At 64.0% G+C, this 54,793-nt stretch carries 58 protein-coding genes, 1 tRNA gene and 1 pseudogene (1 of these 60 only partly in view); 38 read left to right on the forward strand and 22 right to left on the reverse strand.

The annotated features are described in order from the left end of the window. Positions 1 to 581, forward strand: partial view of a methyl-accepting chemotaxis protein gene (locus ACQR1W_RS14870; protein WP_434851464.1) — the end only. The gene continues 1,105 nt to the left of window position 1, outside the view; the window shows 581 of its 1,686 coding nt (coding positions 1,106-1,686); its start codon lies beyond the left edge, outside the window; the stop codon is at positions 579 to 581. A 40-nt stretch (positions 582 to 621) separates the two neighbouring features. Here the strand turns inward: ACQR1W_RS14870 and ACQR1W_RS14875 are convergent, their stop codons facing one another. After that, a complete protein-coding gene (locus ACQR1W_RS14875; protein ID WP_434851465.1) occupies positions 622 to 1,548 on the reverse strand; it encodes a DMT family transporter in 927 nt (308 codons plus the stop codon). 331 nt (positions 1,549 to 1,879) lie between these two features. On the opposite strand from ACQR1W_RS14875, the gene ACQR1W_RS14880 reads away from it, so the two are divergent. Continuing rightward, positions 1,880 to 2,470, forward strand: coding sequence for a TetR/AcrR family transcriptional regulator (locus ACQR1W_RS14880; protein WP_434851466.1), 591 nt, complete (start codon positions 1,880 to 1,882; stop codon positions 2,468 to 2,470). Further along, positions 2,467 to 3,249, forward strand: coding sequence for a sulfite exporter TauE/SafE family protein (locus tag ACQR1W_RS14885; protein WP_434851467.1), 783 nt, complete (start codon positions 2,467 to 2,469; stop codon positions 3,247 to 3,249). The genes ACQR1W_RS14880 and ACQR1W_RS14885 overlap by 4 nt, the downstream gene beginning before the upstream one ends. Before the next feature lie 73 nt (positions 3,250 to 3,322). On the opposite strand, the gene ACQR1W_RS14890 is transcribed toward ACQR1W_RS14885, so the two are convergent. The 3 genes from ACQR1W_RS14890 to ACQR1W_RS14900 form a co-directional block, all read right to left on the reverse strand. Then, complete coding sequence (locus tag ACQR1W_RS14890) at positions 3,323 to 4,168, reverse strand: metal-dependent phosphohydrolase (protein ID WP_434851468.1); 846 nt, start codon at positions 4,166 to 4,168, stop codon at positions 3,323 to 3,325. A gap of 113 nt (positions 4,169 to 4,281) precedes the next feature. After that, positions 4,282 to 5,214, reverse strand: coding sequence for a DMT family transporter (locus ACQR1W_RS14895; RefSeq protein ID WP_434851469.1), 933 nt, complete (start codon positions 5,212 to 5,214; stop codon positions 4,282 to 4,284). A gap of 297 nt (positions 5,215 to 5,511) precedes the next feature. Further along, entirely contained in the window at positions 5,512 to 7,026 is a 1,515-nt protein-coding gene (locus ACQR1W_RS14900) for a DASS family sodium-coupled anion symporter (protein WP_434851470.1), read from the reverse strand. Between the two features lie 511 nt (positions 7,027 to 7,537). On the opposite strand from ACQR1W_RS14900, the gene ACQR1W_RS14905 reads away from it, so the two are divergent. From ACQR1W_RS14905 to ACQR1W_RS14935, 7 genes are all read left to right on the forward strand, one after another. Beyond that, positions 7,538 to 8,758, forward strand: a complete 1,221-nt coding sequence (locus tag ACQR1W_RS14905; protein ID WP_434851471.1) for an efflux RND transporter periplasmic adaptor subunit — start codon at positions 7,538 to 7,540, stop codon at positions 8,756 to 8,758. Continuing rightward, positions 8,755 to 9,981 (forward strand): ABC transporter permease, encoded by a 1,227-nt coding sequence (locus tag ACQR1W_RS14910; protein ID WP_434851472.1) that lies wholly within the window; start codon positions 8,755 to 8,757, stop codon positions 9,979 to 9,981. The genes ACQR1W_RS14905 and ACQR1W_RS14910 overlap by 4 nt, the downstream gene beginning before the upstream one ends. Further along, positions 9,974 to 10,657 carry an ABC transporter ATP-binding protein gene (locus tag ACQR1W_RS14915; protein WP_434851473.1) on the forward strand — a complete coding sequence of 228 codons (684 nt, stop codon included), beginning with the start codon at positions 9,974 to 9,976 and terminating at the stop codon, positions 10,655 to 10,657. Before ACQR1W_RS14910 ends, ACQR1W_RS14915 begins: the two co-directional genes overlap by 8 nt. Positions 10,658 to 11,050: 393 nt before the next feature. Continuing rightward, entirely contained in the window at positions 11,051 to 12,343 is a 1,293-nt protein-coding gene (locus ACQR1W_RS14920) for an adenylosuccinate synthase (protein WP_008969656.1), read from the forward strand. Positions 12,344 to 12,379: 36 nt separating this feature from the next. Then, a complete protein-coding gene (locus ACQR1W_RS14925; protein ID WP_434851474.1) occupies positions 12,380 to 14,047 on the forward strand; it encodes a hypothetical protein in 1,668 nt (555 codons plus the stop codon). A 63-nt stretch (positions 14,048 to 14,110) separates the two neighbouring features. Further along, positions 14,111 to 14,539, forward strand: a complete 429-nt coding sequence (locus ACQR1W_RS14930; protein ID WP_008970035.1) for a DUF5413 family protein — start codon at positions 14,111 to 14,113, stop codon at positions 14,537 to 14,539. Between the two features lie 48 nt (positions 14,540 to 14,587). Continuing rightward, positions 14,588 to 15,148, forward strand: a complete 561-nt coding sequence (locus ACQR1W_RS14935; protein WP_434851475.1) for a DUF4112 domain-containing protein — start codon at positions 14,588 to 14,590, stop codon at positions 15,146 to 15,148. A gap of 85 nt (positions 15,149 to 15,233) precedes the next feature. On the opposite strand, the gene ACQR1W_RS14940 is transcribed toward ACQR1W_RS14935, so the two are convergent. The 3 genes from ACQR1W_RS14940 to msrA all read right to left on the reverse strand — a co-directional run bounded on the left by ACQR1W_RS14940 (position 15,234) and on the right by msrA (position 17,158). Further along, on the reverse strand, positions 15,234 to 15,518 hold the full coding sequence (locus tag ACQR1W_RS14940; protein WP_035981876.1) for a hypothetical protein: 285 nt from the start codon (positions 15,516 to 15,518) through the stop codon (positions 15,234 to 15,236). Positions 15,519 to 15,897: 379 nt separating this feature from the next. After that, positions 15,898 to 16,323 carry a peptide-methionine (R)-S-oxide reductase MsrB gene (msrB, locus tag ACQR1W_RS14945; RefSeq protein ID WP_434851476.1) on the reverse strand — a complete coding sequence of 142 codons (426 nt, stop codon included), beginning with the start codon at positions 16,321 to 16,323 and terminating at the stop codon, positions 15,898 to 15,900. Between the two features lie 100 nt (positions 16,324 to 16,423). Then, positions 16,424 to 17,158, reverse strand: a complete 735-nt coding sequence (msrA, locus tag ACQR1W_RS14950) for a peptide-methionine (S)-S-oxide reductase MsrA (RefSeq protein ID WP_434851477.1) — start codon at positions 17,156 to 17,158, stop codon at positions 16,424 to 16,426. A gap of 240 nt (positions 17,159 to 17,398) precedes the next feature. Between msrA and ACQR1W_RS14955 the strand changes: the two genes are divergently transcribed. Continuing rightward, positions 17,399 to 19,081, forward strand: coding sequence for a caspase family protein (locus ACQR1W_RS14955; RefSeq protein WP_434851478.1), 1,683 nt, complete (start codon positions 17,399 to 17,401; stop codon positions 19,079 to 19,081). 507 nt (positions 19,082 to 19,588) lie between these two features. Here the strand turns inward: ACQR1W_RS14955 and ACQR1W_RS14960 are convergent. Then, positions 19,589 to 19,858: a hypothetical protein gene (locus tag ACQR1W_RS14960; protein WP_434851479.1), complete on the reverse strand. Its 270-nt coding sequence runs from the start codon at positions 19,856 to 19,858 to the stop codon at positions 19,589 to 19,591. Between the two features lie 128 nt (positions 19,859 to 19,986). On the opposite strand from ACQR1W_RS14960, the gene ACQR1W_RS14965 reads away from it, so the two are divergent. The 3 genes from ACQR1W_RS14965 (at position 19,987) to ACQR1W_RS14975 (ending at position 22,346) form a co-directional block, all read left to right on the forward strand. Further along, positions 19,987 to 20,880, forward strand: coding sequence for a LysR substrate-binding domain-containing protein (locus tag ACQR1W_RS14965; protein WP_434851480.1), 894 nt, complete (start codon positions 19,987 to 19,989; stop codon positions 20,878 to 20,880). A gap of 108 nt (positions 20,881 to 20,988) precedes the next feature. Beyond that, on the forward strand, positions 20,989 to 21,633 hold the full coding sequence (locus ACQR1W_RS14970) for a glutathione S-transferase family protein (RefSeq protein WP_434851481.1): 645 nt from the start codon (positions 20,989 to 20,991) through the stop codon (positions 21,631 to 21,633). Between the two features lie 452 nt (positions 21,634 to 22,085). After that, positions 22,086 to 22,346: a hypothetical protein gene (locus ACQR1W_RS14975; RefSeq protein WP_434851482.1), complete on the forward strand. Its 261-nt coding sequence runs from the start codon at positions 22,086 to 22,088 to the stop codon at positions 22,344 to 22,346. An 89-nt stretch (positions 22,347 to 22,435) separates the two neighbouring features. Here the strand turns inward: ACQR1W_RS14975 and ppk2 are convergent, their stop codons facing one another. Continuing rightward, positions 22,436 to 23,593 carry a polyphosphate kinase 2 gene (ppk2, locus tag ACQR1W_RS14980; protein WP_434851483.1) on the reverse strand — a complete coding sequence of 386 codons (1,158 nt, stop codon included), beginning with the start codon at positions 23,591 to 23,593 and terminating at the stop codon, positions 22,436 to 22,438. 424 nt (positions 23,594 to 24,017) lie between these two features. Between ppk2 and ACQR1W_RS14985 the strand changes: the two genes are divergently transcribed. Further along, positions 24,018 to 24,272: a hypothetical protein gene (locus ACQR1W_RS14985; protein WP_434851484.1), complete on the forward strand. Its 255-nt coding sequence runs from the start codon at positions 24,018 to 24,020 to the stop codon at positions 24,270 to 24,272. 33 nt (positions 24,273 to 24,305) lie between these two features. Here ACQR1W_RS14985 and ACQR1W_RS14990 read toward each other — a convergent pair whose 3' ends face one another. Both ACQR1W_RS14990 and ACQR1W_RS14995 read right to left on the reverse strand, forming a co-directional pair. Beyond that, positions 24,306 to 25,415 (reverse strand): ATP-dependent DNA helicase, encoded by a 1,110-nt coding sequence (locus ACQR1W_RS14990; RefSeq protein WP_434851485.1) that lies wholly within the window; start codon positions 25,413 to 25,415, stop codon positions 24,306 to 24,308. Between the two features lie 347 nt (positions 25,416 to 25,762). Then, positions 25,763 to 25,840, reverse strand: a pseudogene (locus tag ACQR1W_RS14995) (NapC/NirT family cytochrome c); the annotation flags it as partial. A gap of 236 nt (positions 25,841 to 26,076) precedes the next feature. On the opposite strand from ACQR1W_RS14995, the gene ACQR1W_RS15000 reads away from it, so the two are divergent. The 6 genes from ACQR1W_RS15000 (at position 26,077) to ACQR1W_RS15025 (ending at position 30,724) form a co-directional block, all read left to right on the forward strand. Next, entirely contained in the window at positions 26,077 to 27,033 is a 957-nt protein-coding gene (locus ACQR1W_RS15000) for an aliphatic sulfonate ABC transporter substrate-binding protein (RefSeq protein WP_434851486.1), read from the forward strand. 39 nt (positions 27,034 to 27,072) lie between these two features. Beyond that, a complete protein-coding gene (gene ssuD / locus ACQR1W_RS15005; RefSeq protein ID WP_434851487.1) occupies positions 27,073 to 28,242 on the forward strand; it encodes an FMNH2-dependent alkanesulfonate monooxygenase in 1,170 nt (389 codons plus the stop codon). Beyond that, complete coding sequence (locus ACQR1W_RS15010) at positions 28,239 to 29,045, forward strand: ABC transporter permease subunit (protein ID WP_008970638.1); 807 nt, start codon at positions 28,239 to 28,241, stop codon at positions 29,043 to 29,045. The genes ssuD and ACQR1W_RS15010 overlap by 4 nt, the downstream gene beginning before the upstream one ends. A gap of 7 nt (positions 29,046 to 29,052) precedes the next feature. Next, entirely contained in the window at positions 29,053 to 29,883 is an 831-nt protein-coding gene (locus ACQR1W_RS15015; protein WP_434851488.1) for an ATP-binding cassette domain-containing protein, read from the forward strand. A 9-nt stretch (positions 29,884 to 29,892) separates the two neighbouring features. Further along, positions 29,893 to 30,459, forward strand: coding sequence for a flavin reductase family protein (locus ACQR1W_RS15020; RefSeq protein ID WP_434851489.1), 567 nt, complete (start codon positions 29,893 to 29,895; stop codon positions 30,457 to 30,459). A 97-nt stretch (positions 30,460 to 30,556) separates the two neighbouring features. After that, positions 30,557 to 30,724, forward strand: a complete 168-nt coding sequence (locus ACQR1W_RS15025) for a hypothetical protein (protein WP_434851490.1) — start codon at positions 30,557 to 30,559, stop codon at positions 30,722 to 30,724. A gap of 24 nt (positions 30,725 to 30,748) precedes the next feature. Here ACQR1W_RS15025 and ACQR1W_RS15030 read toward each other — a convergent pair whose 3' ends face one another. The 8 genes from ACQR1W_RS15030 to ACQR1W_RS15065 all read right to left on the reverse strand — a co-directional run bounded on the left by ACQR1W_RS15030 (position 30,749) and on the right by ACQR1W_RS15065 (position 38,351). After that, entirely contained in the window at positions 30,749 to 30,985 is a 237-nt protein-coding gene (locus ACQR1W_RS15030) for a hypothetical protein (RefSeq protein ID WP_434851491.1), read from the reverse strand. Between the two features lie 67 nt (positions 30,986 to 31,052). Further along, positions 31,053 to 32,303, reverse strand: coding sequence for a hypothetical protein (locus ACQR1W_RS15035; RefSeq protein WP_434851492.1), 1,251 nt, complete (start codon positions 32,301 to 32,303; stop codon positions 31,053 to 31,055). Positions 32,304 to 32,564: 261 nt separating this feature from the next. Continuing rightward, positions 32,565 to 33,944: a sigma-54-dependent transcriptional regulator FlbD gene (gene flbD / locus ACQR1W_RS15040; RefSeq protein ID WP_434851493.1), complete on the reverse strand. Its 1,380-nt coding sequence runs from the start codon at positions 33,942 to 33,944 to the stop codon at positions 32,565 to 32,567. A 59-nt stretch (positions 33,945 to 34,003) separates the two neighbouring features. Continuing rightward, the gene (gene fliN / locus ACQR1W_RS15045) at positions 34,004 to 34,354 is read right to left on the reverse strand and encodes a flagellar motor switch protein FliN (RefSeq protein WP_008970643.1); all 351 of its coding nucleotides are present in this window, start codon (positions 34,352 to 34,354) and stop codon (positions 34,004 to 34,006) included. 3 nt (positions 34,355 to 34,357) lie between these two features. Next, entirely contained in the window at positions 34,358 to 34,999 is a 642-nt protein-coding gene (locus ACQR1W_RS15050) for a FliH/SctL family protein (RefSeq protein ID WP_434851494.1), read from the reverse strand. Further along, positions 34,999 to 36,087 carry a flagellar motor switch protein FliG gene (fliG, locus tag ACQR1W_RS15055; protein WP_008970645.1) on the reverse strand — a complete coding sequence of 363 codons (1,089 nt, stop codon included), beginning with the start codon at positions 36,085 to 36,087 and terminating at the stop codon, positions 34,999 to 35,001. Before fliG ends, ACQR1W_RS15050 begins: the two co-directional genes overlap by 1 nt. Positions 36,088 to 36,133: 46 nt before the next feature. Further along, the gene (gene fliF / locus ACQR1W_RS15060; protein ID WP_434851495.1) at positions 36,134 to 37,741 is read right to left on the reverse strand and encodes a flagellar basal-body MS-ring/collar protein FliF; all 1,608 of its coding nucleotides are present in this window, start codon (positions 37,739 to 37,741) and stop codon (positions 36,134 to 36,136) included. Between the two features lie 334 nt (positions 37,742 to 38,075). Continuing rightward, positions 38,076 to 38,351 carry a DUF1153 domain-containing protein gene (locus ACQR1W_RS15065; protein ID WP_002714638.1) on the reverse strand — a complete coding sequence of 92 codons (276 nt, stop codon included), beginning with the start codon at positions 38,349 to 38,351 and terminating at the stop codon, positions 38,076 to 38,078. A gap of 97 nt (positions 38,352 to 38,448) precedes the next feature. On the opposite strand from ACQR1W_RS15065, the gene ACQR1W_RS15070 reads away from it, so the two are divergent. Next, positions 38,449 to 38,655, forward strand: coding sequence for a hypothetical protein (locus tag ACQR1W_RS15070; protein WP_434851496.1), 207 nt, complete (start codon positions 38,449 to 38,451; stop codon positions 38,653 to 38,655). A gap of 24 nt (positions 38,656 to 38,679) precedes the next feature. On the opposite strand, the gene ACQR1W_RS15075 is transcribed toward ACQR1W_RS15070, so the two are convergent. Both ACQR1W_RS15075 and ACQR1W_RS15080 read right to left on the reverse strand, forming a co-directional pair. Next, positions 38,680 to 39,366, reverse strand: coding sequence for a flagellar hook assembly protein FlgD (locus ACQR1W_RS15075; protein WP_434851497.1), 687 nt, complete (start codon positions 39,364 to 39,366; stop codon positions 38,680 to 38,682). An 11-nt stretch (positions 39,367 to 39,377) separates the two neighbouring features. Next, a complete protein-coding gene (locus tag ACQR1W_RS15080; protein ID WP_434851845.1) occupies positions 39,378 to 41,012 on the reverse strand; it encodes a flagellar hook-length control protein FliK in 1,635 nt (544 codons plus the stop codon). 358 nt (positions 41,013 to 41,370) lie between these two features. On the opposite strand from ACQR1W_RS15080, the gene mnmA reads away from it, so the two are divergent. The 4 genes from mnmA to ACQR1W_RS15100 all read left to right on the forward strand — a co-directional run bounded on the left by mnmA (position 41,371) and on the right by ACQR1W_RS15100 (position 43,992). Beyond that, a complete protein-coding gene (gene mnmA, locus ACQR1W_RS15085) occupies positions 41,371 to 42,564 on the forward strand; it encodes a tRNA 2-thiouridine(34) synthase MnmA (protein ID WP_434851846.1) in 1,194 nt (397 codons plus the stop codon). 24 nt (positions 42,565 to 42,588) lie between these two features. Further along, complete coding sequence (locus tag ACQR1W_RS15090) at positions 42,589 to 43,224, forward strand: class I SAM-dependent methyltransferase (protein WP_434851498.1); 636 nt, start codon at positions 42,589 to 42,591, stop codon at positions 43,222 to 43,224. Between the two features lie 88 nt (positions 43,225 to 43,312). Continuing rightward, the gene (locus tag ACQR1W_RS15095) at positions 43,313 to 43,687 is read left to right on the forward strand and encodes a hypothetical protein (RefSeq protein WP_434851499.1); all 375 of its coding nucleotides are present in this window, start codon (positions 43,313 to 43,315) and stop codon (positions 43,685 to 43,687) included. Positions 43,688 to 43,915: 228 nt separating this feature from the next. After that, positions 43,916 to 43,992: transfer RNA gene (locus ACQR1W_RS15100), tRNA-Met, on the forward strand. Between the two features lie 234 nt (positions 43,993 to 44,226). On the opposite strand, the gene ACQR1W_RS15105 is transcribed toward ACQR1W_RS15100, so the two are convergent. Beyond that, complete coding sequence (locus tag ACQR1W_RS15105; protein ID WP_434851500.1) at positions 44,227 to 45,210, reverse strand: LysR family transcriptional regulator; 984 nt, start codon at positions 45,208 to 45,210, stop codon at positions 44,227 to 44,229. Between the two features lie 103 nt (positions 45,211 to 45,313). Between ACQR1W_RS15105 and ACQR1W_RS15110 the strand changes: the two genes are divergently transcribed. From ACQR1W_RS15110 to ACQR1W_RS15165, 12 genes are read left to right on the forward strand one after another with little or no spacing between them, the layout of a single operon-like run. Continuing rightward, positions 45,314 to 46,258 carry a ketopantoate reductase family protein gene (locus ACQR1W_RS15110; protein ID WP_434851501.1) on the forward strand — a complete coding sequence of 315 codons (945 nt, stop codon included), beginning with the start codon at positions 45,314 to 45,316 and terminating at the stop codon, positions 46,256 to 46,258. 4 nt (positions 46,259 to 46,262) lie between these two features. Continuing rightward, on the forward strand, positions 46,263 to 46,649 hold the full coding sequence (locus ACQR1W_RS15115) for a VOC family protein (RefSeq protein WP_008973154.1): 387 nt from the start codon (positions 46,263 to 46,265) through the stop codon (positions 46,647 to 46,649). Positions 46,650 to 46,662: 13 nt separating this feature from the next. Next, entirely contained in the window at positions 46,663 to 47,133 is a 471-nt protein-coding gene (locus ACQR1W_RS15120) for a MaoC family dehydratase (protein WP_434851502.1), read from the forward strand. Continuing rightward, positions 47,130 to 48,371, forward strand: a complete 1,242-nt coding sequence (locus tag ACQR1W_RS15125; protein WP_434851503.1) for a CaiB/BaiF CoA transferase family protein — start codon at positions 47,130 to 47,132, stop codon at positions 48,369 to 48,371. Before ACQR1W_RS15120 ends, ACQR1W_RS15125 begins: the two co-directional genes overlap by 4 nt. Before the next feature lie 3 nt (positions 48,372 to 48,374). Further along, the gene (aroE, locus tag ACQR1W_RS15130; RefSeq protein ID WP_434851504.1) at positions 48,375 to 49,202 is read left to right on the forward strand and encodes a shikimate dehydrogenase; all 828 of its coding nucleotides are present in this window, start codon (positions 48,375 to 48,377) and stop codon (positions 49,200 to 49,202) included. A 13-nt stretch (positions 49,203 to 49,215) separates the two neighbouring features. After that, positions 49,216 to 50,079: a shikimate dehydrogenase gene (locus ACQR1W_RS15135; protein WP_434851505.1), complete on the forward strand. Its 864-nt coding sequence runs from the start codon at positions 49,216 to 49,218 to the stop codon at positions 50,077 to 50,079. Between the two features lie 51 nt (positions 50,080 to 50,130). Beyond that, the gene (locus ACQR1W_RS15140) at positions 50,131 to 50,799 is read left to right on the forward strand and encodes an amino acid ABC transporter permease (protein WP_434851506.1); all 669 of its coding nucleotides are present in this window, start codon (positions 50,131 to 50,133) and stop codon (positions 50,797 to 50,799) included. 10 nt (positions 50,800 to 50,809) lie between these two features. Then, positions 50,810 to 51,466: an amino acid ABC transporter permease gene (locus ACQR1W_RS15145; RefSeq protein ID WP_434851507.1), complete on the forward strand. Its 657-nt coding sequence runs from the start codon at positions 50,810 to 50,812 to the stop codon at positions 51,464 to 51,466. Between the two features lie 56 nt (positions 51,467 to 51,522). After that, positions 51,523 to 52,350, forward strand: coding sequence for a transporter substrate-binding domain-containing protein (locus ACQR1W_RS15150; protein WP_434851508.1), 828 nt, complete (start codon positions 51,523 to 51,525; stop codon positions 52,348 to 52,350). A gap of 59 nt (positions 52,351 to 52,409) precedes the next feature. Beyond that, positions 52,410 to 53,156, forward strand: a complete 747-nt coding sequence (locus ACQR1W_RS15155) for an amino acid ABC transporter ATP-binding protein (protein WP_434851509.1) — start codon at positions 52,410 to 52,412, stop codon at positions 53,154 to 53,156. Positions 53,157 to 53,170: 14 nt separating this feature from the next. Then, positions 53,171 to 53,620, forward strand: a complete 450-nt coding sequence (aroQ, locus tag ACQR1W_RS15160) for a type II 3-dehydroquinate dehydratase (RefSeq protein ID WP_434851510.1) — start codon at positions 53,171 to 53,173, stop codon at positions 53,618 to 53,620. A 6-nt stretch (positions 53,621 to 53,626) separates the two neighbouring features. Continuing rightward, on the forward strand, positions 53,627 to 54,688 hold the full coding sequence (locus tag ACQR1W_RS15165) for a Gfo/Idh/MocA family protein (RefSeq protein WP_434851511.1): 1,062 nt from the start codon (positions 53,627 to 53,629) through the stop codon (positions 54,686 to 54,688). The last annotated feature ends 105 nt before the right edge of the window (positions 54,689 to 54,793 follow it).

A 54,793-nucleotide genomic window follows, 5' to 3' on the forward strand; every position in this document is an offset into this window, starting at 1 on the left:
CCAGCCGGGCCGTGAGCGATGCCGAGCGCACCAACGCCACCGTGCAGGTGCTTTCGTCCGGCGCCGAGAAGATCGGCGAGGTGGTCGGGCTCATCAACAGCATTGCAGCCCAGACCAACCTTTTGGCGCTCAACGCGACCATCGAGGCCGCCCGCGCCGGAGAGGCCGGCAAAGGCTTTGCCGTGGTCGCCTCCGAGGTCAAGGCGCTGGCCAACCAGACCGCCAAGGCGACGGACGAGATCTCGGCGCAGGTTGCGGCGATGCAGACCTCGACCAACGACGCCGTGGCGGCGATCAACGGCATCACCCAGACCATCGCGCAGATGAGCGACATCACCAATTCGATCTCGACCTCGATTGCGCAGCAAGGCGACGCCACGCGCGAGATCGCCCGCAACATCCAGTCGGTGGCGGTCGGCTCCAACGAGATCAGCGCCCATATCGGCGGCGTGACCCAGGCGGCGGCGGCGACCGGCTCAGCCGCATCCGAGGTGCTGGCCAATGCGCGCGAGCTCGATCATCAGTCCGGCATGCTGCGGCAGGCCGTGGATGATTTCCTCACCAAGGTCCGCGCGGCGTAACTCCGATCGAGGGCGCGAAGTGAGGCGGCCGTTCGGCACCTCACTTCCTTGCGGCGCCCTGTCGCGATGCGGTGATCACGCCGGTCAAAACCAGCGCATAGCCGACCAGGTGAAACAGCTGCGGCTGCTCGCCGAGCAACAGGATCGCGAGAACCGAGCCGAACACCGGCACCAGATGCAGGAACGGCGCGGCGCGATTCGGCCCGATCAGGCTGATGCCGCGGTTGAAGAACAGATATGCGAGCGTCGACGCAAACACGACCACATAGGCCAGGGTCGAGAGCGACAGCAGATCGGGCTTGAGCACGGCGCCGGATGCATATTCCCAGGCCGCGAGCGGCAGCAGCAATACCGCGCCGGCTGCGGTGCAGAACGAGATCAGCGACAATTGATGCATGGTCGGCCGCCGTGACATCAGCGCGGAATAAAGGCCGAAGATGAAGAGCGCGGCGGCGAACATCAGGTCGCCGCGGTTGAACTGAATATTCGCAAGCGCCGCCAGATCGCCACGCAACAGGATGACCAGGACGCCGCTCAGCGAGAGCGCGATGCCGGCGAACTGCGCCGGCGTAAGCCGGACACCGAACAGCAGCAGTGACCAGAGCGCGACGAACAGCGGCGTCGATGACTGGATCAACAGCCCGTTCAGCGCTTGAGTGTACTGCATCGCCCAATAGGACAGCGCGTTGTTGAGCGCGAAACCGGTCAGGGCGAACACCAGCAGCAACGGCCAATGCGCCCGCAACACCGGCCAGTCCCGCTTCACATGGGGGCGAGCGAACGGCCATAGCATCAAAAAGGTTCCGATCCAGCGGATGCAGGACAGCGTCAAAGGCGGCACGTGGCCGGCAACGTAGCGCGCCAGAACGATATTGCCGGCCCAGAACAGCGAGGCGAGGGCGAGCAACAGATAAGGCTGGTTGTTGAGCCAGCGGAGCCGTCGGAAAGGCGGGGATAGGGCGGGCAACGGTCACAGGCCGGGAGCTTTGATAAGGCCGCAGGCTGTGCCGAATCGCGCCGGCCCGCAACCGACCGGAGTGAATTGGTGCCATGCGTGGATCCAGCGAAGGCGTACGCCAGCCTCTCGTCCGGCTGGTCGCGAATACAGGCAGGCTCTGGAAACATCCACGCGCAAGACCCACGGGCGTGGCGGCGTATCGTCCCGCAGATGCGGGTTCGTTGCAAAACGAATATTCGTTCTTTATAATCACCTGCACGATAACGGTCTGATGGTCCCCGGGCGGGCTGCGGCGCAGACCCTTGCAACGGGAGGAGCGATGCCGAAGGTGAAGGCGGAGGTGCTCGCCGCGCGGCGAGATGAAATCCTCGTGGCCGCGGAGCGGTGTTTTGCGCGACAGGGATTTCATCAGACGACGATTCAGGACGTCATCAAGGAGTCGGGGCTGAGCGCCGGCTGCATCTATGGGCATTTCACCGGCAAGGACGATCTGATCCAGGCGATCGGTGAGCGGCGGCATGCGCGCGACGCCGCGCTGCTCGACCGGGCGCAGGGGATCAGCGATCCCCTAGAGGGCTTGCGGTCGATTGCGCGGACCTCGCTGGCCGACCTGCACAGGGAGGAGGGATTGCGTAGCCGGCGCATCGCGCTGCAGCTCTGGGCCGAGGCGCTGCGCGACGAGACCGTTCATCGGCAGGTGACCAGCGGCGTTCACCGCCCGGTTGCCGAGATCGTCAAGCTGCTGCGGCGGGGGCAGCGCGGCGGCCAGATCGATCCGGCGCTCAACCCGCGCGGCATCGCCCGCAGCATGGTCGCGATGTTTCAGGGCTTTGTGTTGCAGCGCCTGTGGGGCGAGCCGTTCTCGACCGCCGAAGCAATGGCCGCCTTCGAACTGTTTCTGTCGAGTCTCGTGGTGAAGGGCGCAAGATGAACCTGACCGACTTTCTCGGCGGTGTGGGAACGGGGCTTGCGGGCGGCCTCATGTCGGGGCTGTTTGGTGTCAGTCCCGGCGGCGGGCTTGTCGTGCTCTCGGTGTTCCTGCTCGGGGCAGAGCAGCACGTCGCGCAGGGCATTTCGCTGGTGGCACAGGTCCCACCCACCAGCGCGTGGGGCATCGGACGCTACTGGGCGGCGGGTGAACGCGCGCCGCTGCGCTGGCTGGTCCTGCTTGCGGTCGGATTTCTCGTCGGAGGTGCTGCCGGCGCGCTCGCCGCCAATCTCGCGGCTGCTGCAACCTTGCAATGGTCCTACGTAGCCTATCTGGCCGTGCTCGACGTGATGCTGATCATGCGCGGGCGCGGCCGGCAGAGCCCAGGCGAAGCAGCCGGCAAATCGCGCGAACTGCACGGGGGCGCCCTGCTGGCCGTCGGACTGCTCGCCGGATTGTCCTCCGGCTTCCTGGGTATTGGCGGCGGGCTTGCAACCGTCATCGGGCTCGGCGTCGTGCTCGGCGTGCCGCAGCATCAGGCTCAGATGATCAGTCTCATGCTGTCGCTGGTGCCGACTACTATCCCTTCTGCCTGGGTCTATTGGAGAAGCGGCGCAATGGCGTCATGGCCGACGCTCGCCGGCGTCATTCTTGGCCTCATCGTCGGCACAGACCTCGGTGCGCGGCTCGCCACCCGCATCACTCCTGTGGTGCTGAAGCGCTCGCTGATCCTGTTCCTGTCCTTGATGGTCATCGGCATGGCATTCAAGGCGCTGGCGTAACGGCATCCGAAGCGCAAGGCCAATCAAGTGTCGCGGATCCGAAGCCGACGCATTTTCGGCAATCGCCAAATTTTCAGGTCTGCGGACCCGAGAGCGAGATCTCGCGCTCGGCGCGGAACACGTTGCTGTAGAGATTGGCGATCCACTGCCGGCCCACGGACGTGACGTTGAGGTAGCGGATCGCGGTCTGCACATGCGGTGCGACGCTGTTCCAATAGAACTGCGGATAGAGATTGACGAGGTCGGCCGGCGAGGAATAGCCGAGCTGGCGATTCATGCCGGTCTCCTCGAACTCGTAATAGAGCGCGTTGGCTTTGCGGATATAGTTGGGATCGCCGAGCTGGCCGATCAGGTCGGCCGCGCGCAGGATGGCGGCATCATCGTCGCTGGATTCGGTGCCGTCCGGCAGGCTGCAGGGAAAGCGCGTGCCCTCGATCGCCTCGGCGATGCGAGCCTTGTCGAGCTGCGCGATGCCCTCGATCCGCTCCATCACGAACATCTTGGAACGATCGACATGGTAGGCCATCAGGCCCGCATCCGAGGAGCCGCGCGGCAAGGTGATCTTGCTACCGCCATCGTCGATCACATAGCCGTCCTCGTCGTCGGCCATGAACAGGCCGCGAACGTAGCCGATGTCGTGGGTCAGGCAGGCGATGATGATATGGGCGTAGTCCTCGGCGGGCATGTGGCTGTGCAGCGCCCGGCCGCGCAGGATCTCATGGCCTGCCAGGGTCACCAGCATGGTGTGTTCGACATTGTGGTAGAGCGCATCGCTGTTGCCGATGCATTCGATCGCGATGCGGGCGATCGAGGGCACCATCTCGACGAGCGCCGCCTGCGACGACCCAAAGCGGCGGCGCATATAGGTGGCGATGAATTTGCCCAGCGCATCGGCCGCCAATTCCGGAACGGTCATCATCTCCGCTACTCCGAAAGCACCGGCTGGACCGTCGGATCAGACGCAGCCGGTTCCATCCAGCATAGCGCGGGGTTGTGACAGCATCTACAGGGATTGGGCGGCTTGTGGACGGACTAGCTTGCCTGCTTCCGCGAAGCGGCGAAGACGCCGGCGAGCACCAGCGCAAAGCCAAGGACATGGAAAATCTGCGGCTGTTCGCCGAGAAAGACGAAGGCCATGATCGAGCCGAACACCGGCACCACGTGGAAGAAGGGGGCTGCCCGGTTGGCGCCGATCAGGAGTACGCCGCGGTTGAAGCAGAGATAGGCAATCGTGGACGGGAAGATCGCGACATAGACCAGCGACAGCAGATTCTTGGTGTCCAGTGCCATGACGGGACGGGTATGAATCTCCCAGACCAGCAACGGAATCAGGCTGGCGGCGCCGCAGCCAAAGGTGAAGGTGACGAACGACAGGCCGTGCATCGGCGGCCGCTTCAGCGTCAGGACCGAATAGAGCCCGAAGATCGCCAGCGCCACGAGGAAGATCAGATCGCCTTTGTTGAAGGTGATCTGCGAGATCGCGGTCAAGTCCCCGCGGGTCAGGATCGTCAATACGCCGACCGTCGACAGCGCAATGCCGGCTGCCTGCGCCACGGTCAGATGGACGCGGAGCAGCACAAGCGACCACACCGCCACGATCAGCGGACCGGCGGACTGCAGCAGCAACGTATTCAGCGCCTCGGTATATTCGAGAGACCAGTATTGCAGCGTGTTGAAGGCGCCGATGCCGGTGATCGACAGCACGATCATCAGGCCGAGGTGGGACCTTATCGCCGGCCAGTCCGCACGCAGCTGTCGCCAGGTGAACGGCAGAATGATGAGGAACGCGAGCGACCAGCGCAGGAACGACAAGGTCACCGGCGGAATATGGCCGGCAGCAAGCCGCCCGACGATCGCATTGCCGGCCCAGCACAGCGCGGTGATGCTGAGCAGCAAATAGGGCTGGTTGGCGATCCAGGCACGCGCAGGCGCACCAGTGGATGCGGTGGGATCGGCGGCGGACATGGTCAGGTCTGAAGCCCGGTTCGATATGCCGCGGCCCTCTGGCCCGACCGTCGTCGAGCGCAATTCCTCCCCGGCTCGGATCAAAGACACCAATTGCAAATGCCCATCAAGGGGGCAGATGCATCGCAACTATGCAGCGAACGCCCGCCTCAAGCATGATCCGGAAAAGGGCGAAGCGGTTTTCCCTCGCGACAAACGCGGAACGCGTTTGCGCGGAGATCATGCTCAAACCACAACCTAAGGCGCGATGACGATTCAGCCCAATCTCATCGCGCTTTAGACGGTCGTGACAACGGCTTAGACGTAGCCGAGCCAGCGCCAATAGGTCAGCCCAAGCAGCATCACCAGCGCGACCGCCACCACCGTCAGCACCAGGCCGGTGCGGACGAAGTCGCGCGCCGAGAAGGTCTCGGTGCCATAGGCCAGCATGTTCTGCGGTGCGTTCACCACCAGGATGAAACCGAACGAGACCACGAACTGCAACAGCATGGTCATGCCGACGACATTGATGCCGGGCGTGGCGACACTCTGCAACACGGCGATCACGATTGGGATCATGGCGGACGCCAGCGCTGTGGCGCTGGCAAAGCCGAGATGGATCAGGGTGAGGAACAGCGTCATGACGGTGAGGATGAACAGCGCGCTGGCGTTCTTCAATCCGAAGCTGGTGACGGCAAGATCGGCGAGCCAGGAGGCGCCCTTTGTCTGCAGCAGTGCGGTGCCGACGCTGATGCCGATGCCGAACAGGACCACGGTGCCCCAGGGAATCCGCGGCTGCGCCTCCTTCCAGGTCATGATGCCGATACCCGGCAGGAACATCAGCCCGACCGCGGCAATGGTGGTCGAGGAGGTGTCGAGACTATGCAGGATGCCTTCGGTGGACCAGAAGCCGAGCAGGCCGAGCGAGATCGCCAGCAGTTTCTTCTCTGCCAGCTTCATCGGTCCGAGTTCGGCGAGTGCCTTTCCGATGGCCTCGCGCCCGCCCGGAATGTCCTTGACCTCGGCGGGCATCATCCGGGTCATGATGACATAGAGCGCGACCGACATCAGCACACCGAACGGCGCGGCTGCGACGAACCATTCGAGCCAGGTGATCGAGGTCTGTAACGTCTTCTCGATGAAGCCGACTGCGACCATATTCTGTGCGGAGGCCGTCTTGATGCCGACATTCCAGATGCTCGCCGTCTGCACCGTCGTGATCATCAGCATGCCGGCAAAGGTGCCACGCTTATCGACGCCGAAGGCCGAAATGATGCCGAGCGTGATCGGGACCAGGCAGGCCACGCGGGCGGTGGTGGATGGCACCAGGAAGGCCATCACGAATCCCACCAGGATCGCGCCGATGATCACATGATGGATCTCGCCGCCAACGCGCGACAGGATGACCAGCGCGATGCGCTTGTCGAGCCCAGTTGCGGTCATCGCGGCTGCCAGGAACAGCGCAGAGGCGACCAAGGCCAATGCCGTGTTGGCGAAACCGGAGAAGGCAAGGCTCAAGCCGGCACTGGTGCCGAACAGCAGCTTCGGATTGGCCGGATTGGGTGCCAGCCCCAGCAGGAACGCCATCAGTGCGGCGATCACGATCGCCGACACCGCATAGTCCAGCGCCTCGGTCATCCAGACGATCACGGCGAATGTCAGGATGGCGAGCATCCGATGGCCGGCGACCGAAAGCCCCTCCGGAGTGGGCAGCAACGCAACCACGATCAGCGCAGCAATCGCAAGCAACAGCCCCCAATTGCTCCGCAGCCATCCTGGCTTTGTCGGCACTTTGGCGCCGATGGTCTTGGGTGTCGCATCGATGGCCGTCATGGCTCCACTCCCGTTCGCTGAGGTGGAGTGTCAGTTCATCTCGGGTGACTGCGCGTTGAGGAGGATCAAATCCGCTGCATCCATCATCTCAGTGTCACCGTCGCGCCCTCATATGCGCAACGCTGTTAGGGCCGTAATGATCGAGCCGTTCGCTCGCCTCGCCTTCGCTCTCCAGGCCGCAGCCGAGCAGGTGGCGGCTCTCCGGTAGGAACAGACGTCAGAGTCGGTGCTCAGTCTCTTTCGAATCCTTTGTCATTGTGCGCTCCGTTCATGAACATGGATATCCCTCCATGTTCATCTCTGATTGGCATCAGCAATCGCCATGCGATTGACTTAACGCAATATCCGGTTGCCACGGCGCACTAACTTTGTTGGCGCGCGCCGTATTCCGGCCGTCGGACAACAGCTGACAGGATCGAGGAAACAAATCCGTCTGGGCTTTCAGGCGTGGTTTGTCATGATTGCAATGGTTGAACAAACGGCCACCCTTCCGTCCAAAAAGACTCTCGAAATGCCGGCCGTGTGGTCTGCGATCGCAGCGCACCGCTGGTTCATTCTTGCCGTTCTGCTGCTTGTCGGTCTTGGTGCCTGGCAGGGCGTGCGGGTCATCTTCGGCCCTGCTGTTGTCGTCGACCAGGTCAGGCGCGGCAGTCTGGTCGAGACGGTCGTCGCCAGCGGTCATGTCGAGACACCGTACCGGGTCGAGATCGGCAGCCAGATCACCGGCACCGTGGAAGAGGTGCTGGTGCAGGAGGGTGAGCGTGTCACCAAGGGCCAGCCTCTGATCTCGCTGGAGTCGCGCGAACTGAAGGCCGCGGTGGTGCAGGCGCAAGGCGCCGTTGCGCAAGCCGAAGCACGCATGCGCCAGCTCGCCGAGCTGACCCTGCCATCGGCCAAGGAAAGCCTGACCCAGGCGCAGGCGACGCTGTTGAACGCGCAGCAGACCTACGACCGCACATCCCATCTGGCTGAAGGTGGCTATGCGACCCGCCAGGCCCTCGACGACGCCCAGAAGACGCTCGATGTGGCGCGGGCGCAAAAGCGTGCCGCGGAATTTCAAGTCTATACCGCAAGCCCCGGCGGCAGCGACTACGTGATGGCGGAGACGCAGTTGAACCAGGCGCGCGCCAATCTCGACACCGCGCAGTCGCGCCTTGGCTACGCGACGATTTCCGCGCCGCGCGACGGCGTGCTGATCACGCGAAACGTAGAGCGCGGCACGGTGGCGCAGCCAGGCAAAGCGCTGCTGGTGCTCGCGCCGGCGGGTGACGTGCAGCTCGTGCTGCAGATCGATGAGCGCAATCTCGGCAAGCTTGCGCTGGGGCAGAAGGCGCTGGCGTCCGCGGATGCCTATCCGGATAAGCGCTTTCCCGCCATCGTCAGCTATATCAATCCCGGCGTCGATATTTCGCGCGCGTCTGTTCAGGTCAAACTCACGGTGCAGGACCCGCCGGATTATCTACGGCAGGACATGACCGTGTCGGTCGACATCGACGTGGCGTCGAAGCCCGATGCATTGGTCCTTCCTGTTCGTTCTGTGCACGATCTGACGTCGGGGCAGCCCTGGGTGCTCGGTGTCAAGGATGGCCGCGCAGTCAAACGGCCGGTGCAGGTCGGGATCCGCGGCAACAGCCATATCGAGATCGTCGACGGCTTGTCGGTGGGCGAGATCGCGGTCCCGGCCAATTCCGGCATCCTGACCGGCCAGCGCCTGCGCCCGGTGCTGCCGTGAACCGCTGGCTGCCGTTCGAATGGATCGCCGCGGTGCGTTTCCTGCGGGAAGGCCGCCTGCAGACGCTGTTCATCATCGGTGGAATCGCGATCGGGGTTGCCGTGATCGTCTTCATGTCGGCGATGCTGGCGGGGCTCGAGGCCAACTTCATCAAGCGCGTGCTCACCTCGCAGCCGCAGATCCAGCTGCTGACGCCCGATCAGGTCGCGCGGCCCCTGCGCAATGACAAGGGCGTAATCGAGGACGCCGTCGTGCAGCGGCCGAGCCAGCGCGTGATCTCGATCGACCAGTGGCCGAAGATCCGCGCTCAGATGCTGGCGATGCCGGACGTGACCGCGGTGTCGCCGACCATCTCCGGCTCGGTGCTCGCGATTCGCGGCGACGCCAGCCGCGCAGTGACGCTGTCCGGCATCGAGCCGGAGAGCTATTTCAAGATCGTCAAGATTCCGGAATATATCGCAGCAGGCGAGCCGCGGCTGACCAGCGACGACATCATCATCGGCATCGAGCTTGCGAAGGATCTCGGCGCTTCGGTCGGTGACAAGCTCAACGTCCAGGCGGCCTCCGGCGCCAATCGGGTGTTGACGATCACCGGACTCGTCGATCTCGGCAACAAGGGCGTCAACCAGCGCGCCGCTTACGCCGCCTTGCGTACGGCGCAATCGCTGCTTGCGATGGTCGGCGGTGTCACTACGATCGACATGACGGTGCAGGATATCTACGCCGCCGAGGACATCGCCCAGCGGATCCAGGCTTCAACCGTCGTGCGGGCCGACAGCTGGATCAAGACCAACGCGCAATTCTTCACCGCCGTCCGCGCGCAGGAGACGTCCAACACGCTGATCCGGCTATTCGTGGGGCTGTCTGTCGCGTTCGGTATTGCGGCGGTGCTGATCGTGTCGGTGATCCAGCGTTCGAAGGAGATCGGCATCCTGCGTGCGATGGGCACCTCGCGGGGTCAGATCCTGCGTGTCTTCCTGCTGCAGGGAGGGGTGCTCGGTTTCGTCGGCTCCCTGTTCGGCGCGGCGATGGGCGCGGGCGCGCTGATCTATTGGCATGCCGTTGCGCGACAGGCCGACGGCTCGGAGCTGTTTCCACTGATCCTGGAGCGGCGGCTGTTCGTGCTGACTGCGCTGTTGGCCACGATAACCGGCCTGTTGGCGGCAACCGCGCCGGCGTTGCGTGCAGCGAAGCTCGATCCGGTGGTGGCGATCCGTGGCTGAAGAAATCCTGCGTCTGGAGAAGGTCTGCAAGGCCTACAACGTCGGTCTCGCAACCGAGACCGAAGTGCTCCACGACATTGATCTCGAAGTCGATCGCGGCGAGTTCGTCGCCTTGATCGGACCTTCCGGCTCCGGCAAGAGCACGCTCCTCAATATCGTCGGTCTTCTCGACCGGCCGAGCTCCGGCCGGCTCACCATCAAGGGCGAGGACACCGCGGCCCTCGGCGACACCGAGCTCACTCATCTGCGCGGCCACACCATCGGATTCGTGTTTCAGTATCACCTGCTGATCTCGGCGTTCACGGCCAAGGAAAACGTGATGATGCCGATTCTAGTCGACCGTGGCTTCCCAAGCGCTGACATCGAGCAGCGGGCGCTGCAGCTGTTGCAGCAGGTGGGCCTGGAGAAGTTCGCCAACAATCTCGCCACCAACATGTCGGGCGGCCAACAGCAGCGGGTCGCGGTGGCGCGGGCTTTGGCGATGAACCCGGACCTTGTCCTGGCGGACGAGCCGACCGGCAACCTCGACACCAAGTCCGCCGACGCGGTCTTCGAACTGATGCGGCAGGTCAATCGTGACAGCGGCACCAGCTTCCTTCTGGTCACTCATAATCTCGATTTGGCGCGCCGCTGCGACCGCATCATCGAGGTGGTCGACGGCCGGATCCAGCCCTGATGCCATGGATGTGACCACACTGCGCCCGCCCGCCGGATGGCCCCCACATCCACGACCCACATTTGCCGCCGTGCCGTGTTGACTGGGGCCAGCCCGGGAAACCTCCGCCGTAAGAAGCGGGATACCCCGGCGCGATCCGACCCGACGGGTGGGGCGGCATGATTTTTTGGGGCTTATCAAAGGCTTGGATGCGTCATTGCGCGTCCCAAGGGCCCCGTTCTTGCTTGCCTAGCCCCGCCGCTTCCTTTATCCGGTGGAGCGCCTCGCATGCGAGCGGTCCTGGCCGCGATTTCGGCTGGGCGCATGTTCGGGCACGGCGGGTCTTGAATTAGGAACCGTTAATTTCCGCGCCGATCGTGCTGTGTGGGATACTGGCAGAGGGAAGAGCTGGGAATGGCTAATGTGGTCGTCGTCGGCGCCCAATGGGGCGACGAGGGGAAGGGCAAGATCGTCGACTGGCTGTCGGAGCAGGCTGACATCGTCGTGCGCTTCCAGGGCGGCCATAATGCCGGTCACACCCTCGTTATCAACGGGGAGACGTACAAGCTCGCGCTGCTGCCCTCCGGCGTGCTGCGGCCGGCCAAGCTGTCGGTGATCGGTAACGGGGTCGTGTTCGACCCGCAGGCCTTTCTCGACGAGGTCGCAAAGCTCAAGGCGCAGGGCGTCGCCATCAGCCCGGACAATCTGCGAATCGCCGAGAATGTCACGCTGATCCTGCCGCTGCATCGCGAACTCGACGCGCTCCGGGAATCGTCGAATACGGGCACCGCGATCGGAACCACCCGTCGCGGCATCGGACCGGCCTATGAGGACAAGGTCGGCCGCCGTGCGATCCGACTGATGGATCTCGCCGATCTCGGCACCTTGCCGCACAAGATCGATCGGCTGCTGTCGCACCACAATGCGCTGCGCCGGGGCCTCGGGCTCGACCAGATCGACGGCAACGAGATCCTGCGCGGGCTGGTCGCAATGGCGCCGGAGCTGCTGCCCTACGCCGAGACGGTCTGGCGGCTGCTCGACGCCAAGCGGCGCGAGGGCAAGCGCATTCTGTTCGAGGGCGCCCAGGGCGCGCTGCTGGACGTCGATCACGGCACCTATCCCTACGTGACCTCGTCGAACACGGTGGCGGCGCAGGCGGCGACCGGCACCGGCATCGGCCCGGGTGGCGTCGGCTATGTGCTCGGTATTTGTAAGGCCTACACGACGCGCGTCGGACAGGGACCGTTCCCGACCGAGCTCACGAACGAGATCGGCGAGGAGATCGGCCGCAGGGGCAAGGAATTCGGCGTCAATACCGGACGCAAGCGGCGTACGGGCTGGTTCGATGCGGTGCTGGTGCGCCAGACGGTGCGGACCTGCGGCATCCACGGGTTGGCGCTGACCAAACTCGACATCCTCGATGGGTTCGATTCGATCGAGGTCTGCATCGGCTACAAGCTCGACGGCAAGGAGATCGACCATCTGCCCGCCGGCGAAGGGGCGCAGGCCCGGGTCGAGCCGATCTACGAGACCATCGAAGGCTGGAAACAGCCGACTGCAAGCGCGCGCTCCTGGGCGGATCTGCCGGCGCAGGCGATTAAATATGTGCGACGGGTTGAGGAACTGGTGGGTTGTCCGATTGCGCTCCTTTCCACCAGCCCCGAACGCGAGGATACTATCCTGGTGCAGAACCCGTTCGAGGCTTGACGGGACATGACAGCGAAGCGCGCAAGTTGAGTTGACATGGCCGACTACTACCCGCTGATCGCCCGTGCCATCGCCGGACTGGATCCTAATGCCAGCGGCGAAAGCCGCCGTGCGCTCTATGAGCGGGCCCGTGCAGCCTTGATCGCGCAATTGCGCGGCGTTCAGCCGCCGCTGTCCGAATCGGAAATCACTCGCGAGCGGTTGTCGCTCGAAGAGGCCGTGCGCAAGGTCGAAGCCGAAGCCGCGCAGCGCGCCCGCGATGGGACACGCGCCGCGGCGGGGGGGACGCCCCCCCGCCCGGGTGACGCCCTGCGCCGCGCGGGGGCACGCGCGGAAGCTGCGCCGACAGCGCCCGCGGCTGCGCCGCAGGCTGCACCGGAGCAGTCCGTCGCCAGCCCCGCACCGCCGCGCCCTCGGCCGGCTGCCCCGCCTCAGCCCCGCAACGAGCGGGCAGCGCCGGGCGAGGCTCCGGCGCCCGAGCCCACGCGCCAGCCGCGCAATGCCCGCCCGGAGGGCGCTCCTCCAGGCGCACCTGCCGGGGTACCTCCGCGACCGCAGCCACCACAAGGATCGCAGGACGTCCCACGCATGCCGCCGTTGCGCGAACGCGCTGCGGGACCGCGTCGGGGTCCGGACAATGCAGCCAATAATGGCGACGCCCAGCCGCCAGCAATGCGTGGATTCCGCGATATCACGGCCGACGTGGATGATCTCGGCAAGGCCACGGCCCAGGCCAACCGGGCTGCGCGCAAGACCTACGCCAACGTGCCGCCCACAGACCTGGAACGGCTCGAGCCGGATGCCGAGGATCGTGGCCCGGCAGCCGAAACGCCCTATTCCTATGACGAAGCGGCCGAGGAGGCCGGACGCTATGCCCTGCCGGCGGAGTCGGCCCGGCCGCGCGCCGGCGCCGAGCGAGACCGCGACGCCAAGAAGAAGCTGGGCAGCGGCGCGACGTTCCCGTTCAAGAGCGCGATCGCGGTTGGCATCGTCCTGATCCTGGTCGGCGCCGGCCTTCTGTGGGGCAGGCCGCTGGTTTCCGCCGTGAGCAACATGTTCAGGTCCTCGCCCGCAGTGGAGGCGCCGAAGGACACGGCGGCACCGCTGAGCAAGCCGAAGATCCCCGACCGGGTCGGGCAGTCCTCCTCCGATCAGATCGCGCCGGTCGCCCAGCGCGTGGTGCTGTATGACGAGGATCCCTCCGATCCCAAGGGCAAGCAATATATCGGCTCGGTGGTCTGGCGCACCGAGCAGATCAAGGCGTCCGGGGCCCAGAAGGCGGATATTGCCGTGCGCGCCGACATCGAGATCCCGGATCGCAAGTTCAAGATGACGATGTCGTTCCGCCGCAACACCGATACGTCGCTGCCGGCGAGCCACACGGTCGAGCTGACCTTCATCCTGCCGCCCGACTTTTCCGGCGGCGGGGTCGGCAACGTTCCGGGCATCCTGATGAAATCCAACGAGCAGGCGCGCGGCACGCCGCTGGCCGGGCTTGCAGTGAAGGTCACCGATGGCTTCTTCCTGGTCGGCCTGTCCAATGTCGATGCCGACCGCGCCCGCAACGTCCAGCTGCTCAAGGAGCGCTCCTGGTTCGATGTGCCGCTGGTTTACAGCAACCAGCGCCGCGCGATCATCGCGATCGAGAAGGGGGCGCCCGGCGAGCGCGCCTTCAACGATGCATTCGCTCAGTGGGGTGACTAGCGGGCTGCAGCAGCCGGCTTGGATGGTTTGGCGAGGGGTTTGGCAAGGCAGAGGGACTGAGGCATGAAACGCTATCTGATCTTCGTTGCCATCGGACCTGCGCTCGGCGGGTTCTGTCTGTTGCTCGTCACCACCTATCAATCCGGCTATTGGACCGAGACCAATGCGGCCGAGGTCGCAAAGCTGTTCAAGGTCTTCGCGATCTCGCTGCAATACAGCTACCTGTTCGGCTTCCTGCCGGCGCTGATGATGTGCGCGATCGACGACATCCTATTCCACGTCAGGCGGATCGGGCCGGTGCTGCGCATGCTGCTGGTCGGTGCGATCGCGTTCCTGCTCGCAGCTTTCAATTACTCGTCGCATGGCGCGGATTACGGTGTCGCGCAGTTCATCCTCTACGGCCTGGTGGGCTTCATCCCGGCCACGATCTCGTCGTGGCTGGTACACAAATTCGCTGAGGAACCGCAGCCGGCGGCGCCTTCGCACGCCTAGGCGCGACGGCATGACGCAACTTGTGCGGCGCTCTCGCGTTTCCATCTCATGAGCATGCAGCAAGACGACATCATCAGCCCGCCGCGCCGCGCCTCTGGACGCGCGACGCATGCGCGCTTCAACGGGGTCGAGGCGCGTGGGCCGGTCATCGACCAAGAGGGGCGCGAGATCCCGCAGGGGCCGTTCCAGGGACGCTTCCAGGGCTCCTTCCAGGATGCGGGCGGCTTCCGCTTCGACTTCCAGACCGCCAACCCGTTCGGCAATCTCACGCGCGAGCAGCGGATGGCGCGGCTGGAGGCCGTGGCGAAGTTGCTTGACGTGGCCTTCATGCTGCCCGGCACCAAGATCCGCTACGGCATCGACGGCATCATCGGCTTGATCCCGGTGGTCGGCGATCTGATCGCGACCGCATTGTCGTTGTGGCTGGTGCGCGAGGCGCGTGCGCTCGGCGCGCCCTGGCACATCGTCACCCGCATGCTCGCCAATGTCGCGGTCGAAGGCGTGGCCGGCATGGTGCCGGTAGCGGGCGACGCATTCGACGTGCTGTTCCGCGCCAACATGCGCAATGCCCGGATCCTGCGGCGCTGGCTGGACAGCCAGCCGCGGTAACAGCGCCAAAACGGCAAAAGGGACTTCAGAAAAAAACTGCCCCGCACAAGGCGGGGCAGGGTTTGAAATCGAAGGTGCTGAAGGCTTACGCCGCATCGGCATCCTGGGCCTTCGGTGCCGCGCGGCGCGGCAGCGGGAAGGCCTCGCTCTCATAGAGCGAGCGGATGCCGTTCTGGTCGAAGCGGGCCTCCTCGACCTGCAGATAAGCGCCGTTCAGCGAATCGGCCGGCAGCTCCTCCATGGCAAAGCGCACGGCCTCGGCCGCGGTGCCAAACCGCCGATAGGCAAATCCAGCCCGCTTCTTCTTGCGGATGGCGGCGGGGAAAAGTTCGGCAGACGTGTTGAAGTTGAACGGACGCATAGGACGCATGGTCTGAGACCTCTTCTTGTCGGCTGGAGCGCTGACGCGAGCTTTCTGTTACGGCTTGGCGGGCTGGCGCCAGCGATTGCGGGTGTGGAGGGCGGATGAAGCCGCCCAGGCGGCCAGGCCCTGCATGTCAGTTACCGCGCTAATATAGGCCTTTTTGACAGAATTGCGAATCCCTCTGGGTCACATCGTAAACTCAAATACCGCTGCCAAAGAGAAAATATCTCCTTGTAATTCAAAGGTTTATCCGGTCTGCAATTTGTGAGTGAGCGGAAGGCGATTTTGCACCGCAGCAAGGGTGGTTCCCGTGCGCTCTGCCGGGTCGCTCATCCCAGGCACACCAGGTGACCCCCGAAGGCCACCCGGCGCTAGAATTCGCCCCTCAACGCGGCTTCAGCTTCAGAGCGGCCGAATTGATGCAATAGCGCAGGCCGGTCGGGCCGGGGCCATCCGGAAACACGTGGCCAAGATGGCCACTGCAGCTCGAGCACAGCACCTCGGTGCGGACCATGCCGTGACTACGGTCCGTCTCCTCGTCGATATGGCTCTCGACCGCGGGCTGCGTGAAGCTCGGCCAGCCGCAGCCGGAGTCGAACTTGGCATCCGATTCGAACAAGGTCTGGCCGCAGCCGGCGCAGACATAGGTGCCGGCGCGGTGCTCATGCTCGTATTCACCGCTGAAGGGGCGCTCGGTGGCCTTTTCCCGGAGCACGGCGTACTGCATCGGCGTCAGCTCCTTGCGCCACTCCGCCTCGCTCTTGACGACCTTGTCGCTCGTCTTGGTGTCGGTCGTTTTGGTGTCGGTCATTTGTCTTGATCCTCCGGCGGCTTGATCAGCCGCGTTCTTGTTACACCGTCAGGTGATCGCCTTAATTCGTCACCTTAAGTCGCTGCCTCAATTGGTCGCCTCAATTCGTCGCCTTGGCGTCGCTGACCAGGGTCGGCTTGTCCAGGTAATTCTCGGCGAAGATCTTCTTCAGGTTCTCGATCTTCGGCAGGTCGTTATAGGCAATATAGGGCTGGCTCGGGTGCAGCGTCAGGTAGTCCTGATGATAGCCCTCTGCCGGGTAGAAGGCCTCGAGCTTGCCGACCTTGGTCACGACCGGCCTCTTGAACGCCTTGGCCTGGTCGAGCTGGGCGATATAGGCCTCGGCCACCTTCTTCTGAGCCTCTGAGGTGACGAAGATCGCGGAGCGATATTGTGTGCCGGTGTCGGGGCCCTGGCGGTTGAGCTGGGTCGGATCGTGCACGACCGAGAAGAAGATCTGCAGGATCTTGCCGTAGGAGATCTTCTTCGGATCGAACTTGATCTCGACCGATTCCGCGTGTCCGGTCGTGCCGGTCGAGACGGTGTGATAGTCCGCAGTCGCTTTGGTGCCGCCGGCGTAGCCCGACACCGCATTCACGACGCCGGCGGTGTGCTGGTACACGCCCTGCACGCCCCAGAAGCAGCCGCCGGCAACAACCGCGGTTTCCAGCCCGTCCGCCGTGGGCTCGTCCATGGCCGGTGCGGGAATGACAACGGCGTCCTCCGCTGCGCGCGAGGCGGAGGTGGCGAGCAGGGCGGCTCCGGCCAAGACCCCTGCGAGAGCGCTGAGGATCGCGGCTTTGGGAAACAGGCGGTCAAGCGGGCTGCGGCGCATGGGGAGTCCTTTCGGAATATCTTGGGCAATGCTGGCGTCGGGTGCGGCGCCGGACGGGCGGTCCCGGCGGCGTCTCGCGCAAGATACGCGCATCCCCTGCCGCCGTTACGGCCCCCAGGACACGACTGCGTGATAGGCCGATCCGGCCGCCCGCGGCGACCAAATTTCCGTCTTCTGGCCTTGAGTGAACCGCAAGGCTTTCGGCCCGACATATCTCGCGCGCGCCGGATCAATCCTGAAATGCTGCGTCTTCTGTTGTCGTATGCCTGCCTCGCCTCGCTCGCCGCGATCGCTGTTGCCGGTCCCCTGCTGAGTGACGATCTCGCCACCTGCCGCGACCGCCAGGCGGACCCGGCGGCGCGCGCGGGCGCCTGCGAAAAGCTGCTGGATGCCGGCAATCTGACCGGCAAGGACCTCGCTAGCGCCCTCGATGTCCGCGCCGTGGCCGCGATCAACAAGCACGAGGACGACAAGGCCGTCACCGCGCTGACGACGGCGCTGGCCGCCGACCCCGACAATGTGGTGCTGCTGAACCGTCGCGGCTATGTCTATGAGCGCAAGGGGCAGGACGACCTGGCCTTGGCCGACTACGAGGCCGCGCTGCAGAAGCGGCCGAATTTCGGCCTCGCCTACAACAACCGCGGCACGATTTATCTGCGCCGCGGCGCGCTGCAGAGCGCGCTCGACGATTTCAACGCCGCCGTCCGCGCCACGCCGACCCTCTATCTCGGCCGGGTCAATCGTGGCCGGGTGCGCGCGATGATGAAGGACTACGATGGCGCACTCGGCGATTTTGACGAAGCCGAGAAGCTCGATGCCGCCGCGCCGCAGGCCGCCTTGTTTCGCTGCGATGCCTTCATCGTGATGGACAAGGTCGACGACGCCATCGCAAGCTGCAGCACGGTGCTCGCGCGCATGCCGAAGAACCAATATGCGCTCTGCAGCCGCGCCGAGGCCGAGATCAGCGAAGGCGATCTCGATGCTGCGCTGAAAGATCTCAATGCCGTGCTCGCGGTCAATCCCAACAATGTCCGCGCCCATGCCATTCGCGGGCAGGTGTTCGAGAAGCGGCAAGATCTGGCCCAGGCGCGCGTCGATTATCGCGCCGCTGCGGTGGCGCTGACGCCGTTCGACGCGATCGAGGTCGCCAACGCCCGCAGCCTGGCGCGGGAGCGGCTGACAGCGCTGACCCAGCAATCGCCGGGCGCAGCGCCGACGGCGCGCCGCATCGCGCTCGTGATCGGCAATGGTGGCTATAAGAACGTGCATGCGCTGCCCAATCCGCCGCATGATGCGATGCTGCTCGCCGACACCTTTCGCACGCTCGGATTCCAGTCGGTGACGTTGGCGAGCGATCTCACTCGCGACGGGTTCTTCGCGGCGCTGCGTAGTTTCGAGGCCGAGGCGGAAAAGGCCGATTGGGCCGTGGTCTATTATGCCGGGCACGGCTTCGAGATCGGCGGGGTCAACTATCTGGTGCCGGTCGATGCCAGGCTTGCGGTCGACAAGGACGCGGAGACCGAGGCGGTCGCGCTGGAGCAGGTGCTGGCGGCCGTCGGCGCCGCGCGCAAGCTCAGGCTCGTCATTCTCGATGCCTGCCGCGACAATCCGTTTGCGCCGACCATGCAGCAGACGCTGGCGCTGAAGCTGGTCGAGAAGGGCTTTTCCAACATCGAGCCCGGCGCCGGCATGATGGTGGTCTATGCCGCCAAGCACGGCGCCACCGCGCTCGACGGCAGGGAAGGCAAGAGCCCGTTTGCGATCGCGCTGGCCAAGGACATCCGGGAGCCTCGGGTCGAGGTCCGCAAGCTGTTCGACATCGTGCGCGACGACGTCTGGGCCGCCACCCAGCATCAGCAACAGCCCTTCACCTATGGTTCGCCGCCGGGACGCGAGGATTTCTACTTCGTCGCAGGGAAGTGATGGGATCTTAGGCCAGCCGTGCGCGCGGCGCCTTGTGAGTAGGGAAACAGGTCGCGCCACATACTCCGCTGTCGTCCCCGCGAAAGCGGGGACCCATAGCCACCGGCTTTTGTGATGAAGCGCGATCTCTCCCGGCGTGCCCAACATTGAGATCACGCGGTATGGGTCCCGGCGTTCGCCGGGACGACACTGAAAGTGCGGCAAGATCTCGCGTCCAAGACTCTCAACCCCGTATCGCCCAAGGGTTCTACGTACAAGGCTCTACGGCCCAATCCTGTACGGCCCAAGGCTCTGCGTTCCCGCGGCACGACATGCCCGGGTCTTGCTGTTCGACCACCCTCTGGAAGCGAAGAGGGCACAGGGAAGGCCGGGTGCCGTTCGCACCCATGGCCCGCCTGCAGAAGAAAATGCAGGCGGCAGTCACCACAGGTACGAGCCGAACAACCCGGCCTTCCCTGCGCGATGGCTTTACGGCTTATACGAACTCTCCCCGGTGTGCCGGGCTTGTTAGCCACCGTCGTCAGCGCGATGCGCAAGCATCGCCGCGAACTTAGCGCCAGCGTCGGGGCGCCAGAACCATTCGACTTCGCCGTCCTGCCGATGTTGTTCGTCCGCCGCAAAATCGCGTGCTGCAACACCCACAGGCCACCGCGTCCCGCACCCAACGTTCGTGACGATCGCGAAACGCCCCTCTGATCGAGGCAGGACGCGCAGAGAATACACGAATTCTGAAAAAACGAAAGAAAAATATTTGCCGAACGGCGCGTGGTGGATCATGGCGCTGCACCAGGGCAATCAGGGAGATGCGGCAGATAGGCGCGACGGGCAATTTCTGCATGAGGCCATGTCTCGGTCTCGCCCGGAGCACTCTCGCCTCCATCGGGATGCTGAGCTAGATTTTTGGCATGCGGCGACTTCCTCTCAAGAACATCGAGGCCTTCGTGGCGGTGGCACGCGCCGGCAGCTTGGCGCAAGCTGCCCTTCGCTTGAATCTTACGGTGCCGGCACTGAGCCGGCGCATCCAACTGCTGGAAACCGAGCTCGGTGCGCGTCTGTTCGAACGGCAGCCGCGTGGACTCTCGCTCACTGAGATCGGCCGCGACTATTTCTCGGCGCTCGATCCGGCCTGGGAGAGGATGGCGCAAGCGACGGAGCGCGTGCGTCGCGAGGCAACGCGCCATGCGATCACCGTCAGCACGATGCCGACATTCGCCGCCAACTGGTTGATCCCGCGCCTGCAGCAGTTCCAGGCAAGCCATGGCCAGATCGATATCTGCCTCGAGACCTCGGCCGAGATCGAGGATCTGACCGCGCGACCGGAGATTGATTGCGCGATCAGATTGGGACGCGGGCCCTGGCCCGGTCTTGTCTGCGAGCCGCTGCTGGCGGTCGATGCCGTGCCGGTGGCCAGCCCGCAACTGCTTGGCAAGGTCAGTGATTGCCGCGAGCCGCGCGCGCTGTTGGAGCAGAAGCTGATCGGTACCAGTCATCAGATTGCATTCTGGCAGGAGTGGTTCGCCGGCGTCGGCATCGACGCGACGCCGCACCATTGTCTCGCCTTCGACAATCTGCAGGTCGTCTACGAGGCGGCCGCCGCGGGCATGGGCATCGCGCTCGGGCTCGATCCGGTGGTACGGCCTTTCGTCGCGAGCGGCCGGCTGAGGCCGTTGTTCGCGGAGCCCGTGCGGCTGCCGCGCCAGTTTCATCTGGTACGTCGTGGCGGTCGCGCGGGGCAGGTGCGCGGCTTCGCGCAATTCCGCGACTGGCTGTTTGCGGAGGCCGCAGCCTTTGCGGCGTAGACGCGACATGCAACCCCTTGCATGCCGCTGAAGGCGTGCAGCCGAAAACTGAATGGTCCCATTCTCCGAAGTCATCTAGCGTTGTGCGGTTTGAAGAGGACCGCTGAGATGACGACCTATCGGCTGCATTACTTTCCGGAATCCGGCAACAGCTACAAGCTGGCACTGATGCTCACGCTATGCGGCCAGAGTTTCGAGCCGGTGTGGACCGATTTCGGCGGTGGCGTTACCCGCACGGCCGAATGGCGGGCCAGCGTGAATCCGATGGGCGAGATCCCGGTGCTGGAGGAGCATGGCGTCCGTCTGACCCAGACCGCGCCGATTTTGTTGCGGCTCGCCAAGCGCTACGGACAATTCGGCGCGGCAAACGAGCAGGAGCAGTTCGAGGTCTTGCGATGGCTGTTCTGGGACAACCAAAAACTCTCCGGTTTCATGGCGACCTATCGCTATCGCCGCGCCTTCACGCCGTCGGCAGACGCAAAGGTGCAGGATTTCCTGCGCAAGCGCGTCGACGATTTCCTCGGCATTCTTGCCGGAGAAGTCGCACAGCGTCCGTTCATCATCGGCGACAGGCCGACGGTCGCCGATCTCTCGTTGTGCGGTTACCTGAGCTTTCCGGTCGAGGAGAGCGGCTACGACCTCGCCGCGCGCTTTCCCGATGTCCACGCCTGGCTGCAGCGCATCGTCGCGCTGCCCGGCCGGAAGCCGCCTTATGAGTTGCTGCCGGGAGCGCGACTGAAACGTTACGTTTAAAAAAGCAGCTGTGTCCGATTGAAAGCGATGACTGTCGCGAGAGGCAAACTCGGTAAGCCTCCGCACCGAAGTGCATGAATAGTTGTCGGCGAAATCCGTAGTCGACGGCTCTCGGCGTCGTGATCGATGATCAATCGAGCCTCGCGTGCATGCGACATCCCGCCCGGGAATAACACCGGGTCCCGCGCCGCCTCCAGCAGTGCAGCAACACGAAGGCGATTTCGCCAGCTGGAGGAGCAAGCATCGAGCGCGATGTCGGTGTAGTACCATTCGCACAGTCGTGATGTCAGGTGATTGGGCGTCCGCGGAGGTGCTTCCTACATCAGCATCAACACAACAACTCCCGCTGGAAACGTCTCCGATCAGAGCAGCAACAGGCGAACGCGTTTCTCCGCACGAGAGAGACGAAGGACAGCCATGTCTATTTGGAATGCAAGATGCGGAGAACGATCATGACCATCTGGAAAGCTTTTGCGGCAGCGCTCGCGCTGTCGACAGTCGCCGCCGCTGCCCCGGCATCGGCGCAGGGCTGGTTCTGGGGCCAGCAGGAGCCTGCGGCCTTTCAGGCGATGTATCCCAATCGCGACGTGCTCAATGGCGGCGAGCTGACGCCGGCGGGGCGCATGGGCCTGGTGCGCGCCTACGGCGCGGCCCCTGTCTATCCGTATGCCGGTTACGCGCCTTACCTGCCGCATCGGCATCATCTGCGCTGAGCGACGTGCCTGATGTCCACGCGTTCTGGCCCTCTTGTATGAAGGGGAGAGAGGCCAGACCCCGCATCAACCCGTTCCTCCGCGGCCCGTCAGATCGCGTGCTCCTCGCGCTCGTGGATCACGCTGGCGCGGCCGACGATGAGATCATCGACCAGCCCGATGCGCGAGACGTCCTTGCCGGCATAGGGCAGGGAGTGCAGCACGCAGCGCAACGCATTCAATCGCGCGCGCTTCTTGTCGTCGGACTTGATCACCGTCCATGGGCAGTCCGCGGTGTCGGTGTGGAAGAACATCGCTTCCTTGGCGCGGGTGTAGTCGTCCCATTTGTCGAGCGAGGCCACGTCGATCGGTGACAGCTTCCATTGCTTCAAGGGGTGTCCCTCGCGCTCCTTGAAGCGTCGCCGCTGCTCGTCGCGGCTGACCGAGAACCAGAATTTGATCAGGTGCATGCCGCTGCGCACCAGGTTGCGCTCGAACTCCGGCACCTGGCGCAGGAACTCCTCATATTCCGAAGGCGAGCAGAAACCCATCACGCGCTCGACGCCGGCACGGTTGTACCAGGAGCGGTCGAACAGCACGATCTCGCCGGCCGTCGGCAGATGCTGCACGTAACGCTGGAAATACCACTGGCCGCGCTCGACGTCGCTCGGCTTCTCCAGGGCCACCACGCGCGCGCCGCGCGGGTTGAGATGCTCCATGAAGCGCTTGATGGTACCGCCCTTGCCGGCGGCATCGCGGCCTTCGAACAGCAGCACCAGCCGTTGCCGCGCATCCTTCATCCAGTTCTGCAGCTTCAGAAGCTCGGTCTGAAGAATGAATTTCTGTTCCTCATAATCCTTGCGGAACATCCTGTGTTTGTAGGGATATCCGCCGCGGCGCCATTCGTCGGAGAGCTCGTCGCTGGTCGCACGGCGGGCGCGCTTGGCCGCCTTGCCGTTGAGAATCGACTTCAGAAGCTTGGCGTCGTCGGGGGAGGCGCCTTCGAGAAATGCCTTGACCACCGGACTGTCCACCTGAGCCGGCTGATCCTGCAGCATCTTCCTGAAGGCTGCGACCGCCGCGGCCTGGGCGCTTTCGGTCGACTGCGCGATCAGCGAGCGCTCGACCGGGCTCAGCGGCGCCTCGTCGGCCGCGACGGTGGCGATGGCGGCCGACCTCTTGTGCTCGACCCGCGTTGCCGCCGCGGCGTTGCGGGCCGGCTTGTGCTTGGAGATCGCCTTGCCTGACTTGCTTTTCTGACTTGCCATTCGATCCATCGCTGCTGGTAGTGGCGGGCGCTGGAAAGCGGCACCCGGATCATGGGCCTGTTTGTACAGCCGAGTTTCCGAACGTCGCGTGAAGATGTTATGGCGATGACATCGCGAATGTGCGTTGCGTGACGGATTGTTTGCGACCCTCTCGCAGCTGGGGCCGAGGTCGCTTGCGCAGTGGAATCAGGATGGACAAGGCGTTAACGCCTGATGCGTAGCACGACACCGCTCTGCTAGCCGGAGGGCCGGCCGGCGCGCGGTGCGCCGACATCCTGCTTCGCGTAGTCGTGATGGAATGCGGCCCTGGTTTGGAGGGGCCGGGCTCATACTTAGTTGGTGTCACGACCGTCCGCAGCCGACGTTGGGCCGGACCCGTTTCCCGCGCCGGATGCGCCGCATCCGGCAACAGCAGAGAGGGATCATGAGCTCACTCAAAACGCTGGCCGCCGTGCTCGCGCTCTCGATGATCGCCGCGACATCCGCCTTTGCACAGTTCTCGGAGCCGGCGGCCTTTGAGGCGCAGCATCCAGATCGCGACGTGCTGAACGGTGGCGCCCTGACGCCGGACGCCCAGATGCGTGCGGGTGCCGCCGGCTTTGCCCGACCGTCCTATCCGAATGCCTATGCCGCGCCGGTGCCGGTCGCGCCGCAACTGCGGCGCCATCATCGGCGCTGACGGCCGGAGAAGGGCGATCGCGCCCATTGGCCTTCACACCACGATCGAGAGCCGCTTCGCTGCGCGGGTGATCCCGGTGTAGAGCCAGCGCGCGCGACTGTCCTGAAAGGCAAAGCTCTCGTCGAACAGCACCACGTCGTCCCATTGTGAGCCCTGCGACTTGTGCACGGTCAGCACGTAGCCGTAGTCGAACTCGTCATAGGGCTTGCGCTGCTCCCACGGGATGTCCTCGATGCCGCCGGCGAAGCATTCGCCGCGCACGGAGACCTTGGTCACCTTGCGCCCGAGATCCTCGTCCGGCGCAAGCCGCATGGTGATGATCTTCGACTTCGAGGCGGTGCGCGACTTCACCCGCCAGAGCCCGCCATTGAACAGGCCCTTCTTGCGGTTGTTGCGCAGGCAGACCAGCTTGTCGCCGGCCACGGGCAGGGCGTCCTCGATGTCGAGCCGCTGCCGCACCCGCATATTGTAGGCGCGCCGCGTATTGTTGCGCCCGACCAGCACCTGGTCGGCGTTCATCACGCGCTGCGGATCGAGGTCATGGCGCGACACCACCTCGCTCTCGCCATAGCGGCCGATATCGAGCGCATTGCCCTCGCGCACGTCCATCGACATCCGCACGATCGGATCGTCCTGGGCTTGGCGGTGCACTTCGGTCAGCATCGCGTCGGGCTCCTGATCGGTGAAGAAGCCGCCGCCCTGGATCGGCGGCAGCTGGGCGGGGTCACCGAGCACGAGCAGCGGGCAATCGAACGAGAGCAGGTCGCGGCCGAGATCGGCGTCGACCATCGAGCACTCGTCGATGATGATCAGCTTCGCCTTCGACGCCGGCGCGTCGTCCCACAATTCGAAATTCGGCTGCTCCTCGCCGCTCTCGCGGGCCCGGTAGATCAGCGAATGGATCGTGGAGGCGTTGTCGCAGCCCTTGTTGCGCATCACCAGCGCCGCCTTGCCGGTGAAGGCCGCGAACTTGACCTCCCCGTCGACGCCTTCGGCAATGTGGCGGGCGAGCGTGGTCTTGCCGGTTCCGGCATAGCCGAACAGCCGGAACACCTGCGGCGTGCCGCTGCGGCCCGGCTTGGCCTTGAGCCAATCGCCGACGGCGTTCAGCGCGGAATCCTGGTGCGGAGTGAAGGTGGTCATGGCTCAGGGAAAGAGGCCGCTTGCAGTGCGGCGAGTCGGGACATTCCGTGAACCTAAGGGCTGGCGCGGGGAGATCAAGCTTTCGATGCAAAGGAGGTGCACCCTATCCCTGTCGGATCCCAATCGGTGCCGGTTGCTGTGCCCTCTCCCCTTGCGGGAGAGGGCGGCTCCAGCGGATCAACAGAGATGATCGGGTGAGGCGTTTGCTCCACATCGGGGCTATGAGCGTGCAGAGAGAGACCCCTCACCCGGCTTCGATGCTTAGCGTCTCAGCCACCCTCTCCCGCAAGGGGAGAGGGTGGGGCGGAGTTCGGGGCTCGGATAATTCTCGCGGCTGCGGTGACCTCCTGCCAGCCCGGCACGCCGCGCATATCCGGCAAATGATGCGCGATGCCCTTGTGACAGTCGATGCAGTCTTCTCGCCGGATGAGGCTGCCCCATCGTCGACATGGGTGATGATCCGTGAAGCGGCGTGATCACGCGCTCGGCCGCTAGAAATTCTCCCTGCATGGACTTGGCTTGTTGAAACAAACAGCGCGCCGGTCGGCGTCGCGAGAGTGCGCTCATCGCTATTTTGCTGGGGCGCTCGACAGCCATTTCGCCGATCCCCATCATCTTTGCAGCGCATCGCGGATGCCTTCGTGACGATCGGGAGATGGCAATGAAACGGCGGGACTTCCTGACACTATCGCTTGGTGCGGCGGCGCTTACGGCCTTGGCTGCGCCGGCGCGCGCCGGGGACAGGCCGAAGGAGATCCGCATCGGCACTCAGAAGGGCGGGTTCTTTCCGGCCGTGAAGGCGCGCCGCACGGTCGAGGATGCGTTCAAGCCGCTCGGAATCGACATCGTGTGGGTCGATTTCCAGTTCGGTCCGCCGCTGCTGGAGGCCATCAATGTCGGCAGCGTCGATTTCGGCTATGTCGGCGACGCGCCGCCGATCTTCGCCCAGGCCGCGAGCGCCAAGATTCGTTATGCCGCGGCCGTGAAGCAGAACGGCAACACGCAGGCGATCGTGGTGCCGAAGGACTCGCCGATCAAGACGCTCGCTGATTTGAAAGGTAAGCGCATTGCCTTCGGCAAGGGCTCCAGCGCGCATAATCTGCTGGTCGCTGCATTGGAAAAAGCCGGGCTGTCCTGGAGCGACATCACGCCGGCGCCGCTCGCGCCGGCCGATGCCACGGCCGCTTTCGTCAAGGGCTCGGTCGATGCTTGGTCGATCTGGGACCCGTATCTCGCGCTTGCCGAGCTGAAGGAGAATGCGCGCGTGATCGCCTGGGACAAGGACGTGCATAAGCCGAATGCGTTCTACATCGTCGGCAGCGATTTCGTGGAGAAATATCCGGGCCTGGTGGCGAAGCTCAACGCCACCTTCGCGGCCGAAGGCATCTGGGCGAACAGCCATCACGAGGAGGTGGCGAAGGCGCAGGCCGAGGCAACCGGCGTCGACATCGAGGCGGTCAAGCGCTTCGTCGACCGCTCCACCTACAGCGTCGTCCCCGTCGATGACGAGATCATCAAGAGCCAGCAGGCGGTGGCTGATCGCTTCACCCGGCTCGGCCTGATACCGAAATCCATCACGGTTGCCGACATCGTCTGGAAGTGGACGCCGTCCACCTGAGACGCGTGTTGTGCAACGATATCCGCTTGTGAGATCCCTATGAGTCAATCTGCTTCGAACGCCAACATCCTCTGGTTTCTGCCGACCCATGGCGACAGCCGCTATCTCGGCACGTCGGAAGGCGGCCGCGAGGTCAATTTCAACTATCTGCGCCAGATCGCGCAGGCTGCCGACCAGCTCGGCTACTATGGCGTGCTGATCCCGACCGGGCGAAGCTGCGAAGATTCCTGGATCGTGGCCTCCGCCGTGGCGCCGTTCACGGAACGCTTGCGCTATCTGGTCGCGGTGCGTCCCGGGCTGCAGTCGCCCAGCGTCGCGGCGCGCATGACCGCGACGCTGGACCGCGTCACCAATGGGCGGCTGCTGGTCAACGTCGTGACCGGCGGCGATCCGATCGAGAACAAGGGCGACGGCATTTTCCTGTCGCATGCGGAGCGCTACGAGGTCACGCGAGAATTCCTCACCGTCTACAACGACCTGCTGGAAGGCAAGGCGGTGAACTTCGCCGGCAAGCACATCCGGATCGAGGATGGGCGGCTGCTGTTTCCGCCGGTGCAGGCGCCGCGGCCGCCGCTGTTCTTCGGCGGCTCGTCGGATGCCGGCATCGATGTCGCGGTCGATACGGTCGAGAAATATCTCACCTGGGGCGAGCCGCCGGCGCAAGTGGCCGAGAAGGTCGCCAAGGTGAAGGCCGTTGCCGACAAGCGCGGCCGCAAGCTCTCCTTCGGCATCCGGCTTCACGTGATCGTGCGCGAGACCAATGCGAAGGCCTGGGCGGCGGCCGACGATTTGATCAAATATGTGACAGATGAAACGATCGCGTCCGCACAGAAGATCTTTGCGCGGATGGATTCGGTCGGCCAGCAGCGCATGTCGCTGCTGCATGGCGGCCGCCGCGACAAGCTCGAGATCAGCCCGAATCTGTGGGCCGGCGTCGGCCTGGTCCGCGGCGGGGCCGGCACCGCACTGGTCGGCGATCCCGAGACGGTGGCGGCGCGCATCAAGGAATATCAGGACATCGGCATCGACACTTTCATCCTGTCCGGCTACCCTCATCTGGAAGAAGCTTATCGCTTCGCCGAGTTGGTGTTTCCGCGGCTTGCCTTGGATCGGCCGGATCATATCTCCAGGCTGCGGGCGAACACCGGCCCGTTCGGCGAGACCATCGCCAACGAGCAGTTGCCGCTGCGGAGGGCCTCGCAATCATGAGCTTGATCGACAGCCTGCCACGAGTCCGTAAGCTCGTTCTGCCGCGCGCCGACGGGCTCATTCCCTGGCTCGTCCCTTTCGCCATCATCCTGATCTGGCAGGCGGCCTGCGTCGCCGGCCTGGTGCCGGTGCGGGTACTCCCGGCGCCGAGCGATGTGGCGCGCGCCGGCTGGAAGCTGCTGCTCTCCGGCGAACTGGCGCAGAACATCTGGGTCAGCTTCTGGCGCGCCAGCATCGGCTTCCTGATCGGGGGCGGCATCGGCTTCGCCTTCGGGCTCGCCAACGGTCTGTCGGAACTTTCGGCGAAGCTCACCGACACCACCTTGCAGATGGTGCGCAACGTGCCGCATCTGGCGCTGATCCCGCTGGTCATCCTGTGGTTCGGCATCGACGAGAGCGCCAAACTGTTTCTGGTCGCGCTTGGCGTGTTCTTCCCGATCTATCTCAACACGCTGCACGGCATCCGCACCGTCGATCCGCAGCTGATCGAGATGGGACGCGTCTATGGCATGACGGATGGTGAACTGTTCCGCCGCGTGATCTTCCCGGGCGCGCTGCCATCGATCTTCGTCGGCATCCGGTTTGCGCTCGGCATCATGTGGCTGACCCTGATCGTCGCCGAGACCATCGCGGCCTCCTCCGGCCTTGGCTACATGGCGATGCAGGCGCGCGAGTTCATGCAGATCGACGTCGTCGTGCTCTCGATCCTGATCTACGCCCTGCTGGGCAAGGTCGCCGACAGCGCCGCACGCGTGCTGGAGCGGCTGACGCTCGCCTGGCACCCGGCATTCAGCAAAGTTTGAGGTTTCCATGCAGCAAGTCCTTCGCGTCCCGCTGTCCGGCACCGAAACCATTGACCGATCGGATTTCGTGCCGCAGGCGCAAGCCCTGCGCGAACCGGCAGATGTTCGCGGCCTGCCGCTGACCATCCATGACCTGCGCAAATCCTTCGGCGACCATGAGGTGCTGCGCGGCATCGATCTGCACATCCCCGCCGGCCAGTTCGTTGCGATCGTCGGCCGCTCGGGTTGCGGCAAGAGCACGCTGCTGCGGCTGATCGCCGGTCTCGAGAAGCCGACCGCCGGCACGATCAGCTTTGGCGCGGCCGCGCGACCGGAGGACGTCCGGGTGATGTTCCAGGAGCCGCGGCTGTTGCCCTGGGCACGGGTGCTGGCAAATGTCGAGGTCGGCCTTGGCCGCGATCGCAAGGCGCAAGGCGCGCACGAGCGCGCGAGCCACGCGCTTGCCGAAGTGGGCTTGGCCGACAAGCGCGATCAGTGGCCGTCCGTTCTGTCCGGAGGTCAGAAGCAGCGTGTCGCCTTGGCGCGCGCGCTGGTCAGCGGGCCGCGGCTGCTTGCCTTCGACGAGCCGCTGGGCGCGCTCGATGCCCTGACGCGGATTACGATGCAACGGTTGCTCGAGCGGGTCTGGGCCGACCAGGCCTTTACGGCGATTCTCGTCACTCACGACGTCTCCGAGGCGGTCGCGCTTGCAGATCGCGTGCTGGTGATCGAAGGTGGCCGCATCGCCGAGGACATCAAGGTCGAGATGACGCGCCCGCGCGAGCGCGGCTCCGCCGATCTCGCCACCTTGGAAGGTGCGATCCTACGCGAGTTGCTCGGGCCGGGATTGACGGAATAGGGGCCTCTCATGAACTCGATCGTACGCATCGCGCCGCAAGCGGACGCGGATTTCCGCGCCGCGATGCGGCATCTCGTGGGCGGCGTCAGCGTGATCACGGTCGGCCGCGGCAGCGAGATCTCGGGCATGACCGTGACCTCGGTGTCCTCGCTCGCGGTCGATCCGCCGTCGGTGATTGTCAGCATCAACCGCGGTGCCTCGTCCTGGCCGCTGCTGCAGAGTGAGCGCGCCTTCGGCGTCAACATCCCCGCCGCCGATCAGCTCGAGATCGTTGAGCGCTTCGCGGGCAAAGGCGGGCTGAAAGGCGCGGAGCGCTTTGCCGGCGCCGACTGGCGCAAGCGGGTCACGGGCGTGCCGCTCCTGGTCGGCGCGCTGGCGGCGATCGACTGCGAGGTCGAGGAGATCATCGAACGGCATTCACATGCGATCGTGATCGGCCGGGTGCTGCATCTCGACGTCGGTCCGGCGGCGGCTGCGCTGGCTTATTGGCAGGGCGGCTATGTATCTGTCGATCGCGATGAGGACATGGCGCGGCTTGCCGCGCTCAGCGTGCCGAATCCGCCGTCGCGGAGCTAGAGCCGAGGCGGCGCGCCGCCGCGGCGGGCTGCAGCATCGGGGTGGCATTCGCCGGGCAGTGGGCTTAGAACCGCTTCATTCTCCTTTGGCGGAGCCAATGAAGCATATCGGCAAGCGTATCGGCACTTGGGCCTTGTATGTCGTCGGCACCGCCGCGATCCTCTATCTCGCGCTCTATGCCTACGCGACCTTGACACGGCGCGAGTTCACGCCCGGCGACCCCATCCACATCTTCCGCAGCCCGGACGCGCCGAACTATTCGTGAGAGGGCAGGAGGTCGGACTATTCGTCACTGCGAGCGGAATGCGCCGTTTGCTGCGGCAAACTGCTGAGCAGCTTGGGTGAGAGCAAGGGCATCGTCGAATTGAGTCTTCTGCGCAACCCTTATGCCCAGCAACAGGTCATTCGCGACGTCGCTGGGATCGATCTGACTTGATGATGGCGGGGCAGTTTGGTCCAGACTGCCCGAAAGCCCAGATCCGAACCCTTCACCGAAACTTGCCGAAAGATCAGTGCCGCGAAGCACGACGTGCAGCGTTCCGTCCCTCTGGACAACTTGGCCTGCTGAACTGGATCAAAACTATTGTTGCTCATTATATTCCCCCGAAGATACTCACAAACGAGTAGCGCTCGCGGAAGTAGACATATTGATCGCGTTCGAACGCATAATCAAAATCGCCGGTATGCCGCTCTAGATCTTCATTGATTGGCTGCCCGTTAATTCGATTTGCGTTGGGGTTGCTGTTGGAACTAATTTCCGACGGCACGCCATCGATGTTCCAGACGACATCACAATAAGCGAAGCCTTTGAACTCGGGACGGACGCTCACGTCGGCATAACTCTTCCTCGACTTCGCCTTGATTTCAACCGGCAGCTGTCCGGCAGCATCGAGCCGGTTAAATGACAGATCGGAGCTCGCCGGGTATACGTCGCCGACGACGTGCCCGGTGAAGAAGATCAGCGCCCCTGGCTTATGACGCGGAAGCCCAGGGAAGAACGTCGATTCCGTAGGGAAAAATTCATAGAGGGGGCTATCTTCGAACAGCACCTTCCTTCCATGATAGTCGCCAGCAGAACGGAACGCGCGTCGCGCGTCCCCGCTCGGATACCAGTAATCAGGCCTGCTAGGCGGCCAGTATGGACGAATCGCTTCGCTCACGAGCTCCGGCAGCTTCAAGCGCGAAAGGCCGCTACATATCGACCCCATCGCTCGATAGCCGGGCTTCCATCGGGGTTTCTCCCAGCGATTCCTCTCGTTGATACCTAGCAATTCATACGTTACGAAATTCTTCGGCGCCTCCATACGACGCCATTCCAGCCATTCGTCGCGCGTCGCTTTGCTGATCGTCGCGCCGAAAAATTTCAATTCGGAAAGCGGACTCTCGTAGGCGTCTTCGGAGGCATAAGCTATGCCGAACCACGGTGCATCCGCACTTTCGTAAGTCACAATTAGGGGCAGCAGGCTCTTTGGAACCTTTCCGTTCTCGGTCGTCTCACCGCCACAAGCTTCGGGCGGGCGCACCACTACGCCGTGCCCATCTTTCATCCTGAGCCCGAAGGCCATCGGCGCGGTGCCGACCTCCACGGTTCGGTCACTGTCCTTGTAGGTCGTGATGCTGACACGACAGCCGACCACGATGTCAAAATCGAGCGGCTCTCCCTTGTAGGCGAGATTGACCTTCAGCCGGTAATAGGTCGCGCGATCATCTCCGGGCGACTTGACCTGAACGGACTTCGTAAAGCCCACCCCGCTGCGAAGGACTCGCGCTCCTTCGCCCTGCCACGCGAATCCAATACCGAGTGCAAGGAGGAGGACGACGATCGCAACAGCGCCTCTTTTCATCTTATCACCGCGGACTGCAGGCCCCGGAGCCCGCGTTTGATTGAATCTTAAGGCCGGATCCTCAGCCTGTGCCACAGGGATCGAAGGTTCGCGCTTCTCGATTCGGAGAGATCAGGGGTGGTGGCTAGAAACGAAGCAATCCAGAGCCTAGCAGGAGGACTGGATCGCTTTGCCTCCGGCTCGCAATGACGTCCGCAACTAAATGCTCGATTGCCTCGATGAACAGGCGCAATCGCGAAAACTAACGGTGAATCGCTTGAGCTACCCGATCGTCGTCGGCATCCGCGCTTCGCCTGCACCCGGCGGCGGGATCGGCATGCCGCCATCGGCATATTCGTTGAGCTTGTTGCGCAGCGTGCGGATCGAGATGCCCAGGATGTTGGCCGCGTGCGTCCGATTGCCGAGGCAATGCTTCAGCGTCTCCAGGATCAGGTCGCGCTCGACGTCGGCCACGGTGCGGCCGACCAGGGCCCGCGTCACCTGTTCCGCGGCCATGGTCGCATGGGCCACGGCAGGCTGCGTCTTGACGATGTCGAGACGGTCGCCGTCGGGGGTGAGGATCGCATCGGCCCCGATCTCGTCGCCAACGGCCATCAGCACCGCGCGATGCATGGTGTTCTCCAGTTCGCGCACATTGCCCGGCCAGCGATTGGTGGTCAGCACGCGCTTGGCGTCGGCCGAAATCGGCCGCAGCGGCACGCCATTGGCGTCGGAATATTTGCGCGCGAAGTGATGGGCGAGCTCGAGGATGTCGGCCGGGCGCTCACGGAGAGGAGGGATCTTGAGGTTCACGACGTTGAGCCGGAACAGGAGATCCTCGCGGAAGCTGCCCTCGCGCACGGCATCGGCCAAATTGCGGTTCGAGGTGGCGATGATGCGGATGTCGACCGGAACCGGCCGGGTGCCGCCGACACGATCGATCACGCGCTCCTGGATGGCGCGGAGCAGCTTCGACTGCAGCCGCACGTCCATCTCGGAGATTTCGTCGAGCAGCAGTGTGCCGCCGGAGGCTTCCTCGAACTTGCCGATCCGGCGCGCCACCGCGCCGGTGAAGGCGCCCTTCTCATGGCCGAACAGTTCGGATTCCAGGAGGTGTTCGGGGATGGCGGCGCAGTTGATCGAGATGAAGGGACGTTTGGCGCGCGCCGAGCGGCTGTGCACGTAACGCGCCAGCACCTCCTTGCCGGTGCCGGATTCGCCGGTGATCATCACCGATGCATCGGAGCCGGCGATCTGCTGGGCGAGCTTGATCACCTTGGCCATCGCCTCGTCGCGGTAGACCAGATCGCGGGAGTCGTTGGCGACAGCGGCGAGCACCGCCGCGATCAGCTCAGGCTCGGGCGGCAGCGGGATATATTCCTTGGCCCCCGCATGGATCGCGGCGACCGCGGCGCGGGCGTCGCTGGTGATGCCGCAAGCGACGATCGGGACATGGATGTGCTCGGCATCAAGCCGCATCACCAGGTCACGGATGTCGAGCCCGACCTCGACCAGCAGCAGGTCGGCGCCCTTGCCGCCGCGCAGCACGCGCATCGCCTGCTCGTTGTCCTCGGCGTGAGTGACGGTCGCGCCATTGTCCATGGCGATCTTGGTGGCGGCGGTCAGCTGGCCCTTCAGCGTCCCGACGATCAGAAGCCGCATGTCGATCTCCTATTCGTTCCTCCGCGCTGCTCCGACAAGGCGCGCGTCTGTCATTCGTGTCAGTTGCGATCGGATTTGATGATTTCTGTCATCGTCACGCCGAGCTTGTCTTCGACCAGCACCACCTCGCCGCGTGCCACGAGACGGTTGTTGACGTAGATATCGATGGCTTCGCCGACCTTGCGGTCGAGCTCGAGCACGGTGCCCGGCCCGAGCTTCAACAACTCGCCGACGTCCATCTTGGAGCGGCCGAGCACGGCCGAGACCTGCACCGGCACGTCGAACACGGCTTCGAGGTCAGCGGCGATGCGTGCGGCCTGCTCGTCGTCGGTATAGGTGACGTCGCCGAGCGGCGGCGCGTCGGTGCCGTTGAGATCGGGAAGCGGGACCTGAGAATCGGTGTCGCTCATGACTTAAACTCCCTTGGCCGCAGCGGCGGCCGGATTCCTGGACGCTATGTAGCGCCCCACAAGTTCGTTGATCTTGGCTTCGATGGCCGCCCGCTCCAGCACCACGCCGCCATCGGCCCATTCGATCCGGCAATCGCCGGTCACGATCTCCGGCTCGGCCAGGATCACGAGGCGGCCCTCGAAGCCGCTCTGCTTGGCAAGCTTCTCGATCCGCTCGCGCGCGGTGTCGTAAAGCTGTTCGTTGATGCGCACGACGAGATGCGGCGTTGCGACCAGGTGAGCGAAACAGTCGGTGATGAGACCGGTGATCTCGCCGAGCGGCTCGGCCGCGATCAGCGCGCCGCACAGCTTGCGGGCGACCGCGATCGCAACGTCCACCGCTTCGGTCTCCATCCGCTCCTCGACGACGGCGAAGCGCGCGGCGATGCCTTGCAGATGGATGTTGATCTGTTCGAGCGAAGCCGCCATGCGGCGATCGGCTTCGACCTTGGCTTCGCGCTGCGCGGCCTCGTAGCCATTGCGGTAGGCGACCGCTTCGGCTGCTGCGACCTTCTGCGCGATCTCGGCGGCCGTCGCCGCCCGCTCCCGCGACTTGTCGGGTGCGGAGAAGTCGGTGTCGAACAGGAATTTCGCGGGCGCTGCCATCAATACACCAGTTCGTCGTCAGCGCGGTTCTTGGTGAGCATGATCTCGCCCTTGGCGGCGAGATCTTTGGCCAGGTTCACGAGCAGGGCCTGTGCCTCGTCGACGTCGCGCAGGCGCACCGGTCCCATCGCGGCCATGTCGTCCTGCAGCATCTTGGCGGCGCGGGAGGACATGTTGCTGAAGAAGAAGTTGCGAACCTCCTCGTTGGCGCTCTTGAGCGCGACGCCGAGCTTGTCCTTGTCGACATTGCGCATCAGGGTCTGCGCGGAGGCCGAGTCGAGCTTGATCAGGTCGTCGAAGGTGAACATCAGCGCCTTGATGCGCTCGGCGGATTCGCGGTTCTCTTCTTCCAGCGAGGTGATGAAGCGGGTTTCGGTCTGGCGGTCGAAATTGTTGAAGATCTCGGCCATGACCTCGTGAGCGTCGCGGCGGCGGGTCTGCGACAGGTTCGACATGAATTCGGTGCGCAAGGTCTGCTCGACCCGCTCGATCACTTCCTTCTGCACGGCCTCCATCCGCAGCATGCGGCCGATCACGTCGAGCGCCATGTCCTCGGGCAGGATCGCCAGCACGCGCGCCGCATGTTCCGGCTTCAGCTTGGACAGCACGACCGCGATGGTCTGCGGATATTCGTTCTTGAGATAATTCGCGAGCACCTCTTCCTGGACGTTGGAGAGCTTCTCCCACATGTTGCGGCCCGCGGGGCCGCGGATCTCGTCCATGATGCCGCTGACGCGCTCCGATGGCAGATATTGCTGCAGCAGCCGTTCGGTGGCGTCGAAATTGCCCATCAGCGCGCCGGAGGCCGACATTCGCGAAACGAATTCCAGCATCAGGTCTTCGACCACGTCAGCCTCGACGGTACCGAGGGTGGACATCGCGAGCGACAGCTCGCGCACCTCGTCGTCGTCGAGCTGCTGCCAGATCTTGCCGCCATATTGCTCGCCGAGCGCAAGCATCATGACGGCGGCCCGCCGCGGCCCGCTCAGGGGCTCGCTCTTCGGACGCTGGGCCTGACGGCTGGCGAGCGTCGCGATGACGGTGGAGATGTCGTTCGTGTTTGCGTTCTGCGTCTGTGGGAGCGACATGGCGATCTATATTTCGGTTTCTGCGCTTGACGTTGACGTTTCTGGATCAGTTCTGTTGCGGCTCGGCGAGCCATTGGCGGATGATAGCGGCGGCCTCGCCCGGATTACGGTCGGCCAGTTCGCCCACCCGGTGCACGGATTGGGCATGAACCTGGCCCTGCACCTGGGCGACGTCGATCAGATGCGCGGTCTGCTGCGAGCTCGCGGCCTGCGCCACGGCCTGGGCAGTCTCATCGGTGAGTGCCGGCAACCCGGTCAGCGCGGCAACGTCTTCGGAGGCGAGGATCTTCTTCACCAGCGGGCGGATCACCATGAACATCACGACCAGGCCGAGCAGCATCATCACGCCGAGCTCGATGACGTACATGACGTCGTCCTTGGTGAACTGCAGCATGCCGAGGATGCCGCTCGGTTCGTTGATCTGCGGCACCGCGGGCGCTTCGGCGAACTTCAGATTGACCACTTCCACCTGGTCGCCGCGCTTCTGGTCGAAGCCGATTGCCGATCGCACCAGGGCAGCGATGCGGTCGAGCTCCTCCTTGCTGCGCTCCTTGTAGACCAGTTCGCCCTTCTCGTTCTTGTCGTAGGCGCCGTCGACCAGCACCGCGACCGAGATGCGGTTGACGCGGCCGGCCTCGGTGACCTCGGTCTTGGTCGTCCGCGAGATCTCGTAATTGTTGGTTTCCTCGGTCTTCTTGCTCTGGTCGCGCGGGGTCTGCGGGTTGGCGTTCGGTGGCGTGCCCGGCAGTTCATTGGCGACCGTGACCTGGCCGTTGCTCTCGGTGGTCGCCGACTGCTCTTCCCGGGTCTGGCTGGAGCGCAGCACCCGGCCTTCGGGATCGTATTTGTCGGAGGTCTGGGTGATGCGGTTGTAGTCGAAATCGGCCGAGAGCTGCACCCGGGCGCGGCCTTGGCCGACCACGGAGGAGACGATGTCCTCGACCTGCTTGCGCATCCGCTTCTCGAAGGCGGTGCGCCGCTCGTCGCCGACCGCCTGATCGACGTCGGTGACCGAGCCGTCGGCGAGCAGTTGGCCGGCCTCGTCGACGATCGAGACCCGCTGAGGCTTCAACCCGTTGACGGCCGAGGCCACCAGGTGACGGATGGCGCGGATCTGCGCCGGGTCAAGCGCCCCGCGCACGCGCACGACTATCGAGGCGGACGGCTCCGGCGTCTCGCGCGAGAACAGGGGGCGCTCCGGCAGCACCAGGTGCACGCGCGCCGCCTGGACGCGATCGATGGACCGGATGGTGCGGGCGAGCTCGCCTTCCAGCGCGCGCAGATGATTGATGTTCTGAACGAAGCTGGTGGTGCCCAGCGCATCCGACTTGTCAAAGATTTCATAGCCGACGCCGCCGCCCTTGGGCAGGCCGCCCTCGGCGAGCTTCATGCGCAGCCGGGTCACCTTGTCCTTCGGCACCAGGATGACGCTGCCGTCGTTGCGCAGCTCGAATTGGATGCCCTGACGCTCCAGATCCTTGATGATGCTGGAGGAGTCCTCCATGCTGAGATCGGTAAAAAGAGTGGTCATTTGCGGCGTGGTCACGCGCATGATGACGAACGCGAAGAAGCCGATCAGCGCGGCCGTCACCGCGATCATCGCCATCAGCCGCGCGGCGCCCAAACCCTTCAGGAAATCAACCAGGCCTTGCAAGCAACTGCCCCACAGTTCGGTATTCAACAGGTGGCGGCGAGAGCGGGATTTGAACGTCGCGGGCCTTTACGGCCGATTGCAATTAACGCGAGATTTGATCCAACCTTCGCCGGGCACCTGCATTCCAAATGGTCTCTCGACCTCGACCACGGACACCGCGGCTTGCGGGCGGCGCGCGAAATCTGAATCGGACCACTGGGCAATTATTGCCTATGGGAAGGTTTCGATATGGTTAACGACTGTTAAAGGGTACTAACAAACTGTCGACATGCGAAAAAACGGCTTGGCGTGGCCAAGCCGTTTTTTTTCGAATCAGGATGGCGTCGTTAAGGATCTATTGACGATATTGCTGAATTCGGGTGGTGCGCAGGCCGGCGAGACCGTGCTGGTCGATCGAGAATTGCCAGGACAGGAATTCGTCGACGGTCAGAGTGTAACGGCTGCAGGCCTCCTCAAGCGACAGCAGTCCGCCGCGGACAGCGGCGACGACTTCGGCCTTGCGGCGGATCACCCACCGTTTGGTGCCGGGCGCGGGCAGATCGGCGATGGTGAGCGGGCTGCCGTCCGGCCCGATGACGTATTTCACCCTCGGGCGATGGGGTTCTGTCATGGCTTACTCACAAACTCTTAACCACTGAACTCACGGTAGTAACCTACGCCGACCCGCTTAAAATTTGCCTAAGCGAAGTCGCGCAATAAGAGGCTCCTTGGAAATGACGAGCGGTCCGGCACCGAAAAGCGCCAGACTGCTGATCATGGTAAATGAATTCTTAAATCTTTCCGGGCCTTGGCCCGAAGTCCTGGCGTCTCAGGCGAGCTTCATGTTGAAGCACTGGATCAACGCCGTTGGCGTCCGTACAGAGCGGGTGCTGTTCGGATGTCCGAAGTTCGCCAAAGAACTTGCCGCGAGGTGATGCGAACTTCGGAAGGTATGGGCGCTAGTTAACGATCTGCTGGATCTGGTTGACCGTATAGGTCTGGCCGCCAATCGACAGCAACGGCGGCTGCTGGCTCAGGTCGACCGACGAGACCACACCCGCGATCTGGGTGGTGATCGCCACCGGCTTGCCAGATGTGTCGGTCGCCGTGGTGGTCAGCTTGTACTGTCCGTCAGGCCATTGCGTGCCGTCATTGCCCCGGCCGTCCCATTGGAATGGCTGGTTGTTGCCGGCGCTAGCCGAAGCTTTTCCGGTGTAGACGGTCTGGCCGACGCTGTTGGTGATGGTCAACGTCAGATTGCAGTTCGACGGAATGTTGAGGTTCCAGGCCGCTGCCGACTTGACCATACTTGTCGTCGAGCCGTTGACCACGGCGGTCTTGCCGACAAAGGCGAGGGCCTGGGTCGCCTGCGTCGTCTGCTCCACCGAGAGCAGCGAAGCGAGCTGATCATTGGTCTTGAGCTGCTGCTCGACGCCGGCGAATTGCACCAGCTGCTGGGTGAACTGGTTGGTGTCCAGCGGATCGAGCGGGTTCTGGTTCTTCAGCTGCGTGGTCAGCAGCGTCAGGAAGGTCTGGAAGTTGCCAGCAATCGACGTATTCGAATTCGAAGATGTGTTTGAGTTCGATGTGGGCGTCGTCGTCCCTGAAACCGGGGGCGGCGACGTGATTGCATCACCAGTGGCCATGATCGCTCTCCTTACACCCTGATATCCACGCCGCCCTGCGACCCATACATCCGGCCGTAGGACCGCCCGGCCATCTGGGCCGCAACGGTCTCGTCCTCGGTCACGATCAGGCGATGCGCATTGCTGTTGTTGGACTGATTGTCGTTGCCGTTCTGGCCGGAAGAGGTCTGGTCGCGGAGCGAGAACGAAAGCCCGCCGCTGTTGGTCTTGAGGCCGGCATCGTTGAGGGCCTGCTGCAGCTGCGGCGCGGTCTGCTGCAGCATCGACAGCGTTTCCGGCTTCTCGACCCGCAGATGCGAGGTGACCTGGCCATTCTTGTCGACATCGATGCGGACATCGATCCGGCCGAGCTCGGCCGGATCGAGCCGCAGCTCAAAGCGGCTCTTGCCGTTCAGCGCGGAGGCGGCGATCTCAACCGCAACGCCATGCAGCGGCACCGTGCCGGATGTCGCGGCAGTCGCGGTCAGGTTCGCCGACGTGATTGGCGCGGCCGTCGAGGTGGGCGCGGAGAGCTGCGGCTGCAAGGCGCTGGCCACCTGTGCGCTCGGGTCGGAGCTGATGGGGGCCTGCACATCGACCTGCGCGCCGGCGCGATCATGCGCGGCCGGCGAAGCCGCATTGCCATTGCTCTTGGCGGCGTCGGCCACGGGGACCGCGGCCTTGTCGATCTCTGCCTGCTGTGGCGCGGCGCCGGTCGGGTCGGCCTGAGCGGCGGCCTGGGTCTGCGGCGCTGTCGTGTCCGGCGCCTTGGCGCCGTCTGCGGTGGCGCCGGTCGCCTTGGGCTGTGTGGCCGCGGCTTTGCCCGATGTCTTCGCGGTCGAGGGCGCGGCGGCATCAAGCGCAGCCGCAAATGCACCCGCTGGCTTGGCATCTTCGGTTGCGCCTGACGTCGTCGCGGTTGAAGTGCCGCCCGTGGTGTCGTCGGCCGCTTTCGCGCTTGTGCCATTGGTGGCCTTGGCCGCTGCGGCCATCAGGCCCGCTTTGGCATCGACCGTGCCGGACGCGCCCGTCGCGGCGGCGGCCGCCTGGGCGGAGGCTGCAGTTGTGGCTGCGGCGGTGACAGCGGAATCCGCGCCGTCGGTCGTCGCGGGCGCGGCCGGTGCATCGGCCGGAGCGATGGTGGGTTGAACCGCGACGGCAATCGGGGTGGTCGGCACTGCGGTCGGCGTCACAGCAGCTGCGGCGGCCGCGCTGTCGTCCTTGGCGCTCTTGTCAGTGTCGGTCTTGGCGGTCGACTTGCCGTCGTCCGTTCCCGATTTGCTGGAAGTCGCGGCGGACTTGCCGTCCGAATTGCTGTCCGACTTGCCGCTCTTGCTGGCCTTGTCGGTCTGGCCGGCGTCGGCGGTCCGGTCAGGACGCGCTGAACTCGGGTCGCTGTCGCTCGCAGAACGGGGACCCGAGGCGTCGTTGCTGCTGCTTGACGAGGAGTCGCGGCTGGCGCTGGATGAATTCGTGCTGCTGCTGCGCTGCGGTGGACTCGGTGGGGACGTGGTCGGCGCAGAAGAGGACGAATCGGACGGCGGGGTCGCAGCATCGACCAGCGCCGCAAAGCTGTCGGTGAGCTGCGCGGGATCGGGCCGCGTCGACTTCGCTGCCGTTGCCTGGTAGGCCGTGCTGGCCGTAATTTCTGTCGTGACGCTGACCACCTTAGAACCTCTCACGATCGACTCAACCGAAGCGGTTCAGCAAGGAGCGGGCCAGCCCGGCTCTCCTGATTTATTCTTTTAATATCAATGTGTTACATCGGTGTCGGTCTGACCGTCGCGCCTCGGCACCCACGCCGTTTCTGCCCGGCCGGCAAGATTTGCCGCGCAGGCCTGCGGCCAGCGCGATTGCTTCGCAGGACACGCACCTATATTAGAGAGTGGCTTTTTTCGCGTTACCGACCGGGCCTTGGTCCGGACCGGAAGATCGCGAGGAGGGCTTGCTAACCGCACAACGGCGCCACGCGAGAGTTCCCGGTCAGCAGGGAGCCCGTCCGTGGTCCATCGCAGTGACCTGACCATGCTCAACAGTCTCGATCTCGAAGGCCGTCCGCAGGACACCAGGGTGGTCGTCGCCATGTCCGGCGGCGTGGACTCCTCGGTGACGGCTGCGCTGTTGAAGTCGGAAGGCTATGACGTGGTCGGCATCACCCTGCAGCTCTACGATCATGGCGCGGCGACCCACCGCAAGGGAGCCTGCTGTGCCGGCCAGGACATCCACGATGCGCGCAATGTCGCAGCCCGGCTCGGCATTCCGCACTACGTGCTGGACTACGAAGACCGCTTCCGCGAGTCCGTGATCGACAATTTCGCCGCGAGCTATGCTTCGGGCGAGACGCCGGTGCCCTGCATCGAGTGCAACCGCGCCATCAAGTTCGGCGATCTCCTGTCGACCGCGCGCGAGCTCGGCGCCTCGGTGCTGGCGACCGGCCATTATGTTGCCTCGCGCCGGCTGGCCGACGGATCGCGCGCGCTCATCTGCGCCGCGGATGCCGATCGCGACCAGAGCTATTTCCTGTTCGCGACCACGCGCGAGCAGCTCGACTATCTGCGTTTTCCGCTCGGCGACATGACCAAGCCCGAGGTGCGCGAACTGGCGCGGCGTTTCGAGCTCGAGGTCGCCGACAAGCACGACAGCCAGGACATCTGCTTCGTGCCGACCGGCCGCTACACCGATGTCATCGGCCGTCTCAGGCCGAACGCGATGGAGCCCGGCGAGATCGTCGATCTCGACGGCCGCGTGCTCGGCAATCACCACGGCATCGCCAATTTCACGGTCGGCCAGCGCAAGGGGCTCGGCATCGCCAAGGGCGCGCCGCTGTATGTCATCAGGCTCGATGCGCAGACCCGGCGCGTGGTGGTCGGTCCGCGCGAGGCGCTGCGCACGCATCGCATCCTGCTGCGTGAGGTCAATTGGATCGGCGACGGCGCGCTCGATGCCGCCCTGCGTGGCGGGCTCGAGCTGTTCGTGCGGGTGCGCTCGACGCGTCCGCCGCAGCCGGCCTGGCTGCGCGGCGCCGATGGGCATTACGAGGTCGAGCTCGTCGCCGGCGAAGAGGGCGTCTCGCCGGGACAGGCCTGTGTGTTCTACGACGCTCCGTCCGGCCGCGCCCGCGTGCTGGGCGGCGGTTTCATCCAGAGCGCCGATTCCAAGCCGCAAGCCACGGGCCGCAGCGCGGGGCCGCAGCGCATCGCCGAGGCCGTCCGCGGCTGATCATCAAGTCAAGGTAAGAGGGGCATGGGGGACATCGACCGCGCCGGGGTCGAAAAGGCCTATGAGCGCTGGGCGCCGGTCTACGACCTGGTGTTCGGCAGGGTGTTCGACGAGGGACGGCAATCCACCATCGCGGAAGCGAACCGGATCGGCGGCCGCATCCTCGACGTCGGTGTCGGCACCGGGCTCTCGCTCTCGGACTATGCGCGCACGACCAAAATCTGCGGCGTCGACATTTCCGAGCCGATGTTGCGGCGGGCGCAGCAGCGCGTGCGCGAGCTCAAGCTCAGCAATGTCGAAGTGCTGGCAGTGATGGATGCGAAGAACCTCGCCTTCGCCGACAATCTGTTCGATGCCGTGGTCGCGCAATATGTCATCACCGCGGTGCCCGACCCGGAAGCGACGCTCGACGATTTCATCCGCGTGCTCAAGCCGGGCGGCGAGCTGATCCTGGTCAATCATATCGGCGCCGAGACGGGCCCGCGCCGGATATTCGAACTGGCGTTCGCGCCGATTGCCCGACGGCTCGGCTGGCGGCCGGAATTCCCCTGGGCGCGGCTGACCAATTGGGCCGCCAGACACGGTGGTGTGGCCTTGGCCGAACGGCGCCCAATGCCGCCGCTCGGGCATTTCTCGCTGATCCGCTACCGCAAGAATTGATCGGAGCAGGGCGGTTCCATCACCCGTCAATGACACCCGGCGGCGCGACGCGGGCGGAACGACATCGTCGGCCCGGCGTTGCCGAGCCATGAGCATCAGGACATCATTCGCTGTTCCATTCCTCGCGGTTTTATTCGCGCTTACGGCGAGCGCCGCGACTGCGGTTCACGGTCAGGCCCCGCCGACCCCAGCCACGCCGCCGCAGGCCACCGCGCCCGCGCCGTCCGCCGATCAGAACGCGGCTTGCGCCCCCAACGCGCGGGCAACCCCGACCCCGGACGGCATCACCACCGGCCAGGCCGGCGAGCCCTTGGGCGACAAGCTTGCCAAGACCAACGGCGTCTTGTGCCCGCCGGCCGGCGTCGATCCCGAGATGCATGCGCCGACCCCGGAGGGCGGCACGACGCCGGTGATCCCGCCGCCCGGCAGCCCCGGCGGGAATCCGAACGTGCAGCCGAAGTGAGCGGGCTCTCGTCCCACAAGCGGCGGGGCGCGCGGTAGGCCGGGTGGTCACGATATCGCCGTAGTCGAACCGGGATCGCATCGGCGCGTCGCGCGACATGCGGAGCGTAAGGTTTGCAATGTCCGCGACGCTTGCTTGACAGGCCGTCGACGGACTCCTTATATGCCGCGCGTTCGCGAAGCCGTCCGCGGTCTTTTAGACCCGCACTGGACCTTGGCCGAACACCGTGGCGGGGTAGCTCAGCTGGTTAGAGCACGGGAATCATAATCCTGGGGTCGGGGGTTCGAGTCCCTCCCCCGCTACCAATCCTGCGATTTTCTACGCCAAAGCACGATTATCTACGATCTAACGCTCCCGATGGTAGCCCATGGTAGCCCACTGAACATTCGCGTGAATTGGTCGGTTGCAAAGGCGTGGAGCCTTGGGCTCTGCGACCAACCGCGGCGGTGAGGACCGGGCGCATGACATCGGCAGCGCTTTGGCGCGAAACGGGCGTTTAGGCTCGGTCGTATGGCAAGCAGGGCCGAAAGCAGACCCCATTATGACGGCAAATTGCGTGGCCTTCGTTTCTTTGGTCGACCAGAACGATGGAGACCCCGCACCTCCTGCTGTTGAAAGAGCTCCCCGCAGAGTTGGCGCAACCATTGGCTTGCCGGGTCATGATGGAAACGGGCGTGCCAATATTGCTTCACCGTAAACCCGGCGATTGCCAGCGGGCAGTCGAGCACGCGTAGTCCATAGTAGTGAGCCAGCGTCTCGCCAATGTGTCGTGGAAGCGTGGCGACCAGATCAGTCGTCCCGACGATTGCGGGTAGTCCCAAAAAGCCGGGTAGCTCGAGCGCAACCTCAAGGACTATCCGCTGCTCCCGTAGCGCGCCAGCGAGCAATTGATGTCCCGTGCCGGAGCGAATGAGGACGTGTGCCTCGCGCCTGAAATCCTTTACCGTCATGCGGTCGCGGATTCGAGCGTGTTTGGCGCTGGTCAAACAGACCCAGTCCTGCGGAAAGAGCGCCTGCTGGAAGTGCCCGGCGTCGAGATCCGAGATGTAGCCGAGCGCCAGATCGGCCTCGCCGGATTGCAGCATCCGTGGTGTGTCGGAGCCGATCTGTGTCGCCTCGATACGAACGCCAGGGGCAACGCGGCGGACGTGAGCGAGAATGGAGGGGAGCAGCGTGACGTGGCTCCCATCCGTCATGCAGATGGCAAACCGGCGCTTTGCGGTCGTCGGATCGAAGTCGGTGCGAAGCTCTGCGAGACGGCGCAGCATCTCTAACGCTTGTCTGGCCGTGCCGATGAGCGCCTCGGCGCGCGGCGTCGGCAGCATCCCGTCCGCCGACCTGATGAAGAGTGGATCGTCCAATTCCCTTCGCAGGCGTGCCAGCCAGATCGAGATCGTCGGCTGACTTTGACCGAGCTTCTCGGCCGCCTTGGTGACGCTGCCGGTGGTGAACAATGCGTCGAAGAGCCTGAGCAGGCGCGGGTCCAGCAGGTTGGTCTCGGCACGATGATCTGAGTGCTTCATTGTGATTCACAATAATACGTATAAGGATCATAGCATATCTTAATGTCGACCAGCCTGCTACCACGCGTCCAACGCCGAGAAAGGCGCTGGGAGAAGCGTTCGGATGAGGATCTGCTTTATCGGAGCGGGGGCCTTAGGGTCGACCATCGGCGGCACGCTGGCGCGCGGCGGGGCCGAGATCTGGCTGATTGATCCGTTCCAGGCTCATGTCGACGCAATCAATGCCACGGGCCTGCGGATGCTCGAAGGTGACTCCGAGACCATCGTGAAGGTCACTGCTTGCACTTCCGCGGCCGAGGTCGGCGTAGAGGCAGACCTCGTCATTGTTCTGGTCAAATCCTACCACACGCGGGATGCCGTCCGGGAGGCAGCGCCGATCATTGGGCCGCGGACGGTCGTGATGTCGCTGCAAAACGGTCTCGGTCACGAGGACATCCTGTCGGAGGAGGTTGGTCGTGACCGGGTCATGGCGGGCAAAACCTATGTTGGTGGCGTGCTGCTGGGCCCTGGTCATGTTCGCTCCGGGGTCATCAGCAAGGAAACTATTGTTGGCGAACTTGATGGACGCTTGACGGAACGCGCCCGGCGAATTTCCGAGACTTTCAATCGTGCCGGCATCCTCACGCTGCTCAGCGACAACATCTTGGGCACGATGTGGGACAAGCTTTTTATCAACGTCGCCGGCGGCGGGGTTACCGCCATTACCGGGCTGACCTATGGCGGCCTCTATTCGCTACCGATCTTGGAAGATTGCGCGCTGGCGGCAATCTCAGAGGGCATCGCGGTCGCGCAGGCCGCCGGCGTGAAGATCTCGATTACCGACCCGCGACGTGCCTGGACGATGGCGTCTGCCGGACTACCGCCCGAGTTCAAGACGTCGATGTTGCAGAGCTTGCAGTCCGGCAATCTGACCGAGGTTGATTACATCCACGGCTCCGTCGTGCGTTGGGGCGCCAAGCTCAAGGTGCCGACCCCGGTCAACTCCACCCTCGTCGCGCTGGTCAAGGGCATCGAATACGCCCGCAGCGATTATCCTGGAAAGACCTGAGACGATGTCGCTGCCTCGCGCCTATGTCGAACACGTCGCGATCCGCGTGCCGGACGTTGATCGTCACGTCGCTTTCTTTCGTGAGGTGCTGGGTCTCGGCATCCGCGACGAGCAGCCTGGCCATGGCGCGCGTCCGCGCCAGGTGTGGGTGCTGGGAAGCGTGCAACTTATTGAAGATCCAAACTTTGCGGGGCCGGAAGGGCGTCTCGCCCATCTCGGCATCATGGTCGACGATTACGAGGGTGTGCTCGCCCGTGCCGCCGCATGGGGCGCCAAGGCGCTGCCCGCGGGGCCGAACTGGCTCGAGCTGCCCGGCGGTCTCAACCTCGAAATCTTGCAGGCCAGTGCAGGTGCCGTGGAAGCGGCCCTGGCGATCAATCCCCGTGCCTAGAGGAAGACGCGACATGACCGGTGAGCGCTACTGGGACGATGCTAAGGTCGGTGACGAATGCGTCACTCCCTCGGTGACGGTCACCGAAGCGATGGTGAATGCCTATGCCGAATTGACGGGTGATTTTACGCCCGTTCATGTCGACGAGGAATACGCCAAGACCACACCCTTCGGCACGCGCGTCGCGCACGGGCTGTTTGGTCTGTCGCTGGCCGACGGTTTGAAGACCCGTGCCGACTACCGCTTCCTTCCGGGAATGTCGCTGGGCTGGACGTGGGATTTCAAGCTGCCGATCAAGCTCGGCGACACCGTCCACGTGAAGTTCCGCGTCGGTTCGATGCGCACTACCAAGCGCGATGGGTGGGGCATCGTGGTGCTGCCCTCGGAGCTCGTCAATCAGCGCGGCGAGGTGGTGCAGCTGGGTGAGCATCGGCTGATGATTCCAATGCGCCCGAAAACCAGCGCCGCGGGAGAGCCGGCATGACCGCGCAAGATCTGCCGCTCCAAGATCTGCCGCTCAAAGGCATTCGCGTCATCGACTACAGCCATTTCCTGGCAGGCCCGTTCATGGGCCGTTGCCTCGCCGCGATGGGCGCGGAAGTCATCAAAGTCGAGCGTCCGAAGCAAGGCGATGCGGGCCGCGCCCATGGGTATTTCAAGGACGGACAATCCGGCTACTTCCTGCAGCAGAACATGGGAAAGCAGGGATTGTGCATCGACCTGCGCGACACGCGTGGTCTCGACATGATGATGAAGCTGGTCGACACAGCCGACGTCTTCATCGAGAACTACCGCCCTGGCGCACTCGAGCGTCTCGGGCTCGGTTACAAGGCGCTGTCGGCGCGGAATCCCAGGCTGATCTATTGCTCGGTCTCCGCCTATGGCCACACTGGTCCCTATGCCGACCGTCCGGGCTTCGGCCTGATCGCAGAGGCGATGTCGGGCGCGCTGGCGCAACTGGGCTCGCCCGGTGAAGCACCGCCGCTGCTGCGGATGCCGCTGGCCGACATGTATACCGGTATTCACGGTGTCGCAGCGATCAATGCGGCGCTGGTTGGTCGCGCATCATCCGGGCGCGGCCAGCACATCGATCTGGCGCTGTACGACTGCATGGTTTCGATGCACGATTACGCGATTCAGCGTTACTTCCTCTCCGGCGGCACCGACCTGCCCAAGCAGACCGGCAGCGGACAACCGGACTCGACCGTCTACGGAGTCTTCCCGGCCAAGGACGGCAATCTTGTCATCGCCGCGCAGGTCGATGACGCGTGGCGACGATTGGCGACGCTGATCGGTGGGAACGCGCTCGCATCCGACGAGCGCTTTGCCAGGCCTGCCGCGCGGAACGCTCATTATGCCGAGGCGATGGAGATTGTGCGCAACTGGACGCTGTCGCAGCCTTCCCGGGATGCCTGTCTTGCCGCACTCGAGGAAGCAGGTGTGCCGTCCGCTCCTGTGCAGACCATCGAAGAGGTCGTGAGGGATCCGCAGATCCACGCCCGCGGCATGCTGGTCGAGCAGCAGCATCCGGTGCTCGGCAAGGTGACATTGCCAAACCTGCCTTTTCGCTTCTCCGACTGTGACACGACGGTACGCACTCCGGCACCGCTGCTTGGGCAGGATAACCGCCGCATTGCCGCCTCGCTCGGCTTTTCGCTTGAGAATGTCGATGCGATGGTTCGCGACGGCGTTCTCTACAACGAAGCCGCCGTGGAGGAGTGAGCGATGACTGACCGCTATGCCGTGATAGGCAATCCGATCGGGTTCACGAAGTCCCCCTTCATCCACGGCACGTTCGCCAAAGTGACCGGGCAGGACCTGTCCTATGAAGCAATCGAGGGTCCGATTGGAGGCTTCGCCGAACGGGTCGATCAATTTCGTGCCGAGGGTGCCAGAGGGCTGAACATCACCGCCCCGTTCAAGCTCGATGCCTTCGCCTATGCAACGGAGCTCTCGGACAGCGCAAAACAGGCCGGCGCCGTGAACTGCCTGAAGTTCGAGGGCGACCGGATCATTGCCGAGAATTTCGACGGTGTCGGCCTCGTGCGCGATATTACCGTGAATCTGGCCGTGAAGATGAAGGGCCGCCGTGTCCTGATGCTCGGCGCTGGAGGAGCCGCGCGTGGTGCGCTGCTGCCGCTCCTGCGCCAGGAGCCCTCTGAGCTGGTTCTCGTCAATCGAACGCTGTCGAAAGCTGTGGCACTGGCTGAAGAGTTTGCCGGCTGTGGTCCCCTGATTGTCAGCGGCTATGCTGAACTGGCGCACCTCGCCGAAGGCTATGACGTCGTGGTCAACGCGACCTCGGCCAGCCTGCGAGGCGAAATGCCGCCGCTTCCGGGCAATGTCTTCCAGGGTGCGGAGCTTGCGTACGAACTCGCCTACGGCAAAGGCTTGACCCCCTTTCTGCAGGCTGCCCGCGCAGCGGGCGCAGCCAAGCTGGCGGACGGCGTCGGCATGCTGGTCGAGCAAGCGGCGGAAGCCTTTGTCTGGTGGCGCGGCGTCAGGCCGAGCACGGCTGAGGTGATCGCCAAGCTAACCGTTCCCTTGACCTGACGGGCAACGAGACATGTTGGCGGTCCATCCGAAACCCAGCTTTCTCGTCGGTCTGATCGGCAGTGGCATCGCGGCGTCGCGCACCCCGCCGATGCACCAAGCCGCGGCTGACGCGGCCGGTATCCGCTATCTGTACAAGAAGATCGATCTGGCAGAGTTGAACCTTGGTGTCGAATCCCTCCCGGAATTGATCACTGCGGCAAAGTGGATGGGCTTCGATGGATTGAACGTGACCCATCCCTGCAAGCAGGCGATCCTTCCGCTGCTGGACGAGCTTTCGCCGGAGGCTGAAGCGCTCGGCGCCGTGAACACCGTGGTCATCAGGAGCGGCCGAATGACCGGCCACAACACGGACTGGTTCGGTTTCGCGGAGAATTTTCGCCGCAACATGCAAGGTGCTCCGCTCGGCCACGTCGTCCAGTTCGGGGCGGGTGGTGCAGGGGCAGCAGTTGCGTTCGCGCTCATGAAGCTTGGCGTGCAGGATCTCACGATCATAGACGTCGACGTGCCCAGGGCGCAGAGCGTGGTCGACGGGTTGTCGTCGCGATTCGAAAGGGGACGTCTGAAGGTCGGCCAGGATGTCGCAGCCGCCGTTTCTGCCGCAGACGGGATTGTGAACGCGACGCCGATCGGCATGGAGAAGTATCCAGGGACGCCGCTGCCGACTGCCCTGCTGCGTCCGGGTCTCTGGGTCGCCGAGATCGTCTACTTCCCGCTGGAAACCGCACTGCTCCGCGCAGCGCGTGCCCTTGGCTGCCGCACGGCCGATGGAGGCGGCATGGCGATCTTCCAGGGCACCGAAGCTTTTCGCCTGTTCACGGGCATCTCACCTGATCCAGACATCTTCTTTGCAACTTTCGCATCCCTGGGAGGGTAACACCCGGCCGATGGGCGAGCGGTACGCACAACGCCCGAGAGGAAACGCACGATGGGCTACACGCTCGATTTCTCGGTGGTTTGGCATGCGATGCCCGCGCTGCTGTGGGGCTGCGTGGGTACGTTGGGCCTTGCGCTTGCGGGAATGACGCTCGCAATGATGATCGGTGTGGCCGGCGTCGCGGCACGGGATTCGAAGGCGGCGTGGCTGCGTGCTCTCGTGATCGGCTTCGTCGAGATCGTGCGCAATACACCTTTCCTGGTGCAGATCTTCTTTCTGTTCTTCGCGCTGCCGCTCGTCGGATTGAAGCTCAATCCGACGGCCACCGCCGTTATTGCACTCGGTGTCAATGGCGGCGCCTACGCCATCGAGATCATCCGCGGCGGGGTACAATCTATTCATAAAGGACAGTTGGAGGCAGGCTACGCGCTCGGACTGCACAAAGGGCAGGTCTTCCGGTTCATTGTGCTCAAGCCCGCGCTTCGCGCCATCTACCCCTCGCTCACGGGGCAGTTCATCATGCTGACGCTGACCTCGTCGATCTGTTCGGCGGTGTCGGCTTACGAATTGACGTCGGTTGCTCAGCGGATCGAAAGCGACACGTTCCGCAGCTTCGAGGTCTACTTTTTCGTTACCTTCCTCTACCTCGCGATCTCCTGGCTGTTGATGCTGGGCTTCGCCGTCATCTCTTATCGCTTCTTCTCATATCCGACACGCTGAGGCGGAGATCATGGCACCGCATTTCGGCCTCCCTGAGTTCGGATTCCTGCTGCGTGGGCTGCAATGGACGATGCTGCTTACGCTGGTCGCGTTTGCGGGCGGCTGCACCGCGGGGTTGGCCGTCGCGTTGCTGCGCACCTGTGGTCACAAGGGCGTGGAGTGGGTCATCCGAATTTACATCGGGGTTTTCCAGGGCACTCCGCTGCTGCTGCAGCTTTTCGTCGTGTATTACGGATTGGCGCTGACCGGGCTGAAGCTCGACGCCTTCGTCGCGGTGGCGATCGGTTTCACGGTGAATGCCTCCGCCTTTCTTGGTGAGATTTGGCGCGGCGCGATCCAGGCCGTGCCGCGCGGCCAGACCGAGGCGGCCATGGCGCTTGGATTGCACTATTCGTCCCGTATGCGCGACGTTGTGCTCCCGCAGGCGATCCGCATCTCGCTGCCGGCAACCATCGGCTATCTCGTGCAGCTCATCAAGGGCACCTCGCTCGCCGCCATCGTCGGGTTCATCGAACTCGCGCGCGCCGGTCAAATCGTATCGAACCAGACCTTTCAGCCGTTGCTCGTCTTCGGCGTGGTCGGTGCAATGTATTTCGTTCTGTGCTGGCCACTCTCATGGTGGGGCAGCCGGATGGAGGCCAGGCTTGCCCTGGCCAATCAAAGGTAGGAACGGCGCACCTGCCCAATCAAAATACAGCCGCCGCCAAGAGGAGGAGAAAACCAATGCCACTTTCGATCACTCGCCGCCAGCTCGGAACCGCGCTACTCGCATTGGCGGCTGTCGCCACGGCGGGCAAAGTGCAGGCCGGCACGTTGGAGGACGTGAAGAAGAAGGGGGTCGTCGTTATCGGCATTCAGGGGGATAATCCTCCCTGGGGCTATGTCGATAGCTCAGGAAAGCAGGACGGCATCGACGCGGACATGGGGCGCGCATTCGCTGAATATCTCGGCGTGAAAGCCGAATTCGCGCCGCTGGCCGTAGCCAATCGTATCCCGGCACTGACCACAGGCCGAGTGGACATCCTGTTCGCGACCATGGCCATGCTGCCGGACCGCGCCAAGGCGGTGCAGTATTCCAAGCCGTATGTCGCCAATGAGATCACGCTCGTCGCCGCCAAGGCAACGCCGATCAGCAGCAATGCCGATATGGGCAAATATGTCATCGGCGTCCCGCGCTCCTCCACGCAAGATACGCAGGTCACCAACAACGCCCCGTCGGGCACCGAGATTCGCAGATTCGACGATGACGCGGCCACGGTACAGGCGCTGCTCTCTGGCCAGGTCCAGGCCGTCGGTGCGAACCTGTTCTACCCGCAGCGTCTGAACGCCGCAAAGCCGGAACTTGGATTCGAGCCCAAGCTCCACTTCACCGCTCTGTACAACGGCGCATGCACGCGCCTGGGAGAGAAGGAGTGGAACGAGACGGTCAACAAGTTCATCGACCAGATCAAGTCGGACGGCAAGTTGACCGCCTTCTATGCCAAATGGATGAAGGTGCCCGTCCCGACCTTCCCCGACTCGATCCCCGGCGTTCCGTTCACCGTCCAGTAGCCACTGCGAGCGGCCGACGCGCGGTCCGCGTTGGCCGCCGCCTGACAGCGGAGACCAGCATGCAGGATCAGATCCTGATCGAAATGAAGGGCGTGCAGAAGTGGTACGGCGGATACCAGGCTCTCCGCAACGTTGATCTCACTGTGCGGAGAGGTGAAAAGATCGTGCTGTGCGGTCCGTCCGGTTCGGGCAAGTCAACGCTGATCCGCTGTATCAACCGCCTGGAGGCGATCCAGCAGGGCAGCATCGTGGTGAACGGTCATCGGCTGGACGACAGCGTCATGGCGATCGACGTCGTACGTCAAGACGTCGGCATGGTTTTTCAGAGCTTCAATCTTTTTCCGCATATGACGGTGTTGCAGAACTGCATGCTCGCCCCCATTCGCGCGCGCCACGTCAGCAAGACCGAAGCGGAGTCGACCGCGCGAAAATACCTCGAGCGGGTCCGCATCGGCGACCAGGCCGAGAAGTATCCGGCTCAACTTTCAGGCGGTCAGCAACAACGCGTCGCGATCGCGCGCGCGCTCTGCATGCAGCCCAAGGTCATGCTGTTCGACGAGCCGACGTCCGCCCTCGACCCCGAAATGGTCAAGGAAGTGCTCGATACGATGATTGGCCTCGCCAACGACGGCATGACCATGATCTGCGTCACCCACGAGATGGGCTTTGCCCGCCAGGTTGCAGATCGCGTCATCTTCATGGCTGAAGGACAGATCATCGAAGAAGGCGCGCCCCATGCCTTCTTCCGCAATCCACAGCACGCCCGCACCAAGCAGTTCCTTGGTGAGATCCTCGCGCATCACTGAACGGAGTTACTCCTATGAGTCGTCTTGTCTATGTCCTGAACGGGCCGAATCTCAATTTGCTCGGAAAGCGTCAGCCCCACATCTATGGCCACGAGACGCTTGCGGACGTGGAGCGAGATTGTCGGGCGCTCGCCAAGGAGCTTGGCCTGGAGATTCGCTTTCATCAATCCAACAGAGAATACGAGATCATCGATTGGATTCATGAGGCGCGCGAGACGGCTGCCGGTATCGTAATGAACCCCGCGGCGTTCACCCATACCTCGGTTGCCATCCTGGATGCCTTGAACACGTTCGAGGGGACAGTGATCGAGGTGCATATTTCCAATGTGCATAAGCGCGAGGAATTCCGCCACCACTCCTTCGTCTCCAAGCGAGCTGACGGGGTGATCGCAGGCTTCGGCACTCAGGGCTATCTGCTCGGCTTGCGCCGTGTGGCTAGGCTGATTGACGAGAAGAAGGAATAACGTCGCATGAGTGCACCCGTCCGCCTGTCGGTGATGGGAGCTGGTCTCATCGGCAAACGGCACATTGAGCACATCCTCGCGCGCCCCGAGGCGATACTGTCGTCGATCGTCGATCCGATGCCGGCGGCACGAGAGTTGGCGGTATCGCTGAAAGTGGACTGGTTTCCGTCCTTGCAGGACATGCTGTCCGAGAGCCGACCAGAGGGAGTGGTTGTTGCCACCCCCAATCAGGTGCATGTGGCCAACGGTATGGATTGCATCGCTGCGGGGATCCCGGCGCTCATCGAGAAGCCGCTAGCGGATGACCTCGTCGCTGCACAGACCCTGGTCGAAGCCTCTGAGCGAGCGGGCGTGCCGCTGCTCACCGGTCATCATCGCCGCCACAACCCGATGATCCAGCGCGCCAAGGCGGAGATCGACAGCGGCCGGCTCGGCTCGATCGTGTCGGTGCACGGCATGTTCTGGCTGATCAAGCCTGACGACTATTTCGATGTGGCCTGGCGCCGCGAAAAAGGGGCGGGGCCTGTTTTCCTGAATTTGATTCACGATGTCGACCTGCTGCGGTACCTGTGTGGGGATATCGCGGCGGTACAGGCTGCCCACTCCAATCGCCTGCGTGGAAATGCGGTTGAAGAGACAGCGGTGATCATCCTGCACTTTCACTCCGGCGCACTGGGAACGGTCAATGTCTCCGACACCATCCAATCGCCTTGGAGCTGGGAATTCACGGCTGGTGAGAACCCGGCTTACAGTCATACGCCGGAGACGTGTTACCAGATCGGTGGCACGAGGGCATCGCTGGCTATTCCGCAACTCGATCTATGGCGTCACCCAAGCAAGGCCAGCTGGTGGGCGCCGATCGAACGCGAGCGGCTGAGTTACGAAACGGAAGACCCGCTCGGCCTTCAGATCGCCAATTTTTGTGGAGTTATTCGTGGTACGGCCGCGCCTGTAGTCAGCGGGCACGAGGGGCTGAAAACCCTCAGAGTGATCGATGCGGTCAAGCGCGCGGCAGAAACCGGAGATCTCGTGTCGGTATCGGGAGGCATGCTCGGGATGTCTCCATAGTTGGGGCGTTCTAGGCGCGTAAAGGCTGTTTTCGATTTTCCGCGACGGACGTCGCTTTCATTCGACAAGGTGTCGAATATTCTTCAACGTCCTTCCGTACCAGCG

The organism is Bradyrhizobium sp. HKCCYLS1011 (genome assembly GCF_051167795.1).
Classification (GTDB): Bacteria; Pseudomonadota; Alphaproteobacteria; order Rhizobiales; family Xanthobacteraceae; genus Bradyrhizobium.

Bases quoted from the DNA above. Each gene is read 5' to 3' on its own strand.
- ACQR1W_RS14925 (WP_434851474.1), top strand. From the start codon at position 12,380: ATGGCCGACTACTACCCGCTGATCGCCCGTGCCATCGCCGGACTGGAT.
- fliN (WP_008970643.1), bottom strand. From the start codon at position 34,354: ATGAGCGACACCGATTCTCAGGTCCCGCTTCCCGATCTCAACGGCACC.
- ACQR1W_RS15020 (WP_434851489.1), top strand. From the start codon at position 29,893: ATGAACTCGATCGTACGCATCGCGCCGCAAGCGGACGCGGATTTCCGC.
- ACQR1W_RS15155 (WP_434851509.1), top strand. From the start codon at position 52,410: ATGCAGGATCAGATCCTGATCGAAATGAAGGGCGTGCAGAAGTGGTAC.
- ppk2 (WP_434851483.1), bottom strand. From the start codon at position 23,593: ATGGCAAGTCAGAAAAGCAAGTCAGGCAAGGCGATCTCCAAGCACAAG.
- ACQR1W_RS15050 (WP_434851494.1), bottom strand. From the start codon at position 34,999: ATGGCAGCGCCCGCGAAATTCCTGTTCGACACCGACTTCTCCGCACCC.
- ACQR1W_RS15105 (WP_434851500.1), bottom strand. From the start codon at position 45,210: ATGAAGCACTCAGATCATCGTGCCGAGACCAACCTGCTGGACCCGCGC.
- ACQR1W_RS14975 (WP_434851482.1), top strand. From the start codon at position 22,086: ATGACCATCTGGAAAGCTTTTGCGGCAGCGCTCGCGCTGTCGACAGTC.
- ACQR1W_RS14935 (WP_434851475.1), top strand. From the start codon at position 14,588: ATGAGCATGCAGCAAGACGACATCATCAGCCCGCCGCGCCGCGCCTCT.
- ACQR1W_RS14890 (WP_434851468.1), bottom strand. From the start codon at position 4,168: ATGATGACCGTTCCGGAATTGGCGGCCGATGCGCTGGGCAAATTCATC.
- ACQR1W_RS15035 (WP_434851492.1), bottom strand. From the start codon at position 32,303: ATGAAAAGAGGCGCTGTTGCGATCGTCGTCCTCCTCCTTGCACTCGGT.
- ACQR1W_RS14960 (WP_434851479.1), bottom strand. From the start codon at position 19,858: ATGATCCACCACGCGCCGTTCGGCAAATATTTTTCTTTCGTTTTTTCA.
- mnmA (WP_434851846.1), top strand. From the start codon at position 41,371: ATGCTCAACAGTCTCGATCTCGAAGGCCGTCCGCAGGACACCAGGGTG.
- ACQR1W_RS15135 (WP_434851505.1), top strand. From the start codon at position 49,216: ATGTTGGCGGTCCATCCGAAACCCAGCTTTCTCGTCGGTCTGATCGGC.
- ACQR1W_RS14965 (WP_434851480.1), top strand. From the start codon at position 19,987: ATGCGGCGACTTCCTCTCAAGAACATCGAGGCCTTCGTGGCGGTGGCA.
- ACQR1W_RS14955 (WP_434851478.1), top strand. From the start codon at position 17,399: ATGCTGCGTCTTCTGTTGTCGTATGCCTGCCTCGCCTCGCTCGCCGCG.
- ACQR1W_RS15125 (WP_434851503.1), top strand. From the start codon at position 47,130: ATGACCGCGCAAGATCTGCCGCTCCAAGATCTGCCGCTCAAAGGCATT.
- ACQR1W_RS14900 (WP_434851470.1), bottom strand. From the start codon at position 7,026: ATGACGGCCATCGATGCGACACCCAAGACCATCGGCGCCAAAGTGCCG.
- ACQR1W_RS14920 (WP_008969656.1), top strand. From the start codon at position 11,051: ATGGCTAATGTGGTCGTCGTCGGCGCCCAATGGGGCGACGAGGGGAAG.
- ACQR1W_RS15120 (WP_434851502.1), top strand. From the start codon at position 46,663: ATGACCGGTGAGCGCTACTGGGACGATGCTAAGGTCGGTGACGAATGC.
- ACQR1W_RS15110 (WP_434851501.1), top strand. From the start codon at position 45,314: ATGAGGATCTGCTTTATCGGAGCGGGGGCCTTAGGGTCGACCATCGGC.
- ACQR1W_RS15090 (WP_434851498.1), top strand. From the start codon at position 42,589: ATGGGGGACATCGACCGCGCCGGGGTCGAAAAGGCCTATGAGCGCTGG.
- ACQR1W_RS14885 (WP_434851467.1), top strand. From the start codon at position 2,467: ATGAACCTGACCGACTTTCTCGGCGGTGTGGGAACGGGGCTTGCGGGC.
- ACQR1W_RS14985 (WP_434851484.1), top strand. From the start codon at position 24,018: ATGAGCTCACTCAAAACGCTGGCCGCCGTGCTCGCGCTCTCGATGATC.
- ACQR1W_RS15000 (WP_434851486.1), top strand. From the start codon at position 26,077: ATGAAACGGCGGGACTTCCTGACACTATCGCTTGGTGCGGCGGCGCTT.
- ACQR1W_RS15140 (WP_434851506.1), top strand. From the start codon at position 50,131: ATGGGCTACACGCTCGATTTCTCGGTGGTTTGGCATGCGATGCCCGCG.
- msrA (WP_434851477.1), bottom strand. From the start codon at position 17,158: ATGCGCCGCAGCCCGCTTGACCGCCTGTTTCCCAAAGCCGCGATCCTC.
- ACQR1W_RS15015 (WP_434851488.1), top strand. From the start codon at position 29,053: ATGCAGCAAGTCCTTCGCGTCCCGCTGTCCGGCACCGAAACCATTGAC.
- ACQR1W_RS14905 (WP_434851471.1), top strand. From the start codon at position 7,538: ATGCCGGCCGTGTGGTCTGCGATCGCAGCGCACCGCTGGTTCATTCTT.
- ACQR1W_RS15075 (WP_434851497.1), bottom strand. From the start codon at position 39,366: ATGGCCACTGGTGATGCAATCACGTCGCCGCCCCCGGTTTCAGGGACG.
- ACQR1W_RS15095 (WP_434851499.1), top strand. From the start codon at position 43,313: ATGAGCATCAGGACATCATTCGCTGTTCCATTCCTCGCGGTTTTATTC.
- ACQR1W_RS14970 (WP_434851481.1), top strand. From the start codon at position 20,989: ATGACGACCTATCGGCTGCATTACTTTCCGGAATCCGGCAACAGCTAC.
- msrB (WP_434851476.1), bottom strand. From the start codon at position 16,323: ATGACCGACACCAAAACGACCGACACCAAGACGAGCGACAAGGTCGTC.
- ACQR1W_RS15145 (WP_434851507.1), top strand. From the start codon at position 50,810: ATGGCACCGCATTTCGGCCTCCCTGAGTTCGGATTCCTGCTGCGTGGG.
- ACQR1W_RS15025 (WP_434851490.1), top strand. From the start codon at position 30,557: ATGAAGCATATCGGCAAGCGTATCGGCACTTGGGCCTTGTATGTCGTC.
- ACQR1W_RS14940 (WP_035981876.1), bottom strand. From the start codon at position 15,518: ATGCGTCCTATGCGTCCGTTCAACTTCAACACGTCTGCCGAACTTTTC.
- ACQR1W_RS15010 (WP_008970638.1), top strand. From the start codon at position 28,239: ATGAGCTTGATCGACAGCCTGCCACGAGTCCGTAAGCTCGTTCTGCCG.
- ACQR1W_RS14930 (WP_008970035.1), top strand. From the start codon at position 14,111: ATGAAACGCTATCTGATCTTCGTTGCCATCGGACCTGCGCTCGGCGGG.
- ACQR1W_RS15065 (WP_002714638.1), bottom strand. From the start codon at position 38,351: ATGACAGAACCCCATCGCCCGAGGGTGAAATACGTCATCGGGCCGGAC.
- ACQR1W_RS14895 (WP_434851469.1), bottom strand. From the start codon at position 5,214: ATGTCCGCCGCCGATCCCACCGCATCCACTGGTGCGCCTGCGCGTGCC.
- fliG (WP_008970645.1), bottom strand. From the start codon at position 36,087: ATGTCGCTCCCACAGACGCAGAACGCAAACACGAACGACATCTCCACC.
- ACQR1W_RS15150 (WP_434851508.1), top strand. From the start codon at position 51,523: ATGCCACTTTCGATCACTCGCCGCCAGCTCGGAACCGCGCTACTCGCA.
- ACQR1W_RS15115 (WP_008973154.1), top strand. From the start codon at position 46,263: ATGTCGCTGCCTCGCGCCTATGTCGAACACGTCGCGATCCGCGTGCCG.
- aroQ (WP_434851510.1), top strand. From the start codon at position 53,171: ATGAGTCGTCTTGTCTATGTCCTGAACGGGCCGAATCTCAATTTGCTC.
- aroE (WP_434851504.1), top strand. From the start codon at position 48,375: ATGACTGACCGCTATGCCGTGATAGGCAATCCGATCGGGTTCACGAAG.
- ACQR1W_RS14990 (WP_434851485.1), bottom strand. From the start codon at position 25,415: ATGACCACCTTCACTCCGCACCAGGATTCCGCGCTGAACGCCGTCGGC.
- ACQR1W_RS15165 (WP_434851511.1), top strand. From the start codon at position 53,627: ATGAGTGCACCCGTCCGCCTGTCGGTGATGGGAGCTGGTCTCATCGGC.
- ssuD (WP_434851487.1), top strand. From the start codon at position 27,073: ATGAGTCAATCTGCTTCGAACGCCAACATCCTCTGGTTTCTGCCGACC.
- flbD (WP_434851493.1), bottom strand. From the start codon at position 33,944: ATGCGGCTTCTGATCGTCGGGACGCTGAAGGGCCAGCTGACCGCCGCC.